Origin of the sequence: Microcoleus sp. Pol11C2, assembly GCF_036701505.1 — a bacterium.
GTDB lineage: Bacteria > Cyanobacteriota > Cyanobacteriia > Cyanobacteriales > Microcoleaceae > Microcoleus.
Genome location: NZ_JAUBQX010000015.1, coordinates 57672 through 115342, shown reverse-complemented (window position 1 = coordinate 115342; position 57671 = coordinate 57672). Strand labels below are relative to the sequence as shown.

The window sequence follows — 57671 nt, the reverse complement described above, 5'->3', positions numbered from 1 at the left end:
GCGATGCTGAGGCACCCGGATCGGCGGGAGCCGTAAAGTCTCTGCGGTACTGTTCCTGCACCAAGGGTTCGGAGTCAAAAGCAGCAATTGCCTTTCGGGTTAAGCCGGGAGCTAGCAGAGCGATCAAGCTGAAAATCGTAACAGTAGTCACACGCATAAATTTCATCCTGTTAGTAAGGTTTGACAAGGTTTCCCTGTTTTCAAGTTTCTAAATCTAATTGTATTACCCGGACAGCTTTCTGAGACATATAGCAAAAGCAAGAAAGAAGAACGCCCTTCTACTTTGCTATCGGGTAACAAGAAGTCCGAGGGAAGGGGTAATAGACCGCATTGGTTTGAGCCATTAAGAAAGTTCTAAGCGTCTGGCGCGGTTGCTATATCTGCCCCGGTCTCTAGAATTTCAGCACTCGGGACACCAGCGCTCACAACTTACCTGTTAGAAGTAGGGGCCGGTTCGCACTATTCCTAATAAACCCGCTTGATTCCGAGATGTTTCGTTACCAAAGCTCATATTTTCGTATAAACCACGTCTTTTAGCCTCAGTCTTATGGTACAAAACCTGCCGTCATTCACAAATCTTTACAGGCGAATTTTCTACAAAGTTGATCTATGAAAGGCGAAGTTTTTTCCTTCAATCTCCGCGTAATATCAATTTCGGTTGTATGGAGAATTATTAAACCCCTCTTGACGCAGAGGATACAGAGAAAGAAAAGAGAGAGAGGAATAATTCCGATACCAAGGGATTTCATATAAAAAGCAAAACTCGCGACTTATCGATTTGCGTGTTCTGCCAATAAAGCCTTTGCTCTTGGCTTGTAAATGAGATAAAACAGCGATTCTATGTAGCGGAGCATATCTTCGCGGTTTTCTTTGGACGAGTAGTTCCAAAAACCGTAAGTCCGGGTCAGCGTCAGCAGGTTGGTAGTGTGAATTTTCCACGTATACGTGCTGTAAACTCGGTCAATTCCTCGCGTTGAAATTTCATACCAATAGTTGGGATTGTGTTCGCACTTCGATAAAAAATCTAGAATTTTTTGGGCAGTATCCTCGTGGTTGGTCGGGTTGATATAAAACCCATTTACGCCATCTTGAATAATTTCCAGCGGGCCACCAAACTGCGTCCCCAAAGTTGGAATACCGGTAATCATTGCTTCGAGAATTGTCAAGCCGAAAGCTTCAAATAATGCTGGCTGAACAAATATACCTTGGGCGTCGGCGATTACCCGGTAGATTTCGCCGGACAGGCTTTTGGAAAGCCTCACTCCCAACCAGCGAATTTTACCGTGAAGGTTGTATTGGTCGATAATTGCGTAGAGCTTTTTAATTTCTTCTGCTTCTTCGTAGTCTTCGGTGTCTTCGACCCGCAGCTTCCCAGCAACTAGAATTAAGTTGCATTTTTCTTGCAATTCCGGGCTTTTGCCAAACAATTCTGCTAAGCCTGTCATGTTTTTAATGCGAGCGAGCCGGGCCATCGAAAATAAAGGCCGCTTGTGCGGATTGTCGAGTTTTCCAAAGACTTGTTCCGGATCTTCTAGAGTAAACAGCAGTTCGTTGAGCCGATCGCGATCCTCTTGCACCCGGTCTTCCATCCGCCTGTAGGGAAAGTACACACTTTCGTTAACTCCCGGCGGCACTACGTTGAATTTAGGGCTGAACAGTTCAATCCCGTTCACAACGTGGTACAGATCCGGCATGGTAAAACAATGGTAAGATTCGTACTGGCCGACACTATCGGGTTGGCCCACAATCTCTTGATAGGTGCTGCTGACAATACAATTAGCTGCATTCATGGCAATTATATCGGCCGTAAATTGCAGCGAAAAATGGTACTTTTCCTCTGATTCTTGCCAGTAGAGATTGCTTAACAAATATTTAGATTTTTCCAGCGCATGGGCAATATTGCATTGAGTAGCTTTGAGTTTGCGAGACAGCAAAAACGCTACCAAGTTGCCGTCGGAATAGTTGCCGACAATTAAATCGGGTTTGCCCTGAAACTCAGCCAGCAGTTCTTTTTCTGCATCGATCGCGTAAGTTTCCAAATAAGGCCAAATCTCGAATCTAGAAATCCAATTTTGAGTCAGTTTGGGATTGAACTCCCGGAAGGGAACCCGCAAAATCCAAGCATTTTCTGTGCCGTGAACTTTTTCCAAACGTTCGTTGCAGCGCGTTCCGTCGCTGTTAGGAATTAACCGGGTGAGAATAATTACTTTAGGTTTGACTCCTAAACTATCGAGACCGGCAAGATGAATGTCTTCTTGCAGTTGTTTCTCTAAACTTTTGGCTTGATCAAGGACATAAACTACCTGACCTCCCGTATCCGGTCGCCCCAAAACTCCTTCTTGGCCGAACCAGCCGTGAGGAGAAACTAGGACGATGTTGAAAATCATCGGAAGGCGAGAAATAAATGCTTCTAGGGTTTGCGGCTCGGGGGAATCAATTAATTCGTCAAGAAGTCCTAGGGTTTCATGTACGCGGGCGGCGGTATTTCCCCAACCTGCCTCGAAACCCATCATTTGCAGAACTAATCGAAATCTCTCGTAGGGTTCTTCTTCAGAAATATCGCTGACCAAGGTGAGGGCTTTTTTGATGTGTTCGGAAAGTTGTTCTTGGGATTTTATGCGATCGTTAATTAGTAATTGTACGCCGTTGTAGCGGTGAATGCCCAAGAAATTAAAGAGAGTTTCCTGCGATTGTCTGGGGTCTTGAAACAGTTTGCTGGAAAGGTATCGGTTGAGGAATTGCACTCCTTTGCCGATGTTTTTCGGGTCGCGAATTGTGGGAGAATAATCGTAAAAAGGACCGAAATCTAGTTCGAGAATGTCGCCTTCTTGGGGGTGAAAGTGGTTGACGAAGCGATCGCGCACATCGAGCAATTCTTGCACTGTCATCTGCTCAACAGTCAAGTCGTCTGCAACTCGCACTATTTCCATTGTAGCAATTTTTGGTCGCAGCAGGACGCAAAGGCTGCCATCTTCGAGAATAATTTCCTGAACGTAGTAAATCAGTTTGCTTAAAAGAGAAGATTGATGGAACTGTTCGGGCTTTTCGTATTTGGTGCAGTAGACGGCAAAAGCGTTAACTATATCGTTTCGCAGTAAATAGTTGTTTCCCAAAGCGCGTAAATCGCTGGCAAACTGACGCAAGTCGGCTTTTTCGTCGCTGGCAATAACAGCCTGAAAAAGTTCAGACATACATACTCCGTTATTTAAAACTTTTTATTTACGCTGTGAAATTAGGCGATACTCAAACAGTATCGCCCTTTTTTGAAGCGCCTACTTTTTTTGTAATTTTAAAGTCTGCAATCTGAACTGGCTATCCCTCAAATGACATAAAACTCCCCGTATTTGTGGCGAATGTAGCGGATAAAGGGATCGATAGTTAAAGGTGAACCTGTAACGCGATCGATCAATTCGACAGCGGTGTATTTGCGGCCGTGCTGGTAGATGTTTTGTTTTAGCCAGTCGTGGAGTACGGTAAAATTGCCCTGTTCTATTTCTACGGGAATTTCAGGATTGATTTTTACTGCTGTTTCGTAGAATTGGGCGCTCATTAAGTTGCCCAGGGTGTAACCTTGGAACATTCCGCCGATCGTACCAACATACCAGTGAACATCTTGCATCGCGCCTTCGCTATCCGTGGGAGGGACAACGCCGAGGTCGGTTTTATAACGTTCGTTCCAGGCTTCGGGGAGGTCTCGCACTGCTAGTTTTCCCTCTACCATTGCCAATTCTAGGTCAAAGCGGATGGCGACGTGGAGGTTGTAGGTTACTTCATCAGCGTCGGTGCGGATGAGCGATCGCGAGACTTTGTTAATTGCCCGGTAAAATGCGTCAGTGGATACGTGTCCCAACTGTCGCAAAAATATGCCTTGGAGTTGCGGGTAGAAACATTCCCAAAAACCGCGGCTGCGCCCGACCAGATTTTCCCAAAGTCGCGATTGACTTTCGTGAACCCCGGAGGAAATGCCACCTGCCAGAAGCGTGCCTTCAAATTCCGGGGAATTTCCGAGTTCATAGAGGGCGTGTCCGGCTTCGTGGATGCTGCTGAACAGTGCTTGATCCAAGTGGTCTTCATAGACGCGGGTGGTAATTCGCACATCGTCTATGGAGAAGTTGGTCATGAACGGGTGCAGGGTGGTGTCTTGCCGTCCCCGTTGGAAGTCGTACCCCATGCGTTCTACGACTTTGCGGGTGAATTCTAGTTGCTGCGATTCTGGGAAGTCTTGGTGCAAGCAGGAGTCGTCGGCAGGAGGTTGCGACGTGATGGCTTCGACTATCGGCACTAATTCTTGACGCAGTTGGGCGAAAAGCGGGCGCAGCAGGGATACTTTCATGCCGTAGTCGCTACGATCGATCAAAGGATCGGCGATGTGTTCGTAGCCGGGGAAAAAGTCGGCGTATTGCCTGCTTAATTCTAGGGTTTTTTCTAGATACGGCTCAACGGCTGCGAAGTTGTTTGCCGCCCTGGCCGCGGCCCAAGCTTCGTAGCTGTCGGCTTGGTGGCGACAGAGTGCGGACATGAAGGTTGCGGGGACTCTGGCGGCGCGATCGTAGTCTCTGCGGGCTATGCGAATCAGGCTGGCTGCGGTGGAGTCGTAGGGGAGGGTTTGTTCGTAGAAACGCAAGTCTTCTAGGAGTTCACCAATTTTGGGATCGGTAAATTTTTCGTGGGATATTTGTTTGAGAGTAGCCAACTGGCGGCCTCTGGCACTTGCACCTTTGGGGGGCATATAAGTTGATTGATCCCAATGCAGCAGCGACGAGGCTGATTCGATGTCGTTAACTTCTCTGAGGTGGGCTGCCAGTTGAGCGAATTTTGCTTGAGTTTTGTCTAGGGTTTGCATGATTGGGGTTTATGGTGCTGTTTTGCCTACAAAGGTTGCAGTGCGGCATCCGTCTCCATCAATCATAGCTACCCTGAAATCAAGCTAAAAACCGCACTTCTTCCCGTATTGTAAGCAATTTAGAGTCATTTTTGCACAATTTCCGGTATTTCTGCGGATTGAGTTCGATCGCCTTGGATAAGTTTTCGATCGCCAGCCGGATGCTGGTGGCTACAAGTTCGGGGCTGTTTGTGAGCTCGCCTGCTTGTTTTTCCAGGGCGTACACGCAAGCTTTTTGATAGTACAGGTTGGGATCGTCGGGTTTGAGTGCGATGATTTGATCGTAGGAGGCGATCGCGTCGGTAAATCGTTGAATTTTTTTGAGTGCTATGGCGCGGTTGTACCAGGCTTCGGTGTTGTCTGGCTGCAACTCTAGGGTTTTGTCCCAGGAGGCAATTGCTTCTTCAAAGCGGTGTAAGTTGGCGAAGGCTAAGCCGCGGTTGTAAAAGGTTTCGCTGTCGTTTGGCTTCAGTGCGAGGGCTTTGTCCCAGGATTTGATCGCTTCTTCAAATTCTCCCATTTGGGCGATCGCCGTGCCGCGTTTGTTCCAGGCTTCGGCGGAATTCGGCCGCAGTTGCAGGGTTTTGTCGTAGGAGGCGACGGCTTCCGGGTAGAGTTTTTCATCGGCTAGGGCTAAGCCGCGGTTGTACCAGGCTTGATGCAAGTCTGGTTTGAGTTCGATCGCTTTGTCGAAGGAGGCGATCGCTGCTGTATTTTGGTCGGATTTTCTCAGGGCAAATGCTTTGTTATACCAAGCTTCGCAGTAGTCTGGTTTGATGGCTATGGCTTTGTCGTAGGAGTCGATCGCTTCTGACAATTTTTCTAAGCTGACAAGGGTGTTGCCGCGGTTCGTCCAAGCTTCGGGGTAGCTGGGGTTGAGTGCGAGCGCCTTTTCGTAGGATGCGATCGCTTCTGAGAGTCTGTTGAGCTTCCGCAAAACGTTGGCGCGGTTGTACCACGCTTCTGGATTGTTTGCTTTGATTTGTAGGGATTTGTTGTAGGCTGCGATCGCTTCTTCTAGCTGGCCCATTTTTTTGAGGGCTACGCCTTGGTTGTACCAGGCTTCATAAAATTTTGGTTCAAGTTCGATCGCTTCTTCCCAAGATTCGATCGCAGCTTGGAATCGTCCCATTGCTTCTAGAGCGTTGCCGCGATCGTATAATGTTTGAGCCTTTTGGGTGTTGACTGCTATGGATTTTTCCCCTGAGTCGATCGGCTTTTCTATGCTGGCTAATTTTTGCAAGGGGTTTCACCTCATTATTTTCTGTCTAATTGATTCTTTTCTTTTTTATATGCGATCTTTTTCGCCTGTGAGTGCTTTCGATCGCGACTATTTGGTTATTTATGGCAATTTTACAGGAATTTGGGAGCTTTTTCAATTTTTTTCATTATAATTCTAGAGCTTGGATTTGTAGGTATAGATTAATACTATTTTTTTATATGACTGCGTAGAAAATAGGGAAGGGCGATCGTACTGAGGTGTGACAAACCTCATCCAAGATATTATTTGCACGTAACCCTTTTGAGCGATCGGGAGTTAAAACCTCCTTTTCTCAAGCGAAGTCCGCCTTTGCAGACTAATAAATAATAAGAGTGTTTTTGATACTGTAGCGGCGGGTTTTACCAAGAATAATTGTCTAAAACCAACAATCTCATAAACCCGCCCCGCCCAAGGGCAAATCCCTATTCTTGAATCAAGGCTTGAAATTGAGGGTGCGATCGAATGCTATCAAAATCCGAGTCAGTTTTTGCCATTTCTCGGTATTCGTCAGGATTCAGATTGATAGCTTGCTGCAAATTCTGAATCGCTTGGTCAATCTGACTCTGTAACGCATAACAGCAAGCTTTATTATAAAATGCTTCGTGTTTATCTGGTTTGAATTCTAAAGCTTTGTCGTAGGAGGCGATCGCCTCTTCCCATCTTCCTAAATCCTCCAGTGCAACGCCCCGATGATACCAGGCTTTGTAATAATCTGGTTTGAATTTTAAGGCTTTGTCAAAAGAGGCGATCTCTTCTTCCCATATTTCTAAATTATACAGTGCAACGCCCCGATAGTACCAGGCTTGGTCATTATGTGATTTTAATTCTAAGGCTGTTTGGCCCAAGGAGGGGAGCGTTTTTTTCAATCTTCCTAAATTACCCAGTGCAATGCCCCAGGAGGCGAACTTTTCTTTCAATCTTCCTAAATTACCCAATGCAATGCCCCGATTGTTCCAGGCTTCGCCATCATCTGGCTTTAATTCTAAGGCTTTGTCGTAGAAGGTGATCGCTGCTTCAAATCTTCCTAAAGAAAGCAGTCCTATGTTCCTATCGAACCTGGTTTCATGATAATCTGGCTTTAATTCTAAAGCTTTGTCGTAAGAGGCGAGCGCTTCTTTCCATCTTCCTAAATAAAGCAGTGCTATGCCCCGATTGTACCAGGCTTCGTGATAATCTGGTTTGATTTCTAAGGCTTTGTCGTAAGAAGCGATCGCTTCTTCCCATCTTCCTAAATCCTCCAGTGCAGCGCCCCGATTGTAGCAGGCTTGGTGTAAATCTGGTTTGAATTCTAAGGCTTTGTTGTAGGAGTAAATCGCTTCTTCCCTTCTCCATAAATTATGCAGTGCAATGCCCCGATTGTTCCACGATTCGTCATCCTCTAGTTTTAATTCTAAGGCTTTGTCGTAGGAGGCGAGCGCTTCTTCAAATCTTTCTAAAGAAAGCAGTGCATAGCCCAGATTGTACCATGCTGCGTGTAAATATGGTTTTAATTCTAAGGGTTTGTCGTAGGAGGCGAGCGCTTCTTTCCATCTTCCTAAATTACCCAGTGCATTGCCGTGATTGTACCAGGCTGCGTATAGTAAATATCGTTTTAAGTCACAGGCGTTGTCGTAGGATACGATCCCATCTTCAAACAATCCTAAATTACCCAGTGCATGGCCACGATCGTACCAGGCTGGGTGTAAAGATGGTTTGAATTCAGAGCCTTTTTCGTAGGAGGCGAGCGCTGCTTCAAATCTTGCTAACTTAGCCAGTGCATAGCCGGGTTCTACCCAGGCTTCGTCTTTATCTGGTGGGAATTCTAAGGCTTTGTTGTAGGAGGCTATCACTTCTTCAAACAAGCCTAAAGAACCCAGTGTAAGGCCCCCATTGTAGCAGGGGTTGTCATCCTGTGGTTTTAATTCTAAGGCTTTGTCGAAGAAGGCGAGCGATTCTTCAAATCTTCCTGAACTATCCAGTGTATTGCCCCGATCGTTGCAGGCTTCTGGATCGGGTTTTATTTCTAATGATTCGTCCAAAAAGGCGGTTGCTTTTTCAAACCAGCCTAAGCCTAAATTGTACAGTTCCTTCCAACCAATCATTTCTAACCTCCGGGATCAAGTTGTGTAAGACAACGTGAAATTGCTTAATTACTTTAATCAGCAGAGGAATTTTTTAATAAAAATAAAGTATTTTTTGCAATTTCAATGTTTCTTAACACTAACACAACCGAACTAAGCTGACAATACCTGACCGGCCGTCAGCACTAATTCTGGAAAAGTGGGCGAAACAATTTATTCATTTTCTCTAAATTGAGTGCGCTGATACTTCCCTTCAGCATTGAGCGAAAAAACAAATACCGTCGGAATTTTCTGGTTTCCCAAAAACTCTCTTTTTCCCATTGCTAAGTAATCAATAATCCAGTATTCAGCAATGCTCAACCTTTCGTATTCATCTAGCTTGTCAACACAATCATCTTCCCAATTAGTTGATAGTACCTCGACAGCTAACTGAATCGGCAATTCCAGTGCGGCATAAGCTTTGCGTTCAGCACGCCACAAAGTGCGATCGATAACACTCACATCAGGAACTCGTCCTTGTTCTGTACCTTCTTTTGTGGTAGTTTTAATAGTGATGCCTCGTTTTACTACATTGTTGAGTTTCACCCGATCGCTCTCTTGATAAAAGTGTATGTCTGTAAATTCACCAAGCTCATCATGATTTCTGGTAATTGCTATTTTGACAATCTCTCGGTTCACCAATTCTTAAAGACTATCTTCCGGGCAAATTGCAATAATTTCGTTAAAATTAAATAGGTGTTTGATAGTTGCAATCATATTATTTAATTCTCTCCAAACGTGACATTCTTAAATCGCCAAATAATTAATAATTTGTAGGTTCGCATTGCACACCTTACTGATAATTCTTTGGTGGGGGCGGGTTTTTGAGATTGTCGGTTTGAGGCAATTATTGTTTGTAAAACCCGCCCCTACAGCATTTATCAGGCTTGGTATTTTTTCAGAATAGCAACTTTTTCGGGGAAGATTTCGATCGCCATTTTGTCATCATAACGAGTCGCGAGCGATCGCCTCACTTCGCCCAAAAACAGCGGCTGCGACAGCCCAGGTTCAGGATGTACAACTGTACGAACCCGGATTGTCATGTAGTCTCTGCCCCGTCCAGAGCGGCCTGGAGAGTACAAATCCGCAGCCACTTGCCGCATCGTTGCTTCTAATTCCGATTCCGTGATCGTAGGTGGCACAGTAACTACTGTTTGAGCGCCGCCAGTATCGTAAACTAAAGAATAGCGAACTGCACCAGGAATTTCTGTGCGGGAAAACAGTCCCAAACCGAGACCGAATATACTCGCAGCAATCACGCCCATAAAGCTTGTCACTCCTACCAATCGGAAGCGAAAACCCCATTTGAAGATAAATGCTATAACTGTTAAAATAGCTAAAGCTCCTGTCAGAATTCCCGCCCATTGGGCGTACATTAAAAGGTTAGAATTTACGCTCATTTGTCAATTTGGTAATTGGTCATTTGGTCATTTGTCATGAGGCGTTTCGGGCCACAAGCAGATAAGTCATCATATCGCCTTTCCCCTTCACTGGAATCACGCCGCGCTCCTCAAAAACGTACTTACCCCGCAGGCGCTCGTAGGTAGCAACTGTCACCTGAATGCTGCCGGGGACACCTTGAGATTCCATCCGGGAAGCTGTATTTACCGTATCTCCCCACAAATCATAAGTAAATTTTTTAGTACCGATTACCCCAGCTTCTACCGGGCCTGTGTGGATGCCGATGCGGATGCTGAGCGGCTGACCTCCCTTGGTACGTATCTTAGTCATTGCTGCTTGAATTTCCAACGCCATTTCGGCGATCGACTCGGCGTGGTCGTCGCTGGGCGTCGGCAAACCGCCAACCACCATATAAGCATCGCCGATCGTCTTAATTTTCTCAAGTCCGTAGCGCTCGGCCAACTCGTCAAAAGCCGAAAAAATCTCGTTGAGCAACTCCACCAATTGGGCCGGCGATAAATGAGCCGAAAGCTTGGTAAAACCGACCAAATCGGCAAACATCACTGTTACCTCAGCGAAACTGTCTGCGATCGTAATTTCCCCGTGTTTGAGGCGCTGCGCGATCGCCTTCGGTAAAATATTTAACAGCAAACGCTCGGACTTTTCCTTTTCCTGAGCCAACTCGTGTAAATACGCCTGCTCCTTATCCCGCAGCCGCTTCTTTTCCAGACAAGCGCTAATCCGAGCCTTGAGCAATACCGGATTGAACGGTTTAGAAAGATAATCCTCCGCCCCCAACTCTATACACCGGACGATACTGTCGATATCGTCCACCGCCGAAATCATAATTACCGGGATGTAGCGCAACTTTTCATCCGCCTTCAGACTTTCGAGCACCTGATAGCCGTTCATTTGCGGCATCATAATGTCTAGGAGAACTAAATCAAAAGGCTCTGTTCGCAACATTTCCAGAGCTTGCAGACCATCTTCAGCAACACTCACCAAATGGCCTTGACGCTGAAGTCGGCGGGCCAGCAAATCGCGGTTTACCTCATTGTCGTCAACAACCAGCACGCTGCCCTCATCACCTTTCATGTCAGGGCCTCTTTCAGAAGCGTTTCAATTTTACCTAAAAGTCGGGGAAACTCGACAGGTTTAGTATCGTAGTCATTGCAGCCGGCAGCCAGACACTTTTCACGATCGCCCGCCATTGCGTGAGCCGTCAGCGCAATCACCGGAATCCTGCTAGTTTCAGGAGCCGCCTTAATTTGCTGCGTTGCTTGCCACCCGTCGAGAACCGGCAGGCTCATATCCATCAGAATCAAATCTGGTACTTTCGCGAGCGCCATCGACACTCCCTCAGCACCGTCAACAGCAATAAAGACCTCGTGTCCCTTGCGGGCCAGACGCCGGGAAAGCATATCCCTGTTCATTTCGTTATCTTCGACCAACAGGATTTTAGCCATTGGTGTTCTCCTTGCCTTTCGAGTCGTACCTGCGATCGAACCTGTCATTGACTATAGAGCGAACATCGCGCAACAAAGTATCGCAACTGTAGACTCCCTTTTGTAGCACCCGCTCGACGTAGCCGTTTAGTTGCTGGCTTTCGGCCGGTGTCAAGTTTTTCCCCGTGATCACAACAATCGGTATAGGATCTCCCGAATGGGATTTGCGAATTTCCCCAATCAACTCAAAACCATCCATTTCTGGCAACATTAAATCCAGTAATATCAGGTGCGGGCGAGCAAATTTTAGCCGATCGAGAGCAGCGCGTCCGCTGTCAGCTTCCGTTACTGCCCAGCCTTGTGTTTCTAGTACGCATCGCAGTATTTCGCGCGTGGCAAGGTCGTCTTCCACAATTAGAATCTGACAGGTCAAATTGTTACTTGCAACGCCGTCTTGGTCGCGTCGGTACTTATTCAACAAGGCAGCCAGCCGTTTGCCGTCCACTGGTTTGGTGAGGTAGTCCGAGGCACCCAATGCAAAGCCGAGGCTTTTGTTGCCCACAAAGGATAGCAGGATTACGGGAATTTCGGCAAGGTCAGGATCGGCCTTCAGCGCTGAGAGTACCGCCCAGCCGTCCATTCCGGGCATAATCACGTCCAGGGTAATGGCGTCTGGCCGTAGTTGCTTAGCGAGCCGGAGAGCTTGCTCGCCACTGCCGGCGACTTCTATGTGCAGTCCTTGGCGACTGAGGGTGCGCTGAATTAAATCCCGCGAGATCGGGTCGTCGTCCACTACCAGCACCGTGCCGACAGCGGGGGCGTGCGGAGGGCTAGTGCTGTCGTGGACTTTGTTGGGGATTTCCGGCTGTTTGATGGCTTTGGGCAAGAGCACGGTGAAAGTGGTGCCTGCGCCCAAGGTGCTGCTGACCTCAATGCTGCCGCCCATCATCTGACAGAAGCGCTGGCTGATTGCTAGTCCCAAACCGGTGCCACCGTACTCGCGGGTAGTCGAGGCATCAGCTTGGGTGAAAGGTTGGAAAACTCGCTCCAATTGCTCTTGTGTCATGCCGATGCCGGTGTCGGCGACGCGGAAACTTAAGAATTCGGAGTTGGAAATTAAAATTTGGGAAGATTCCTCTTGATTTATCATTTTTAATTGTTCATTTTTAATTCTTTCCACTCCGATCGCAATTCTCCCGTTTTGTGTGAACTTGGCAGCGTTGCTGAGCAAGTTAAGCAGCACTTGCCGCACTTTGGTCATGTCCGCGTGCATGGTGTCGAGGTTGTCTGGACAGTACACTTCTAGGGTATTACCGTTTTTCTCGACCAGCGGTCTGGCCGTGGCAACAGCACTTTCAATTAAGGTATGGATGTCGAAGGTTTCTAAGTAGAGATCCATTCGACCTGCTTCAATTTTAGAAATATCTAGGATGTCGTCAATCAGGGACAGCAGATGTTTGCCGGCGCTGCAGATTTTTTCAAGGTCTGGGACGGATTCGCAACTACCCAATTCTTCGGCTTCTTCTTGAAGCATTTCGCTGTAGCCGATGATGGCATTGAGGGGTGTGCGAAGTTCGTGGCTCATGTTGGCGAGAAATGTGCTTTTTGCTCGGTTGGCTGATTCTGCTGCTTCTAGGGCCAACTTCATGGCGGATTCTGCCTGTTTGCGATCGGTGATGTCTTGGACTGTGCCTTCGTAGTACAAAACCCTGCCGTTTTCGTCGCAGATGCTGCGCGCGTTTTCGGAAATCCAAATCGTGCTACCGTCTCGGCGGTATATTTGGGATTCAAATTTTGACACTTGGTGGCGCGCGCGCAATTGAGCCATAAACTCGGCGCGTCGATTGGGGTTAACGTAAAATTGACAGTTTATATCGGTGAGTTCGGCAAGCATTTGGGTACAGGATTCGTAGCCGTAAATTCTGGCTAGTGCGCTATTGCCGCTGAGATAGTGCCCGGTCGGCGTTGTCTGGAATATGCCTTCGACTGCGTTTTCAAAGATGCTGCGGTATTTTGTTTCCGATTGTCTCAAGGCTGCTTCTGCTCGCTTGCGCTCTAGGACATTGGCGAGCATTTCTCCTACCATTTTTAGCTGTGTGGATATTTCGGTTGCTCGACCTGCTGTTTGCTTTAAGCCATTGAATCCGAGAAATCCTACTAGGTTTTTACTACAAATTAGGGGAATAATTATCAGCGATTGAATATTTTTTAGCTGTTTTTTAAATTCTAAATTATTGAGGGAAGCGCCAATAGAAGGTATTGAGGTCGTTTCTGTTTGATTGACTGTTTTGGATGGGGAGTCTGTATGGAATTCGGTTGAATTTTGACCGATCAAATAGGCTATTTCGGCTTTGGCTGGGGGCGAGAGTTCGCCGATTTCTGGAATATAGAGGCATTCGGCGCGATCGAGTTTTTCTGCGATCCAAGGGATTTGTGCGATGTCTATTTGTTTGGAGGTGCTGTCTTTGACTGTCGGAAAGCTTTCGCCGCACCACTCGTAGGTTTTGTCGGCGCGGGTTTTGTCTTCTGATAACAGGTAGATGTAACTCCGGTCAAACCCGCTCAAAATGGCGATCGCTTCCAGGGTTTGAACGATACTTTTATCTATTTCTGATAAGGGCTGGCTGATGAAATCTGTTGACAAACGGGCAATCAACTGAGCGAATTCTATTTGATACTGCAAAGATTGTTCTAGTTTTTTGAGTTCGGTAACGTCTCGAAAGCTCCAGACTCTACCGACTGTTTTCGCTCCGACTTTTGATGGCAACGAATTTAATTCAAGAATTTTTCCGTCTTTAAATTCTAATAGTTCGCTAATTTGATTATCTGAATCTGCCGACACTTTGATCACGTTTTGGAGAAATCTTTGCGGGTATTTTAATTGTTCGCTGTCGAAGGGGAATCCTGTTTTGAGCGTGTTTTTGAGTGTGTCCAAGGTTGATCGGCTCAACTTTCCTTGGCTGGCGGACAAACCCCACATCTCTAGAAATTTCTGATTATAATTACATATATTGCCGTTTCTGTCAACCGCCAGAATTCCTGCATCTGTAGATTTTAGAAGTGCTTGCAGTATCGAGAGCGATTGCTTGTGTTCTCTAATCTCAAAAATGTCAAAAAACACCAAGACTGATATTTCGCTGGCCTCAAGTGGGGGATGGAAAAAATAGGAAACGGGTAAAATCTTGCCGTCGCGACACAAAAACTCGTCGTCCCAATTGCTGGAAGGTTGACTGGAAGCGATCGCCTCTTGTAAATCTAGTGTAGGTGCGATCGGCCTATCTTCACTCTTGCTGGGCGACTGTTTCGGAGCCGTCAAAACTTGGGATTTGTTGCCTTTCTTTTGCTTCCCGATGCGCTCTAGCAGGGAAACGCCTGCAAGTTCCGATTCTCGCCATCCCAGCAAGCGTTCTGCCTCTGGATTCACCGAGATTACACAGCCCTTCGCGTCAAGGATACACAATCCCGCCCCCAAACTGTTGACACTCGCCCGCAGTCGATCGAATTCTGAAGCTGTTGGAGAGTCTTGAGGGGACTGGGGCGAGTCAGTTAAATCCTTTAATGCCACCGTCTCCAAGTTAAAACAATCTTCCTGCTGAAGTTCTTGCTGACTCTGAACTCGGTCATAGCTAAAACTTACCTGCTCTAATAAAAGCTGCCACTGCTCAGCAGTGGGAGGGGGAGACTCGCCGACTAAACCGAGCTGTTCGAGTTGGCGCTGGAGGTGGGGGTGCATATTTTCTGGCGCTTTGTAAGCAACTTTCTACAGTATATCTTTTTAATTAATAGTATATATACGTAGGTATACCGTTAGGGGACAAGTACGGGATCGAAGTCTATCACAGGTTTTATTGAGAAGCCGAGGGGTCATGTCTCCTCTCCAAAATCTTTCAAACGGCGCTAATTATAAATTCTCCGAACTTTTAAGGTTGGTCAACCAACTAATCCTCTGAATGTCGGCAGCACGCTCAAAAATAATAATATCATCTTATCAAGTCAATACTCAGGAAAGTTTGGGTAGCGATACTACAAGCTTTACAGGGCAAGGCTCATAAAAAAGTCGAATTAAATTCAAGACCAGGGTGGATCTGACATTGATTGAATTATCCACAGTCAATCAGTGTCAAGCGAGAATCAGTCCTTGGGCTATAGAAAAACTGTTCGGAATATTAATCAAGTGAACTTAGCCTCAAAAACTAGGTTGTCCCCAAAAAACGATCGCGGACGCGGGTACTGGACAGGAAAATTTATTATTCCCATGCCGGCGGAAACGATTTCAGCACTTTTCGTATTTACTCATAAATTAATTAGGGTGATCTAACCCGCCCTAATCTTCTACCTCTATAGCAATTCTAAATCATTGGTAAATTTATTATTACCTCATAAGGATGCCGGTAGGATGGGGGGGTATTATTACTAATAACCTAAAATTACTATATATAAAAAAATAAAAAACTAATTTTATAATGTGAGTAATTATGTGCAAAATCTCCCGCTTTACTAGCGAAATAATCAGCCAATAGCAGAGGCAAACAAAAGTTGCAGGCATCGAAAATAACTGTAAAAAAAAATATTAGTCGTCAGACTTGTCGGTTGAGATCGAAAGGTCTGTGAAAATAGCTGGCAGCCGAATTGTAAAAGTAGAACCTTTGTCCACCTCGCTGAATGCAGTAATGTCTCCGCCCATCATTTCGCAGAATTTCTTAGTAATCGTCAGCCCCAAACCAGTGCCACCGTACTTCTTAGTAGTTGAGGAATCTGCTTGGGTGAAAGGCTCAAAGATTCTGGCTAACTGTTCGGGACTCATGCCAATGCCGGTATCTTTGACCGTAAAAATGATCCAATCTTGAGCGGAAGATAACAGAGACAAGCTATTTTCAGCTTGGCCACCTCCTCTATACGCTCCCAGTTTTTTGCCTTTGTTTGCAGCGTCGGCGGGGGTTTCGACGGATCGGGTAATGGCGAAGGTAATTGCGCCGGAGCAAGTAAATTTCGCGGCATTGCTGAGGAGGTTGAGCACAGACTGCCGGAGTTTAGTTTTGTCGGTGTGCATCGATCCAATATCCTCGGGGCATTGTATTTCTAGGATATTGCTATTTTTGTGTGCCATCGGGGCGATCGTGGCAACTACTTCCTCAACCAGAGTTGAAATGGTGAAGGTTTCAAGGTGGAAGTCGATGTGGCCTGCTTCAATTTTGGTTAAGTCGAGAATATCTCTAATCAGTGTGAGTAGGTGCTGGCCGGCCTTGTTAATTCTCTGGAGGTCGTCGATGAACTCTTCGGCACCAAGGTCTCGGGCGTCTTCTTGCAGGAGCTCGCTGTAGCCGATGATGGCGTTGAGGGGGGTTCTGAGTTCGTGACTCATGTTGGCGAGAAAAATGCTTTTGGATCTATTTGCAGCTTCGGCGGCTAATGCGGCCCGGCGGAATTCTTCGGAACGCAAGCGTTCGGTGATGTCGGTGGTCATGATTAAAACGCACTGAGTGCTGCCGAGGTGGATGAGTTCCACTGACATCAGCCAGTCGCGCACTTCGCCGGCTTTGGTGCGAATTTTGATTTCTTGGTTGCTGATCGAATTTTGTGATTGTAAAATCTGGGCGAGCCTCCCACCGTCTTCTGAATTGACAAACATTCCTAAGTCGCTGGGAGTGCGGCCGATAAATTCGTGCCGCAGCCAGCCTAATGAGCGCAAAAAGCTTTCGTTGGCATCGAGGAAGCATCCGTCTGTGAGGGTGCAGATGCTGATGCCGACTGGGGAGGCGTGAAAAGCCTTGGAAAATCTTTCTTCTGAAGAACGCAGGGCGGCTTCGGCTTGCTTTCTGTCTGTGATGTCTTGGACGGTGCTGGTGATGTAGAGGGAGGTGACGGCGGCTTGTTCGTAGACTGTGCGGTTGCTGCCGTCGGGGAGTATGAGCCTGTAGTCGATGCTGTAAGGCTGTTGCTGAAATAAAGCGGCTTCGATCGAGGTTTTGACTAATTCTCTGTCTTCAGGGTGCACGTATTCCAAGAAGGCTTCCAGGCTGGGTTCAAAAGTTCCCGGTTGCTCTCCCAGAATGCGGTAAATTTCCTCTGACCATCGCAATTGCTGGGCGTTGCGGTCTAAGTCCCAGTTGCCTAGCTGGGCGATGCGTTGGGCGTTAGCGAGGCTGGCTTCGCTGGCGCGCAGGGAGGCTTCTGCTTGGTGACGTTCGGCAACGGTGGCAGCTAAGACTAAGCCGGTGACGGCGATGACGGCGATGAAGGCTTGCAGGGATAAAAGTGCTTGGGGGATACTGCTGGCGTGTTTGAGGAAGGGGCCGCTGCCTCGGGCGATACCCCAGATTGCGAAGCCGCAGAGGATGAGGTTGGAGAGGGCCGTGTAGCGCTGACCGAATCGAAAGGCAGCCCAAACTACTAGCGGAAATGGTAAGTATTCGAGGGGATAGCGGGCGTAGGCGGCGCGGGTGCGGGAGCAGAAGACGAGCCAGCCGAGTGCTAGTAGCAGCAGCAGCCAAATCGCTCGTTCAGCTATCTGTTTACGATGGGTGGGGACTTTGGGCAATTGTTGCCACGTCAGTAGCAGCGGGGCAACGAGCACAATTCCCATAGCGTCTCCCACCCACCAAGTCCCCCAAATCGTGCCAAAATTGCTCCAGCTAGATAAACCCGTCAGGCATACGACGATGCTGCCGATGGTGGAGTTGATCAGGGTAGAGCCCAAGGCTGCTAATCCGACTATTCCTAAAACGTCTTTGAGCCGATCGAGCCTGGCGCTAAAGTTCATGCCCTGGAGTAGATAAGTTCCCGTCCACGCTTGCAGGGTCCTGGCGCCTGCCGAGATCAATGCCGTGCCGATATTCGCCGACGGTACGCTCATGCTGAACAGGAAGCCTCCGATCGCGATTCCCGGCCACAGTTGCCGCCCCAACAGCAGCAGGGCTGCTTGGGCAATTCCTGCTGCTGGCCACATCGGGTAAATTTCTGAACTGAGGGTGAGGCTGGAAATGGCGAATTGGGACCCCCAATAGTAGACCAGGGCGATCGCGCCTACTGCGAGGAAGTACCGCCAGGAATGTCCTTTGATTGCATTAAGGAACTTTGTCTGCATGGTCGTTTGGGGAAAAGGTGGACGGTTGTTGGGATCTCAGTAGGTGGCACGGGACAGGCACAGGGTAGAGAAAATGTTTCTATTAGGTGATGGTAGGTCATGGGTGGTAGGTAGTGGGAGAAGCTTTTGAGCTAACTTTTTGTGGTGCCGTTGAGGGAGCGGTTTTTTTGTTCGCTCAAATCTGCCCATGAATTTCGGGAGTATCGCTTTTTTGTAAATATATCTCTAATGGCTAAGCAATTGGTTTGTAAATTTTTGGTTTTTGCTAAAAATTTATTACCGAGCGACAGCGGGTGTCTTTTTGTGTCTGGCGATCGTAACTCAATTCACCCTAACATCTGGCACCATACTCAATAATACCTAAAATACCTAAAATACCAATAACAGCGACGTAAAATCTCTGCTTTTAGGTAAGTTTGGGGCAAGAAACACGGTTTCTGATTAGAAGTGCAGACGGTAGTGATTTTCACTAGATTTTTAACCAATCGAGGCTTCAAGCCTTTCGATCGAATACAGTGAAAGCAGATAATTTACAGCTAAGAAAAATATTTTTTAGGGTCTATTTCTCTTTAGCTGTCGCCATATCTAAGGTGAGTGTCAAACGCTCTTGAGATTCTTTAAGGGCGTCTTGGGGGTTGCGACCCAGAAGGGTTGCCTCTATGGCGCGACCGAGGTTTTCTGATAGGCGGGAGTAACCTGATATAATGGGTCGCGCTCTGGCTGAGTTCATTTGTTCTAAAAATACTCGCAAAACAGGGTTTTTTTCCACAAAGCTTTGATAAGCTTGGCTCTGTCTCGATTTTAAGTTAATGGGTAAATAACCTGTTCCTAATGCCCATGCTGTTTGGAATTCTTCACCTATAACGTATTCTAAGAATACTAGGGCTGCTCGCTCTCGTTCTGGCGAGGTTTTCATTAAAAATAGGTTTTCACCCCCTACGACGGCGGCAGGGCGTTTGAGGATCGGTAAAGGCATTGCTCCGTAGTCGATCGCGCTTTGCTGCAACTGTGCTAGCGTCCACGGCCCGGTGATTTGCATGGCCACTTTCCCGGCGATGAAATTGTCGAGTTCGTAACCGCGTTCGGGTGCTGACAATATTGCTGAACCTTCTTTTAACAAGTCGCTCCACAATTCTAAGGCGGCGTGAGAACCGGGATTATCTATTTGGGGTACAGGACTTTGAGGTATTTCGCCTTTGAGTTCGCCGCCTGCGCTGAACATGAATGGCAGCCAGGTAAATACTGTCCATTCTCCTTTGCCTAGGGGGAGCACTATGCCGTGTTGGTCTGTGCGGCCGTCTCCGTTGGTGTCTCGCGTGAGCGATCGGGCTGTTTGCTTTAATTGCGCCCAATTCTGCGGCACTTCTTTGATTCCTGCTGCTGCAAATAAGCTGGGACGGTAAAAGATGGCGACGTTGTTTGTCGCTAGGGGAACTGACCAAGTGTGTCCGCCGAGTTCCATTGACTCGAAGAGTGCCGGGTAGATTTCGGCTTTCCGGGGCGATTTGTCGAGCCAGTTTTCTAAGGGTTCAATGGCGTTGAGTTCTGCTAGTTTTCCTGAAATTGTGGCAGCATTCCACAGCAAATCCGGCGGTGCGTTCCCAACTATTGCTGTTAGTATTTTTGGCAGTTGTTGGTCGGGCTGACCGATGTAAACAGGTTTGATCTGGATGTTGGGATGCGTTTTGTTGAATTGGTTTGTGAGGGTTTGAAATACGTCGCGATTTGGTGGAGGATTGATGCCGTGCCACAGTGTGAGTTCGATCGGTTCGCCGTTTTTTGAGGCTGGGGTTGTGCTGTTTTGACAGCCGCTTAATATTAGCAGATTTAAGGTAATTAAAATGCCGATCGCTAGTTTGAGTGGTCTTTTAATTGCTTTGGATAATTTGGATAATATCATTTTTTAGTTAGATTCAGGGAAGAAGATTTTTTTAACCGCAGATCAACGGGGATGGACGCGGATAGTTAGATGTTGGTAAAACGAGCTCAATCTAGAAAATCTGCTGGTAGCTGATTTCTCTCTCCATCCGAGGTGTTTTGAAACCAAACGGTGAAAGCTCCTGCTCCTAGTCTATCTTGCGGCCACATCCGATAGCAAGGAATTTCTGTCAGGTGCGAGCGATATTTTTCTAAAAGAGGAACAGTGACTGACACAAATTGGGGGAATTAGCTTAACAGCCATTCGCTGACTTGTTCATTTTCGGCGGTTGAATAAGTGCAGGTCATGTATACAAGATAACCTTGGGGCGCTACAATTTTAGCAGAATTGGCTAAAATTATTTTTTGGCGGTTGGCATTGCTATTGATGGTGACATGATGAAAGCAGCCCGGTGCTTTGTCTCCTTTTGCTAAGAGTGATTGACCATTACAAGGAGCATCTACTCTTACTAAGTTAGCCGTTTGTGGCATCTTTTCGGCAAGTATTGTTGAATCGACATTGGTGGCGGCGGATGGGTTAATTTGGCAGCGTCTTAAATTAGAGTTCAGCCTTCCCATGCGTTTGCCTATGGCTTCGTTGCACAACAGCAATTCTAGCTTTAAGGTTTTCCAGGAAAATATACTTTTTCCTCCGGCGGTCGCGCACATATCTAAAATTAGTTTGATGGACTAGGATATTGTTAACAATGTGGAGGCGGCGAAGATTGAGGAAAAGTCGAGACAGTAGTAATGTCTGGCTTGATGTAAGGAATGTTTTCCCGGTTGGTATTCTAAGGCTAGTCTAGTTACAAATTCTGGTTACCCAAAAACGGGAATTTCGAGATCAAATGGGTTTTTTGGTGGTTGTGGTTGCACCCACAAGATAGCAGGATTAAAGGCTTGGGGATTGGTGACGGCATGAATAAACTTTTCTTGTTCGGCGGTGTCGGCAAATAAGCTGAGGCTGAGTTTAAGCAGGAGATTTGACTGTTTTTCCATGTTCGAGTAGATATGATAAGATTGAGATTAGCAGTGACCAGGGTAGATTAGATGATAATTCTTAGTGTAGAACAGTTATAGTTAACTTGGGAAGAATGGATGCAAATGTTGTTGCGTCTATTAAACCCATTGCTTTTGAGCGTTCGAGTCGGGCTGCCCCTGAGTATCAATCGAGATTTTTTTGGCCGATCGCACAACTCGGAACTCTTCTCGAAGTGTATAATCTAGGAGCAAACTACCATTATTTAAGCTGACAAATAAACATTACATGAGTCGGGTCGGTGAAAACACTCATAAACTAGCTTGTATCATAGCTGCTACGCGCTGAATAGTCTCTATAATATACTAGGGTTTTTTGCCATTACCTACTTGATGACTAATGAGTAATGACTGACGACTACTTACTAATAACGAACAATCTATGAAAATTGTCTTTTTTGGCACTCCCGATTTTGCTGTTCCTACTTTATCCAGTTTGCTGAGTCACCCAGAATTTGAGGTGGTGGGTGTGGTGACTCAGCCGGACAAACGCCGGGGAAGAGGGAATCAATTGATGCCTTCACCTGTAAAAGATGTGGCTTTAAATCATAGTCTCCCGGTTTGGCAGCCGCAGCGAATCAAGAAAGATGCTGAAACAATTGCCAAATTGCGGGAAGCGGAGGCGGATGTGTTTGTAGTGGTGGCTTACGGCCAAATTCTTTCTCAAGAAATTCTGGATATTCCTAGTTTGGGTTGCGTTAACGTTCACGGTTCAATTTTGCCGAAGTATCGGGGTGCGGCGCCGATTCAGCGCAGTCTTTTTGACGGGGAAAAGACAACAGGAATTACTACTATGTTGATGGATGCTGGCATGGATACTGGGGCGATGCTATTGAAGGCTTTTGCTGGTATTTCACTGTTGGATAATGCTGATTCTTTGGCGGATAGGTTGGCGGAAGTTGGGGCGGATTTGTTGGTGGAAACTTTGGTGAAATTGAGGGACGACAAAATTGAAGCTGTTGTTCAAGATGATGCTGAGGCGACTTACGCACCGATGATTAAGAGTGCCGATTATGTGCTGGATTGGTCGAGAAGTGCGATCGACCTTCACAATCAAGTTAGGGGCTTTTTCCCGGATTGCACGACGACTTTTCGTGGCAATTCTCTGAAGGTGATAGCTACTGTGCCCGTGGGGCCGGAATATTGGCTGCAAATGCCAGCGGATTTGAGAGTTTTGGAACGCGAATGGCCTGTTTTAGCCCAGTTGTCGGGCGCAAAGGGGGAAGTTGTTAAGGTTGTGAAGGGTTTGGGGGCGATCGTCCAAACTGGTGATGGTTTATTATTGTTGCGGGAGGTGCAGTTGGCGGGGAAAAAGGTGCAGTCTGGGGTGGATTTTGCGAATGGAACTCGGTTGGCGGTGGGTGAGATTTTGGGGAGTTAAATAGTATATTTAGGGCGGGCAGGATGCCCACCCTACAATATTGGGCAGCAAAATCATTTTGTAATTAGATGGGCGATTCTTGACTAAAATTCAACCAAAACTTCCTCCGCGCCGCCCAATAAACCCTGTGCCGCCTCTAACATACTCTCCGCAACATCTTTCAAATCGTCGCGACTTGCCAGATAAGTTTTCAAAGCTTCTAAGGGTTCTATACTATTATTAGCATTCAATTCTGGCAAGCGCGGTCTCGCTAGCTGACTGACTAATTCCGGTTGAATTGTGTAGCTGTGCGCTTCGCCCAGAAGTGTGTGCAATTCTCCGTTGTCGATTAAATCTAATTGTTCCGATCGCAATTGGTAAATTAATCTCACAACCGCGTCTTCGATCTCCTTCTTGCCAATAGCTTTAACTAACTCGGCTTGTGGGTTTTCCGATTCGGAAACATTCACTTTAATCGTCTGAAACACCCGCACTGGCAAAGTGCAAAATTCCCACTCAGCTTTTCCCCGTTCCAAATTAACTAACACAAAACCTTTATCTTCTTTCTCTTCGCTAAAATCAACTCGTTCGATACTTCCCGGATAAATTACTGGCGGATTGTTGGAAGCATTGAGATTTTGGTGTTTGTGAACGTGGCCGAGAGCAACATAATCAAAACAAGGGCGAGTTAGCATGGAAACTGGAATGTTAAAACCTTTGCCAACTGCTAAAAAACGTTCTGCACCCAAGCTTGCTTTATCTGCCATTAAGTGCGCTAAAAGTACGGTTGGTATGTCGGGGTTGAGGCGGCGAATTTCGCCTTCCATTGCGATCGTCAGTTTTTCGGTTAATAATTGGTTAACATCGCCCATAGACAGGCTTTCAGTCTCGGAACGTGTCATTAAGGTCGATCGAGTCAACCAAGGTAATGTTACCACCTGTACGGGCCCGCTGCGGGTTTGAATCAGGTGAGTGTCCAGGCGATCGCCTACAATAAACTTAGGTATTCCCAAAGTCCGGTAAATTCCCAAACTCGCGCCGCCTTGTCCCTGAGAATGTTGGTCGTGATTTCCTACTAGCAAAACCGTCGGAATTTGCGCCTCCACCAAGCGGTTGAATTGGCGAGCAAAAGCCTCTTTTACAAACGGCGCAGGGGTCGAATCCGGGAAAGCATCGCCCCCGAATACGACTAAATCTACGGGTTCAGAAATTGCTCTGTCCATACATTTACTCAGCGTCGCCGCGAAGTCTTCCAGCCGCGTATTTAAACCAGTTTCTGGATTAATCCGGCCGTGGGAAAAGCCGCTTCCCATGTGAATGTCTGAAAGGTGTAAGATTTTAATCATTGTTTTTTAGGTAGTGCTCAACAAGTAATGAGGTGTTGTAGTGATGGATGAAATACCAAATGGCACCAATGTGATTTTCCAAGGACTTAGAAAAGGATAAGGTTTTTTGCACTAACCGAGACACCCGTGGTCTAAGGGTGTTGTTGAATCGTTCAATGTAAGTGGTGAGAGCCCGTTTCCTTGCCGACTGCTCGATGTCGTTAGCTCCCGGCAGCACTGCGGCTCCATCTGCCCAAAAATCGGTGTACGCAACGGCGCATTGGCAATAGAGTGGGGGTAAGGAATTCCACAACCCACGAACAGCGACGGAGTTACGTGCGCCAATGTAGACACCCACAATTTCACTCTTTGTCTGCATCAAGGGCGAGCCACACCCATTGTTTATTGCCCAAGTTGTCCACGAACGACCACAGATCGTCACATTGCATCGTTAGTCTCCCCTTTTTTTTTGTGCCACCTGAACTTTCCCAGACACCAGGGCATATTTCTGATTGACGTAGCGAAAGCAACCACTGCTCAGACACCTGTGTGGCACGAGCAATTCCAGCTAGGGAAATCCGTTTTAGCAACAATCTCTCAATCAGTTCACGCGCAAGGTGAATCAATTACTTTTTTCTGCGGATGCCAGGGCGAACTGTCGCCCACATTCATGGCATTTAAACCGTTGTTTACCGTTGTGGATGCGACCATTTTTGACCGTTTGGCATGACGCACAGGTTGGGCAAGCAGGCATGATTAGAAAACACCAACAAGAAACTCTACTTTCCTATCATTACATCTTTGGCACTACCCACCCGCACTCTGGTCAACTTTCTTGCGCCCCGTCCTGGCTGCCAACATCGACAGTTTACGGTACTCTCCCGACGGACATATCCACCGTAAACCTAATTGTCGCTTCTTTATCCGCTGCTTGCAGCTTGCTCATCAGGCTAGGCTCCTTTGATTGAATGGAAACTGGTTCTGGTGCTAATGCTTCCGGCCCCGGTGGTGTGGCAGTTGGCAATGCAGTTTCCTGTGTTGGTTATGTGGGTAGTGTTTCCCCTATTAGTGATGCTGTGGGTGTTGTTGCGAACGATACAACGAATGGTGGTACTTGCACACCTGTTTTTATGTGTGTTAGCTTATTACTTAGAAGAGCATATGTGTCAACGATTACCGTCCGTCGTCGTTGTTCGAGGATTAGGAGTGGTTGAATGTTTCTGATTCAGGGTCAGTGCTTGTTCCAGTTAAGTCATCCACTCCCGCAAAACGGAAAGCTTCAACAAAATGTACTTCTGAGAGTTTTCCACTTTACACTTTTCGGACGTTAATAACAAATTTATCGACAATCGCTAAAAATCGAGTCTAGCCTAAATTGCGTCTGGTTTCAGTTAGTTTCGACAAGCTGACGATGCCGGCTCCTTTGCAACAGAGAGCTTTGGATTTACTGAAGGTTTCCTAATATTGTAGTTATCTATTGGGCGAGGGCGTTAGCCCTATTGCCTGACTGATGGGGTTTTTGCTTGGATGCGATCGACCACAGGGGGAAGTTCCGCTAGAACAGTTGAGAAAATCTCAACTTTGCGACCGTTTTCGGCAAAGCAACGCGGACGCATCAAACCAGGAAGCATGCGCGCTTTCGCTTTCTATCTAGCTACGCTTAAACAACGAAACTATATTTACATCTTGCACCAGTCAATAATCTCACATTCCATCTGCCCTGTTTGACAACACGAGTTAAAACTCAAAGTTAATTTCTAGCTTCTCTGACTGGGGTGAAACTTGCTAATTGGTGCATTGTCTTACTTAGAGGCATCCAGCACATCCATGAATTTTCCATTCAAAGCACGTTTGAAGAGCCAGAAGAATTCACCAAAAATGGTGATGCCGTTAATTAACCAACATTGGTTGGTGCGGATCGTCCTGCGCTCTATTTCCTACTTTCGCAAAGACTTATGGCTGATCGTCACGCTCTTGCTTTTGATCGGAGCATCAGTGCTTTTCAACCTTCTCAACGCCTGGCCGATGGCGATTCTAGTCGATACGGTTTTGTCACCAACTCCGAAATCCAACTGGATTCATACGCTGTTTCTTGCTCCGTTCGGGGAAAGCACGCTGAACCGGATTTTCGGAATGGCGTTCGTCGCGATGATGATCAGAATCCTGAGCGAGACCGTTTTGATGCTGCGTAGGATGTTGAACTACCGCATCCAGTACAACGGAACCTTGCGGGTTCGCACCGAACTCTACGACAAAATGCAGGCGCTGAGTCTCGGCTGGCACGGCTCCCGATCGCAGGGTGACGCAATCTATCGGTTGAGCTACGACAGCCTCGGGCCCTGGGGGGTAATCGATACGCTCATCGGCTCCACTGCCGCATCGGTAACGCTGACGGCGATGATCTGGATCATGCTGTCGCGCCATGTCCTTCTCACCGTGTTTGCACTTTCGTTCACTCCGCTTCTAATACTGGCCAATTGGTACTTCGAGGGAAGAATTAGGAGTCGAGCCCTGGAGTCGAAGCAGACCGATGCGGTGATGACCTCAACCATGCAGCAAGCTATAGAGTTGATCGGGCTAATCCAATCTTTCGGTCGAGAAGCAACGGAGTCGCGGCGCTTCGGGCAGGTGGTCGAACGCAGCGTCAAGGCATCCATGCGACTCAATTGGCAAGAGAACCTCTATCCGCTAGCGGTTCAGGTAGTTTTTGCCCTGGGAAGCGGGGTAATCTTAGGCTACGGCGGATACCTAGTCTATCGCGACCAGTTCTTGCGTCCGGTGCCGAACGGCGTGAGCATCGGCGATTTGCTCGTATTCATGGCGTACCTGGGGCAGTTCTGGGACCCGATAGGTTGGGTTTTGGGGTTCACGACCAAGATCCAGACGTTTGTAGCTTCATGCGATCGAGTCTTTGCCGTCATTGACGAGCCACCTGCCATAAAAGATGAGCCTGATGCGCGCTCGCTTCCCGTCTATCCCCGCACACTCGCATTTGCCGACGTGAGTTTTGAGTACAACGCTGGGCAACCAGTTTTACGGAACATCAGCGCTAGAATCGAGCCTGGTCAGATGGTGGCGTTTTTGGGCCCTAGCGGGACGGGAAAGAGTACGCTGCTCAATCTTTTGCCTCGCTTCTACGACCCGACATCGGGCAGCGTCCTGCTCGACGGCTTCGACCTCCGCACCCTTAAACTTGCCGATGTCCGCAAACACATGGCGCTCGTCTCGCAAGGCAGCCCGCTTTTCCCCGGAACGATCTCCGAGAATATCGCCTACGGCCGCCCGGACGCTCTGCTCTCCGATATTCGGGAAGCGGCGGTTGAATCTGGGGCAGCCGAGTTCATCGAAACCTTGCCGGAGCAATATGATACTTTAATCGCTGAGGGCGGTCAAAACCTATCGGGCGGACAGCGACAGCGGCTAGCTATTGCGCGGGCGCTCGTCACTAAGGCTCCCATACTGATCCTCGACGAACCCACGAATGCGCTGGACTTGAAGCACGAGCAGTGGGTACTAGAGACTCTGCAACGTCTACGTCGCAAAAGAACCATTATCTTGGTCACGCACCGACTCGAAACTGCTGTAGACTGCGATCTGATTTTTGTGATGCAAGAGGGCGAGATTAAGGAGTCTGGCACTCACACCGAACTCCTTACCCAGCAGGGGTTCTATTACCGAATGTTGGGTTACAACCCAGTCAGGTCAATAGGGCTTACTGATAAACCCTGCATCGAGTAGGAGTACGACATAGCGAACTTATTTCTTATCCTTTTGCTTCAATCTGTTGCCTGTCTGCCTAGTAAATTATCTTTTGGGTTCGTAGTGAGGACTTCTGTTCTCATCGGTTGGTAGTGAGGACTTCAGCCCTCCTTTACCTTCGGCAGAAAAACTAAAGTCTTTACTAAGAACTAGGTTTAAGGTTTTTATCAAAGTACAGACGAGAGGAGATTACTACTCAAAATTTAGTTTCATACATCACAATACCATGCCGGGGACTTTTTGATAAACTTGTGCAATCGGGCAGCGAAAATCTATACTCATTAACTCTAACTCATCTCCTTGTCGGTAAATCTGAGAAACCCAATTTCCCTCAGCATTGAGTCGAAAACGCTCAACTTTAATCTCAGATTGAATGATGAGTACGTATTCTTGCTAACTCGGGGAAGTTTGGTAATCGGCAAATTTATCGCCTCTGTCGAAAGCTGCTGTTGAGGGCGACAATACCTCAACTACTAAAGATGGATATAAAATAAATTCTTCAGTAGTTGAGGTATCCCTTTCGTCGCAAGTCACCGCTACATCAGGATAGTAATTGCAATTGGCCTCTTCCAGTCGGACTTTTATATCTGATGAGAAAACTAAGCATGGCGCATTCAGAAGATGATTTCCTAGGAGCCGAACTAAATTACTACCAATAATAATGTGAAGCTTTTTTGCCCCTTTCCTTGCATAAACGTGTCCGCGTCTGTATTCGTGTTTGATAGGGCTTACTCGCTCGCCTTCTAGGTACTATTCTGGAGAAATGTAGAAATTATTTTTGCTGACAACCATTAATTTTTACTTCGGTGATTTTATCTGATACTATGTGTTGGAACTCTCCTATTTGGGGAAGGAAACGGCAGTGCCGTTTCCCTACAAATTTAACAAAACTCCAGAAATTGTGCGTGCCATAATTTGCCACTTTCTGTCAAACCCTGCGATCGCACTTTAATTTTGACACTTTTGGGGTTAGCCTCGTAGAGTCGGGCAATTTCCTGCATTTCCTCCCCGCTAAACCCGGTTCCCACGCTTCCTACTGGGACTAATAGGCCATCAATTTCTTGCGCTACTTTGACGGCGCTAAACGGCCGACCCGCAACTTTCGTCGCCGTCAAACCCACAATAAACAAATCGTGTTCTTGACAGTATTTAGTCCTCACTATCGGATTTTTTTTAACATCTTTTCCGCCGACATAGTGACAGTTATGCAACACCCAAACTTCGCCTTCTTTATTTTCCGATTCCTGCTGATTTGCCAGGACGAGTTTTTCGGCTGTGGTGCGAAATGTCGGTACAACTTCAAAAACTGGGGATAAATTAGTCAACATTTCGCCAACTTCAACTCCCGCTGCAATTCGTTCGGATTCTGCCACGGTAGTTAAATCATTGCCTTTGAAAAACAAACTTTTAAAAATAGCATAAATTGCGCTAGGCTGAGTAGTCGGAAAACCGCTTTCAATATTAACAGTAGCAGCTTGCGCCCCGGTGCGGTGTTCGCTGCCCGTACAGCTTTTGTAATACAGTTCGCCGTCTAAAACAAAGGTGCCAATTTTAGCGGCTGTGTCGATTAATGTGCGATCGCTCTCCACCGATGCCTGTTGCCGCAGGTTAGTCGATCGCGATTGGTAGTATACTTTATCTGGCGTCGCAATGACCACTACTCGATTGCCGTCGCGTTTTGGCTGTCCCCAATAATCGGGATTTTCGATGTAATAAGAACGTTCACTCGGCGCGTCCACTGGCTGCATCGTGACAATCTTTCCCGGCTGCAAATGCGGTGGTAATTCGGGAACAATCGGATTGTAAACAGTCTCTATTTTGGCAGCGGTAGTTGATTTGGCCGCAGGAGCAAGATTGGTGCTAGATTTGTTTGGAGGATTCAGGGCGATCTGCTTTTCTCCGGTTTCCAATTCAAACGCTCTTTTCCAAAAGCCGATCGCCATTTCCGGGTATCCTTCCGACTCGGCGCACAGTGCAAAACCAATAACTTTTGCCGTACCAATTCCGCGCCCGTAATCAGCCAAATACTGCACTGCCCCCGCTTCTCCCATCAAGTGCAATCCTCGCGTCACGATGCGATTGTTCCAGCGTTCTCGAATGTCGGCGCTAATTTTTTTAGCTGCTTTTCGCTTGGCTTCTGCGTATTCGGTGCAATCCATACTGCCTCCTTTAACTAAGGCTATTTATATAGTATACTAGAAATTGATTTATTAGTCAAGTTTGATTTAACAATTAGGTGATGTGAATAAAGTTAACTCTTTCATTTGTGAACTAGATTGATTTTTTAACCGCAGAGGCGCAGAGGGCACAGAGGAAGAGAAGAAAGAGAGGTACGGGGTTGTAGTGTTTTGATTGTCAAGCGCGGTAATCGGTTCGCTGCCAATGCTAAGATAACTTCGATCGCGCATTGCGACCAATGAAGCCGTGAGTTGCGTCTTACTCGCGTTGAGTTCGCCCACTGGCGATCGCAGGTTTGAGAATTTAAGATCGAGTTTAATCTTACTGTTATGATGCGATTGATTTTGTACAGCAAACCCGGATGCCACTTGTGCGAAGGGTTGCAAGAAAAACTGGAACAGATTGAAAGCCTCAAGTTTCAACTCGAAGTCAGAGATATTACCGAACAGGATGACTGGTTTCAAGCTTATCAGTACGAAGTTCCAGTTTTGTTTAAAGTGCAGCCCCAGGCAAGAAATTCTGCTGGCGAGGCTGCATTCTCCCCTGAAGAACTGTTACCCCGTCCTTCTCCCCGCTGTAGTGTCGCCCAATTGGAGCAAATGTTACAGAAATATTTGCAAATCGATCCGTCACAATAATACGATTTACCCAAAAACTCAGGTTTTAATCCTGACCTCGGGGTACTCGGTGTGCAGCTTACTCTAGGTCAATAGATTTTACAGCGCGCATATAAAAAACCCTAGGGTTTGCACCGTGCACAGCAAAAACCTGTAGATACTGGCTCAAACAATGTGTTCCGCCAGTCATATTCAAGACATTCAAGCGAGGAGTTTTTCAGATGAAATTGAGAGAATTATTAGCAGCAGTTCCCAGCATTTCCTTTGACGCGCAACATCCCGCCCTCGATGCCGAAGTCAAGGGTTTATCCACTAATTCCCATGCTTGTCAGGCGGGCGATTTATTTTTGGGAATGCCCGGAACTCGGGTAGATGGGGGAGATTTTTGGCAAAGTGCGATCGAATCTGGTGCACTTGCCGCCGTAATTTCCACCCAAGCAGCCGAGAAAACACCCCCCCAACCCCCCCTCAGCCAGGGGGGGCGAGAAGAGGTTCCCTGCGTCATCGCAGCAGCGGATATGGCTCAAGTTTGCGGTCAAATCGCAACTGCTTTTTACGGCAATCCAGCTAGCAAATTAAAACTTGTCGGCGTTACCGGGACTAACGGCAAAACTACAACAACTCATTTAATCGAATTTCTGCTCAATCAAATGCAGTTGCCGACGGCGATTTTCGGCACGCTTTACACTCGCTGGCCGGGCTTCCAACAAACTGCACTTTACACCACACCTTTTGCAGTTGACCTGCAAAAGCAATTAGCAGAAGCTGTAGCAGCCGGATGCAAACACGGGGTGATGGAAGTCAGTTCTCACGCTTTAGCGCAGCAGCGAGTTTTAGGCTGTAGTTTTGAAGTTGCTGTCTTTACAAACTTGACTCAAGATCATCTAGATTATCACCGTGATATGGAAGATTATTTTGAGGCAAAGTCGCTTTTATTCGGTTCTAATTACCTCGCAAATCGCGCTGTAATTAATATAGACGACCCCTACGGGCAGCGGATATTTGAAACCCTCAAATCTGACAGAGTTTGGAGTTACAGCACTGTTCATAAAACGGCAGATTTGTATGCTTTTGATTTGCAATATCAGCCCAACGGAGTTAAGGGAATGCTGCACACTCCTAAGGGCGAAACAGCTTTTGCTTTGCCTTTAGTAGGTCAGTTCAATTTATCAAATATGCTGGCTGCTGTCGGTGCTGTTTTAGAATTGGGTTTAGATTTGTCCGCAATTGTGGAGAAATTATCTCAGTTTTCGGGAGTACCGGGACGGATGGAACGGGTGCAAATTAGTCCCGACCAAGATATTAGCGTTATTGTCGATTACGCGCACACTCCCGACAGTTTGGAGAACTTGCTGAAAGCATCGCGGCCGTTTATTCCGGGTCAGATGATTTGCGTGTTTGGCTGCGGTGGCGATCGCGATCGCACTAAGCGGCCGATTATGGGTAAAATCGTTGCAGAATTAGCCGATTTAACGGTTGTTACTTCCGACAATCCGCGCACGGAAAATCCCGATCGCATTTTGGAGGATATTTTAGCAGGAATTCCCGCCGCAGTAAAGCCGATGGTTTTGTGCGATCGAACCACTGCAATTCGCACTGCTATTATGGAGGCTAAACCGGGAGATGGCGTGCTGATTGCAGGAAAGGGACACGAAGATTATCAGATTTTGGGCACAGAAAAAGTCCATTTTGACGATCGAGAACAAGCGCGTGATGCCTTGAAAGCCAGAATGAATTCGGTTAACTGAATTCGGTTAAATGTTAACGGTTAACCGAATCCGGTTAACCGTTAACGGTTAGCTGTTCGCGGGCTGCAAAATTTGTTATATTTTTAAGTATTAATACCAAGGAAGCATCTGATTTGCACTACATTATAAGAGTAAATCAAATATTTTACTAAAAAATAATTATTGCTATGATAGAATTAACTGGCTATCAAATTTTCGCTCGAATTTATTCAGGCACTCGCACCCTAGTTTATCGCGGAACTCGCCTCTGCGACCAAAAATCGGTCGCCATCAAAGTCTTGCGGAACGAGTATCCCAGCTTCAGCGAACTCTTGCATTTTCGCAATCAATACACGATCGCCAAAAACCTGAATTTGCCCGGAATCATCCAAACCTACAGCTTGGAACCCTACCGGAACGGCTATGCCCTGATTGTGGAAGACTTCGGGGGAATTTCTCTGAAGGAATGGACGGGGAAAGGAAAAACCGTGGAATCTCTGGTTGATTTTTTCCAAATTGCGATCGACCTAAGCAATACATTAGATATACTTTACCGCCACCGCATCATTCACAAAGACATTAAACCCGCCAATATTTTAATAAATCCTGAGACTAAACAAGTCAAACTCATTGACTTTAGTATTGCATCTTTGCTGCCGCGAGAAACTCAAATAGTGATGAGTCCCAACGTAATCGAAGGAACACTCAGCTATATATCTCCCGAACAAACAGGAAGGATGAATCGCGGTCTTGACTACCGCACAGACTTTTATTCATTAGGTGTAACCTTTTACGAACTGCTGACAGGAAAATTGCCATTTCAATCCAGCGATCCGATGGAATTGATCCACTGTCATATTGCCCACCACCCGCCATCTGTACGTGAAATTAATCCCAAAATTCCCCTTGTACTCTCGGAAATTGTCAGCAAATTGATGGCCAAAAATGCCGAAAGTCGGTATCAGAGTGCATTAGGGTTGAAAGCAGATTTAAAAACTTGTTTGCAACAACTCAATGAAACAGATAAAATAGAGAGTTTTGCCATTGGGCGGCGAGATTTTTGCGATCGCTTTATCATACCCGAAAAACTCTACGGCAGAGCAACCGAAGTCGCTGCATTATTAGCAGCATTCGATCGAGTAGCAAACCCCTCTAACTCCCGTTCCGAAGAAGCACCTAGCAAGGATAGAAACGAGGGAAAAGAAGACTCAACCCTTACTAAGGGAGCCTGGGGGGACTCGAAGTTATCCCGCAGCGAAATGATGCTAGTTGCCGGATTTTCCGGCATTGGGAAAACCGCTGTAGTCCACGAAATTCACAAACCCATAGTTCGCCAACGCGGTTATTTTATCAAAGGCAAATACGACCAATTTCAACGCAACATTCCCTTTAGTGCTTTTGTGCAAGCCTTCCGAGATTTAATGGATCAATTACTCTCAGAAAGCGACGCTCAGCTCGAACAATGGCAAAAGAAAATTATCCAGGCTCTTGGCGAAAATGGTCAAGTTATTGTAGAAGTAATTCCTGAATTGGAACGAATTATTGGCAAACAACAGCCAGTCTCGGAACTTTCGGGAAGTGCCGCCGAAAACCGTTTCAATTTACTATTTCAAAAATTTATTTCTGTTTTTGCCACCAAAGAACATCCCTTAGTGATTTTTTTGGATGATTTGCAATGGTCAGATTCAGCATCCCTGAAGCTTTTGCAAGTGTTGATGAGTGAAAAAAATAGTCAGAATTTGCTGGTAATTGGGGCATATCGAGATAACGAAGTATCTCCGGCTCATCCATTTATGTTGGCAGTAGCAGAGATGGAAAAATCCCAAGTAACGGTAAATACTATTACCTTGGAACCTCTGAGTCAAACCGATATTAACGATTTGATAGCAGATACGCTCTCGTGCGACCGGCTTCTTGCTCAGCCATTAACCGAGTTAGTTTATCAAAAAACCAAAGGCAATCCATTTTTTGCCACGCAATTTCTCAGGGCGCTACAGGAAGATGGGCTGATTACATTTGACCCCACCCCCCTTTCCCAGGGGAGAGAGAGGGGGGTAATAGGGGGGTGGCAGTGCGATATTGCCAAAGTCAAAGCCCTAACTATCACCGATGATGTAGTGGAGTTTATGGCGGTGCAATTGCAAAAGTTGCCGCCAGAAACTCAGGATGTGCTGAAGTTGGCTGCGTGCATAGGAGCGCACTTTGATTTGAATACATTGGCGGTAGTCAGCGAGAAGTCGCCGGAAGAAACTGCTGCCGATTTGTGGAAATCATTGCAAGAAGGATTCATTTTACCAACCAGTGAAATTTACAAGTTTTATCTAGGAAAAGAAGAGCGGACAACCAGCCCCGCATTGCCAACGACAACAGCTCAATTACCACACTACAAATTTCTACACGATCGGGTTCAGCAAGCTGCTTATTCATTAATTCCTGATGACCAAAAGCAAGCAACCCATCTCAAAATTGGACAGTTACTTCTTCCCACTTTTTCAGAAGTGGAAAGAGGAGAAGAAGTCTTCGATATTATTAATCATTTTATCATTGGCTCGGCGCTAATAACGCAGCAAGAAGAACGCACCAAGCTCGCTAAGATTAGCCTTTTTGCAGGGCATAGAGCCAAACTCTCAACGGCTTATGAATCTGGGACAAAATATCTCGCCTTCGGCTTAAGTTTTCTACCGAGTAATAAATGGCAATGTGCCTACGAATTGACCTTTAGTGTATATATAGAAAGTATTGAAACTGAGTTTTTGGCAGGCAACTTTGAGCAAGCAGAAAAATTAGTAGAAATCGCGTTTAGTCATGCCAAATCTAGTCTCGATCGAGCCAAAATAATTGCTATTCAGCTAACTCATTATCAAAACAAAGCTCTCTATCAAAAGGCGATTCAGGTAGGAATCGAAGGGCTGAAACTGTTAGGCTTAGAACTGGCCGTTATACCAAATGAAGCAGAGTTAGAAGGGATGGCTCTGGAAGTTAAAAAAACCTTAAATAAGCGCGCAGTTGCAGGACTAATCGACGCACCACTCATTGTCGATGAAGAACGCCAGATGCTGATCAAACTGCTAATGAACATGGTACCGCCCACTTACCTGACTAATCAGGAGTTATTAGTTTTGGTTGTTTTACACATGACCAATCTCTGTTTGCAATACGGGAATACAAATGTGGCGGGTTTTGTTTATGTTTGGTATGGCACAATTCTCTGCCAACGCTTTCAAGACTATGAATTGGGCTATGAGTTTGGACTTTTAGGGTTGAAGGTGAATGAAAAATTTCATAACACCACCCTGAATGGCAAAATTTATATGTCGTTCGGCAACTTCATCAACCATTGGCGCAAGCACGTCAGTTCCAATCTTGTTCTGCAACAAGCTGCTTATCAGGGAGCAATGGAGGTAGGCGATTTTTCTTGGTGTCATCACAGTGCTCTGTTCAGTTTCTGGCAGCAGGCGATCGTATCCAGCGATATTCCCAGTTTGCTGGATCGACATGAAAAGTACATCAGCTTTGCGGAACGGACGGAGATTACGACAGCATTTGCCCTAATTCTTCAGTGCAAGCTTCTAGAGAATTTGCAATGCCTAACGATAGGGAAGTATAGCCTTAGCTCTGAAACATTTGATGAAGAGTCGGCGCTAGCAACATTCAATGAAATTGGCTATGGCTATGGCAGTAGCACTTACTATTTCGCTAAAGCCTTTTTGTTTTTCACCTACGGTGAGTATGCTAAAGCTTATGAAATGTTAGGAGCCGCGGCAGATTTTTCTAATACACTTTATGGACAATTTCAACGTGTCCTGCATTGTTTTTATGAGTCTTTGAGTGTATTGCAACTTTATGGGGAAGCACCGGAAAAACCCCCAAAAAATTATCAAGAAGTTGTTCAGAAAAATTGGGAACAACTTCAAATCTGGGCACAGAACTGTCCTGAAAACTGTCTGTCCAAATTTCTGCTTTTAGAGGCAGAGATGGCTCGTGTTGCTGAAGAAAAATGGCAGGCTGCTGAGTTGTACGATCGCGCCATTCAACTCGCCCAAGAAAACCAATTCCTCAACGAAGAAGCCTTAGCAAACGAACTCGCCGCTAAATTCTACCTCGACTGGGGCAAAGAAAAAGTCGCCGCAGGCTATATGCAGGAAGCCTACTATTGTTACGCCCGCTGGGGAGCCAAAGCAAAAACCGATGACCTAGAAAAACGTTATCCCGATCTGCTGCGCCCCATCTTACAACAGTCCGGCCAACCCATCACTATTTTAGAAACTCTATCCACCCTTACCAATCCCACCTACTCAATTCATTCGAGCACCCACCACACTACCTCAAGCACCTCGATCAACCATGCTCTAGATTTTACGACTCTGCTGCAAATCTCCCAAACGATCTCCAGCACGATCGACCTGGATGAGTTGCTGCAAATTGTGACCCAAACCATGTTACAAAACTCGGGAGCCGATCGCTGTGCACTGATGCTCTGCCAAGATCGACAATGGCAAGTGCGGGCGATAGCTACGTGGGAAAACATTAGCCTGCAAACGGAACCCCTAGAGAACAATCCCACCGTTCCTGTTAAATTAATCCAGTATGTCAAAAACACCCTAGCAGCAGTTGTCATCGATCACGCCACAACTGATCTACCTGTGATTGACGATTATTTAGAGTATCACAAACCAGAGAGTTTGCTGGGTTTGCCAATTCTAAATCAGGGGAATTTGGTCGGCATTTTGTATCTAGAAAATCGGATAACCAGTGGGGTGTTTAGTCGCGATCGCCTCCTAGTGCTGAGTTTTCTCTCTAGTCAAGCGGCGATCGCTCTGGAAAATGCCCGCCTCTATCACCAAGTGCAGCAGACTTTGAATGAACTTCAGCAAACTCAGATGCAAATGATCCAAGGTGAAAAGATGTCAGCATTAGGTAATCTAGTGGCAGGGGTTGCCCATGAAATCAACAACCCTATTGGTTTCATTGCCGGGAACATTAATGAAGCTCATGCTGGAGTCCAAGACTTAATTGATTATTTGCGCCTCTATCAAGAAAAGTTTCCTCCATCCGAAGCAGAATTAATTAAGAAAGCAGAGGAAATAGATTTAGATTATCTCGTAGAAGATTTACCCAAAATGTTGAGTTCCATGAAAATAGGATGCGAGCGCATCAAAAACATCAGCACATCTCTCCGCACTTTCTCTCGCGCCGATACGGCACATAAAGTTGAGGCAAATATCCACGAAGGCCTCAATAGCACTTTGATGATTTTACGCCATCGCCTGAAAGCGAACGACAAGCATCCTGAAATTAAAATCATTAAAGAGTACGGCAAGATTCCCAAAGTAAAATGTTATTTGGGACAATTAAACCAGGTATTTATGAATCTGTTGGCCAATGCGATTGATGCCTTAGAAGAATCCAATCAAGGACGGACTTTTGCCGAAATTCAAGCCCATCCCAATCACATCACTATTCGGACAAAAGTAGAAAGCGAAAAGGTAAAAATTTCCATCGCCGATAACGGAAATGGAATGTCCGAAGAGGTCAAAAAACGGATTTTTGACCATCTATTTACCACAAAAGACGTGGGCAAAGGAACTGGGTTAGGACTGGCGATCGCGCGTCAAATCGTAGAAGAAAAACACGGCGGAAAACTGAGTTGTTTTTCTATACCCGGAGAAGGAACCGAGTTTGTCATTGAGATTTTAATTGATTAAAGATTAGTTGTCAGTTGTTAGTTGTCCGTTGTTGACAGATATTAATGAGCTCTCTCTTCTCTTCCTCTGCGTTCTCTGCGTCCTCTGCGGTTAAATCATTCCGATGCAACCAGAATTGATAGGACAACCAACAACTGACAACCAACAACTGACAACTGACTATTGCAGCGGCAAAAATACCGTCATCACCTCACCCTTTTGGGGTCGCTGGCGAATTACCAACTTCCCGCCAGCAGCCCGAAATAAATTCTTAGTCACGCTCAAGTTTAAACTCAAACTTCCCGTCTCCGGCTGCACCATCAACAAAGGCCCGATCGAGCGCAAAGGACCATTTGCCTTAGCTGCAAAAGTCGATGCGCCATTATCTTCAGGTAGGTGTTCCGATTCCAACTGCAACTTTAACTGATCGCCCGCCAATGTCACCTCCACCTGAATGCGACTCCCCGAGGGCAAAGTTCGAGTAAAATTCTCAATCAAATTAGTTAAAACCTGATCCAGCATCGTCGGATCGCTGACTACCGCAGGCAACTTTTTCGGCACAATAACTTCCAAAGTGTGGTTTCGCACAGCCGCCTGTTTTTGCCAGCGGGGAATGCTATTTTGCAGCACTTCACCGAGAGACATTGCTGTTAGCTGCACGCCCGAATTTTTAGCTTGCGACATTTCCAATTCCACGGCGCGGAAAATTAAACCGAAGCGATCGATCTGAGCGGTACACTCAGCATCAATCATTTCCAAACGCTTGACTACCACCGGCTCGAGTTTGGGGCGCTTCAGCAGCAGCCGAGTCAGCGTGCGAATGGTAGCCAAAGGAGTGCGGACTTCGTGGGCGATCGCCTGTAGCAGTTCCACCTCTTTAGTAGCCAGAGGAATTGGAGATTTGCAGTTGATATCTGTAGCCGATAACTTGTGATGTCTATGGTTCAAACCATCATCAATTCTTTCATCCTTTATCCTGCCTGCTTCATCTTTCCCCATCGGCAAATTATGCAACAGCAAGCGGCTGAACTGCATCACTGTTTGATAATTTGGCTCCACAGGCAAAAACTGCTGGAACAGCGCGTCTAATTTAGTAGAATTATTAGTTAATTGGCTAACTGGTAAATTGAAGCTATCGTCAGAATTGGCAAGCAAACATTCGCTTTCTGTCACCCTGCGCCGCAAAACCTCCCAAGCTTTGGCGACTACTTGCGGAGCGAAAGAAAATAGAAAAGCCGGAATTCCTGCAGAATTTTCACCCAAAACCATCACCAGGCTAAAACTAGCAGTTAAAACCAAACAAAACTGCTCGTTGGCTAAGGGATCACCACTTGCCAAAGCCAAAGCCGGGGCCGCTGCAGGCACTGATGTTTGCACATCAGCCGCCGGCATTAAAGCTAAAGTTTGTCTAGCCCGAAAAGACCACAAAGCTGCATCGTTGTCGGGAATACTGGTAAAAATCCAATTGGCAAAGCCGTTGGCCAAAGCGGGGCCAGTCAAAACCGAAGACGGGCCAGACAACACCAATCCCTGACAGGAATTGGGGATTGTCGATCGAGCAAATTGTCGATCGGCATCTGTTTTTTGTCCTGCTTTTTGCCGATCGAGCATTTGATTCAAAGCTGCGATCGCCCCGTACCATTCCTGTTGAGCTTTCAGCCGAGAAGCCCCACGGCTTGCAGGACAGCGATGACGGTTGTTTTCTCCCGCCAACTTAGCATCAAAGAGACTCAGGTCATTTTCTTGGCCTTCGGAGGCTAAAATTTCGCTTATTGTCGGTAAAAAGTAAGTATTCACAGTTATAAACCCACCTTCGGAGGCATGAAGGGTGAAGTATTTATGTATAGGAAAGTTCAGGAGTTAGGAGTCAAGCACCAGCACGATAGAAAAATCCCGCATAATTTCTTGCGCCTTCCTCCTAACTCACAGGATATCCACATTTGTTAACTAACGATATTGGCAGAACCGTACCAATAAGCCGCAATCTCCGCGCTTGGGGCGATATTTTGTACGATCGCCCTGACAAAAGTGCAAAATGAAGTAAGTTAAACACCGCGCTTTCCTTATGCCCACCTCGATCGCCGACTCGAAAAATCTGCTGTCAGACTTAATGGCACGCTACCGTCACCAAGTCGATTATCTGGCAATTCGACTGGAAGAAGCCGAAGGCACCGACATCCTGCTGCGGGGCGAAAAAATTGAAACCCTCAGCGAAGGAGTCTCAATTGGCGGCCAAGTCAGAGCTTGTCACAAAGGCGGCTGGGGCTTTGCCAGTTTTAACCGACTTTCCACCCTCGCCGAAAGAATCGAAGAAGCCATTGCCGCGGCCAAACTGATCGGGGAAGAAGAAACGATTCTGGCGCCTGTCACCCCAATACAAGACATTTGCTTGCTGCCGCTGACAGGAACAGACCCCCGTCTGGTTCCCCTAATTGACAAAAAGCAATTGTGCGATCGCTACGCGGCCATTCTCCGCAGCATTGACCCCCGCATCGCCACAATCTCCGTGCGCTACGGCGACAGCACCCAGCGGATGATCCTCGCCACCTCCGAAGGCACTATGCTCGAACAAGGTTGGGCAGACATGGAAATGCGCTTTGCCGCCACAGCCCGCAGCGGGGAAACCGTACAAACCGGCCGCGAAACCACCGGTTCCCGCAAAGCTTACGAAGATTTAACCGATCTCGATATTCAAGTTCGCAGCGCCGCCCAGAGAGCCGTAGATTCTCTAGCCTTACCCCCCGTCCAAGGCAACACCTACACCGTCGTCATTGACCCAATTTTGACCGGATTGTTCGTCCACGAAGCCTTCGGGCATCTTTCCGAAGCCGACATGGCCTACGAAAATCCCGACATCTTGGAAATTATGACCCTCGGTCGCCAGTTCGGCCCCAAAAACTTGCAAATTTTCGACGGTGCAGCGCCAGAGGGACACCGGGGCAGCTATTGCTACGACGATGAAGGCACTCCCGCGACTACTACTCAGTTAATTAAAGACGGCGCTTTAGTCGGGCGACTGCACTCGCGGGAAACGGCGGGCAAATTGGGAGAAACGCCTACTGGCAATGCTCGCTGTTTGAATTATCATTATCCGCCGATCGTCCGCATGACGAATACTTGGATCGAACGGGGTGACACGCCAGTTGCTGACTTATTTTCTGGTATCAAAGAAGGAGTTTATGCGCGCAATTGGCAAGGTGGCATGACTAACGGCGAAATGTTTACTTTCAGTGCCGGCGAAGCTTGGATGATCCGCGACGGAAAACTAGACAATCCCGTGCGGGATGTTACTCTTTCGGGTAATGTTTTCAGCACTTTAGCCGATATTGAGGCGATCGGCGACGATTTCTACTGGGATGAATCCGGCGGCTGCGGCAAGGCAGGACAAAGCGGTTTGCCCGTCGGCTGCGGCGGCCCGAGTTTGCGGATTCGCGATGTCGTTGTTGGTGGCGAAGCTGCGGAAGAAGATTAAAGCTGAAAAAGTTTAAAAAAGAAAGGTAAAGCGCGAGTAGGAATCTGGCGCTTTACCTTTATTTTTTGAGTGCAACATTTCGGGCCCGTTTGTGGTGTCTGATATTTTGACGATATTGGCCAAAAAAACCGGAGTAGCGAACAATTATGCCTTAAGTCGTCAAATACCGCTGAAAAATCGGTTTTTTGCTACGCAGTACGTAAGTCCCCAATTAATGGCTCGAAATTTTCAATTTTTCTCTTCTTCTCTCAATTTTATATTGTCCCATTCTCCCCCTAATTCCCTGCAATTATCGCTTTTTTCGGCTTTATCTCCCCTGGCCTCGTCCTGGTGGCGTATTATTATCTGGCTCTTTATCGTAAAAGGTCTGAGTGTCGGCTACGGCGGTTAAAATTTCGGGAGCAGAGTTGTCTTGAGCAAAAAAGGTCGATCGAGTTTCTAAGCTTTGAGGATTAACTGCGCCAGCACTCAGTAACAGGCTTGACATCAGGATGGAAGAGTAAACGCGCATCATAAATTTTGGTGTTTGTATTTTCCCCTTCTTGATACGCAGTCTGTACTCTGCTATCAGGATAAAAAAAAATAATTTTGGCGAAGTCATCAATTAGATAAGTGAGGGCACCTGCAATTTTTTTGGTTTTGGTTAAAAGCTGGTGAAATCTATCCTCTAGCTCGCTTGTTCCCTGGTAATTTCTAGTTCTCTGCTACTTGCGGGCAACCAGCAAAATTCAAGACCATGTTCAAAAAAATAATGCTACTCTTCTATGCCGGTCTTGCCAACCCTGGTATTTATAAATCATTCCCAAATCAAAAATCAAAAATCAAAAATGGTATGACCCCTGGAATCCTCTTAAAACAGTCTTCCAACAAGGAAACAAAAACCGCCAATTGTAAAGTTTTACTACTTTTATGATTAACTTCATAATTTATGGAGGTGAAGCGGCAACCCGGGGATTAAAGACACAACAGGATACTAACCGGGCGCGCCATCAGCACCTTACATATAAATATCTTGGTGAATGAGATTCCTGAAAGCGGGCACAGCCTAATTTTTTACATTAACTTCATAAATGATTGCTATTGTATTTTTAAATAAATTGTGAACCTTTGATTTTTTCTGATCTTTTCTGCTCTTTTCTGATCTTTTTTGATCTTGCTTTGTGACAATAGCGCTTACGCACCACTTTGAAGGAGGAGTCGAAAGCGGTTGAGGAAAAAAGCCCCTTCACAAAATCGTGGAGTCAATCTCAAATCTCAACTCTCAAATCGAACTGGCGCGCAGGGAGTAAAAAAACTGGTTTTAAAACTGATATCGCGGAGTCACTCTCAAGTATCAAATCTCACAGCGACTGACTTGCACATCTACCTGCAGGAATAGCGACTCGAGGGTTGACGAGTTGTCCAAAATAACATCAGCTTGTTGACATTTTTGAGCCAGTGGTAACTGAGTGTTAATGCGGGCCTGAGCTCGATCGTAACTCAAGCCGTCTCGCTGCATTAGTCGTTCTAACTGCACTTCTGGTGAACAGTACACCACCCAAATTTCGGTACACAAGTCAGTCATATTAGCTTCAAACAGCAGCGGCACTACCAAAACCAAAGTCAACGTGTCAGCCTTGGCACAGAAACCGGGTTTTTTTTCAACAATACTTTGTTCTAGCTTTTGATGAGGGTGAAAAAAGCCGGTTTCTTGAGTCTTTGTACCTAAATCCTGTGTGTCTTGGGATACCAAACTCGATGCAGCAATGCAGCTTTGAGTTTCCTCAACAAATCGGCGACGCACGTAAGGGTGAATCTGTTGTTCCAACCACTGCCGCTCGTCTGCGTTACAAAAAATAATACTTCCCAACTCTGGCCGATTTAAATTGCCGTCCGGGAGCAAAATACCCGCGCCGTATCGTTTTACAATAGAGTCAAGTATTGGCGAACCGGGGTTCACAGCTTCGCGGGCGTAAATATCGGCATCTAAAATTGGAAATCCACAGGCATCTGCCAGATAATTAGATATAGCGGTTTTACCGGTGGCGATGCCCCCAGTTAAACCGATCAGACGGACAATTCGATCGCTCATAATTTTCTCTGTTTAAACTTCCTGTGTTTCGACACTTACTGTCAGTCTTTGCTATGTTGGTGACACAATCAAATTTAGACTTAAAATTTAAGATTTGCGATCGAGAGTTCGCGTTAGGAAGTGTCAGCATTGGGGTGCGATCGACTCTTTTTTACCTAAAATCTCAATTTTAAACTCGAATTAAGGTCTAGACCGAGGCAAACTTATGAATGCTCAACGTGCTGTGCGGTCGATTCTGGCAGCAATTCCCCTTGCTGGATTTTTGATAGTAGATTTTTTCCCCAACCTGGTTTTCCTCAAAGAAAACAGCAACGGATGGGTACTCGTGGCAATTTATCCCCAATCTCAAATTGCTGCGGCACAATCTATTACTCCAGCCCCAGACGGCACCGGAACCACTGTCAGCGCCCCAAATACAGGGTCGCCTCCTCGCTACGACATTCAAGGCGGCACTACCTCCCGGGACGGAGCAAATTTGTTCCACAGTTTTACTCGGTTCGGTCTGAATTCTGGCGAAACTGCCAATTTCATCTCCAACCCAACCGTTAAAAATATCCTCGGCCGCGTTGTCGGTGGCGACGCTTCCTTAATTAACGGTCTAATTCAAGTTAGTGGCGGCAATTCTAACTTGTTGCTGATGAATCCCGCAGGCATTATCTTCGGGGCAAATGCCAGACTCGATGTGTCTGGGTCTTTTTTTGCTACCACCGCTAGCGGTATCGGTTTTGACGATCGTTGGTTCAACGGTACAGGGACGAACGACTACGCAGCCCTAGTCGGAACGCCGAATGCTTTTGTTTTTGGCGCACAGCCAGGGAGTATTGTCAATGCCGGTAACTTGGCTGTCGGCACGGGGCAAAATTTGACTTTGCTGGGCGGCACGGTTATCAGTACAGGGCAACTTTCAGCCCCAGGCGGTCAAATTACTGTGGCGGCTGTCCCAGGCGAAAATCTGGTGCGGTTGACTCAAAACGGACTTTTGCTGAGTTTAGAAGTTTCTCCAGCAGCCGGAGTGTCGGGTTCGGAAGCGCTTCCCTTCTCTCCGCTGACTTTACCTCGGCTGCTTTCGGGCCCCGGCGTGGCTAACGCTACGGGTATAACTACGAACGCTCAAGGTGAAGTCGTCCTCACAGGCGGCCAAACAGTGCCTGCAGGTGCTGGAACTGCGCTCGTAGCGGGTTCTGCGGACGTGTCTGCCAGGGGGGGCGCGGGAGGAAGCGTCAACGTGTTGGGCGACAAGGTAGGGCTGTTGGGAGCGAAGATTGAGGCTTCGGGGCCCGACGGCGGCGGAACGGTGCGGATCGGGGGAGATTACCGAGGCGAGGGAACTGTGCCGAATGCCAGGATGACTTACGTGGATGGCAAAAGTTCGATCGCCGCCAACGCCACTGAATCAGGCAACGGCGGCAGAGTTTTTGTCTGGGCTGACAACACCACAGCATTTTTGGGCAGCATCAGCGCAACGGGCGTTTCTGCAACAACCACCGCAGGTGTTGGCGGGTTGGTGGAAGTTTCGGGCAAGCAAAGATTGATTTTTAACGGTACTGTCGATACTTCCGGGACAAACGGTTTGGGGACTTTGCTGTTAGATCCAAAAAATATTTTAATTACAGATTCTGCAGAAGAGGCGGGCGATGCGGACATTATTGCCAACAATAATATTTTGTCAACAGGAACGCTACCAGGACAGGAAAACAATTCTGAGCCTTCGCTGACAATTTCGGCTAGAGCTTTGGAAAGTATGTCGGCGACTGCAAATGTGGTTCTCGAAGCGCTCAATGATATTACAATTGCTGATTTGGCGGACAATCAGTTGAGCTTTCAAGCAACTACTGGTTCGGTAACATTTAGAGCAGATGCCGATGGCAATGGTGCGGGTGTTTTTTCGATGAATTCTGGAGATACAATTAGCACGGCGGGCGGTGCGATCACCATTTCGGGAAGTCAAATTACTGCGGGCAATTTGTCGAGTAACGGCGGAAATATTAGTTTGATTAGTCCGGGTTTGACTGTTGCCAACAATATTTCTTCATCCAATCCCAGCACCGGCAGCAGCGGGAATATTGTGCTCGACGGCCTGAACGTGACGGCCCAAAAACTTGATGCCAGCGGCCCGGAAGCGACGGGCAATGTAACTGTGACGGCTCAGAATGTTCTGGGAGTGAGCTTCGTCGCAGCAGGTTCGGGAAACATTACTTTGACTGGTAATGAAATTAATTTCAAAGGCGACAAAAATTCAGTCAGCGGCACTGGCTTTTTGGTACTGCAACCTTGGAACCCAGGTCAAAATATTGCGATCGGCGGTTCTGGAGATGTCGGCACTAATATTTATTTGAATCTGACGGCAAACGACCTAGGAAGTTTGGAAAATGGGTTTGCTGGAATTACGATCGGCCGCAGCAACGGTATCGGTTCAATTCTGATGGCCAACGATTTCACATTTTATGATCCGCTAATTATTCAATCGCCAGCGGGTTTGGGAACAATCACTACCACAAGTTCCCTGACAGGGGCAGACAATGCCTCAATTACTCTCAAAGCTGATGGCAATATCAGAACCGGAAATATCACTACCAATAATCAGGAAATTCGCATCGTCAGCACCGCAGGCAATGTCACAACCGGTCAGCTACTTACTGGAACTGACCGCACCATCAACACTTCTGTCAATTCTTCCGAAGATATAGGTAATTCGGCGGGAGATGTTAGTGTTACCGCACAGGGCACGGTGACTGCCGGGGCGATCGACACGAGGGGCCCTGGCGCGGGGAATGTGACGCTGACGGGACGGAATGGAGTCACAGCAGGTGCGATCGAAGCTGGTGGCTCGAAAACACCGGGAAATATTACTTTAACCGGCAACGAAATTGACTTGACGGGTGACCAAAATTCGATCGCCAGCAACGGCAATCTGGTACTGCAACCGGCTGATCCCAGTCAAAATATTATAATTCAAGGTTCTGGCGATACAGAAGCTCTGAACTTGACTGCGGCTGAATTGAACGCTTTTCGGAATGGGTTTGCTTCGATCAAGATCGGGCGCGCTGACGGTAGCGGCGTGATCTCGATTGGAACGCCAGATTCAACGCTCAATTCAACGCCAGTGGCGTTGACATTTCAAGATCCGACGACGATTAGATCGCCGTCGGGCAGCGGCGCGATCGTGGGAACGAGTGCGATCGTCGGCACTGATAACGCCACGATCTCTCTGATGGGCGGTACTGTAGCCGTCGGAGACGTTACCTCGACTGCGGGGATTAACATCACTAGCAGTCAAGGCAAGTTGACTGCTGGTACGGTTTCATCTCGCTCAACTTCCGGGGTGGCGGGCCCTATCACTATTCGCAGCGCCGGTGCGGTAGAAACCGGCAACATCGATGCTTTTGGTGCCAGAAGCGGGGGAGATATTTCGATTGCGGCGCCGGGCCGGATCGTTACAGGGGTGATCAACTCGAGTTCGCAATCGGGAAGTGCAGGTTCGAGCCAAATTACCGGGAACAAAGATATTGAAGTGGTTTCGATCAAAGCTCGTGGCAATATCGGCGGCGATGTGGCAATCGAAGCTGGGGGAGCATTTCGGGCTGCGGGAACAGGAACGGCTGCTGAGCGCGCCCAGGTCAGCATTTCTACAGACGGGCTGGCTCAATCGGGTTCACAGACGCTGCTGCAAAGCACTTGCCCGTCGGGAACCTGCACGGCGGCGACTGTTGGGACGGGAAACTCGAAGTCGAACACTGCCACCTCCTCAACTGCGATCGGGCCGCTGGCGATCGTGGCGAGTCCGGCACCAACTACCAGCGTGGAACTGCAAACTACAGACAATTCTCAACAAATTGTGACTCAGGTGAGTCTCCCTCCCGCAGCGTCGGTGCCAAAGGGCAGTACCACAAATGTCTCGCCAGAACCTGCTGCTGCGTCTGTTGAGGCAGGGTCGAACGAGACTGCTGCCGGCCCGGTACTGCTGTCGCCGTCGGTGTTAACAGACAATTTGGGCGCGCCTGGGACGACAGAAAATGGCAGCGTGGCAACAACTCCACAGAAGCCTGCGAGTGCGGTGAGTGCAGAAAGTGTCGGGAATGTGAGGGTTCCTGAGATTTCTCGATCAAGTTCGATCGCGCAAATAAGTCCGATCGACGCAGTGCAGCAAAGGGATAGAACTCAGGGCCGGGAATTTGAACGTTACTTTGGGGGTAATCTCACTGAAAAGTCAGTCACGCAGCAAAGTATTCGAGATACTCTCAGCAGCGTCAATCGGTTGACTGGGGTTAAACCCGCGATCCTTTACGTTTGGGCGAAAGAAAAACATTTAGAACTTGTGTTGTTATTGCCAGACGGCAAAAATGTTTTTAAAAGCGTGCCTGCAAGCCGCGAGACAGTGCTGCAAGTTGCTAAAGAATTCACTAATGCTATCAGAACTCCTAGGAGATTGAATGCTGCTAATTACAAGGAATCTGCCGAGAAACTTTACCAGTGGTTAATTGCACCGCTGCAACCGGAATTGGAGGCTAACAAGATTGACACCTTGGTGTTTTCGATGGATGCCGGTTTGCGAACTTTGCCTTTGGCTGCTCTTTATGACGGCAAGCAGTTTTTGGTAGAAAAGTACAGTTTGGGGCTGATTCCGAGTTTGAGTTTAACTGATACTCGCTATGCCGATGTTAAGGGTTCTGAAGTGTTAGCGATGGGTGCGTCGAATTTTCCTGCCAAATACGATCAAAATCCTTTGCCTGCGGTGCCGCTGGAAATATCGACAATTGTCGGCAAGATTTGGCCGGGTTCGTCTTTTCTCAATGAAGCTTTTACTTTGGCAAATTTGAAGAACAAGCGCAATCAACCGCAATACAAAATTATTCATTTAGCTACTCACGGGGATTTTCAGCCTGGGGGGGCGGAAAATTCTTACATTCAGTTTTGGGATACTAAGTTGCGGTTGAATCAGTTGGAGCAGTTGAAGCTATCTAACCCGCAGGTGGAGTTGTTGGTTTTGAGTGCGTGTACTACGGCGGTGGGAGACGAACAAGCTGAGTTGGGGTTCGCGGGGTTGGCGGTACACGCGGGGGTAAAATCCGCTTTGGCGAGTTTGTGGTATGTCAGCGATGTTGCTACTTTGGGGCTGATGACTGAGTTTTACCAGGAGTTGCGTACAGCGCCGATTAAGGCTGAGGCTTTGCGGCAAGCGCAGTTGGCGATGCTGCGGGGAGAAGTGCGGTTGCAAGATGGTTATTTGGTGCGATCGGGCAACAATCAAGCTCTGCCTTTGCCGTCAGAGTTGACCGCCAGGGGCGATCGAAATTTCTCGCATCCTTATTATTGGGCTGCTTTTACAATGATCGGTTCGCCGTGGTAATTCTGAAGGAACAGGGTGCGATCGCCTAAAAAACCGGGAGAGAACAAGTCGCAAAACTCGGAGGATGGGAATACCTAAAAAAGTGCGGTAACTCACACTATAAACCGCGAGCTCAACATAGAAAATGAGATAAAAGGGAACAAGAAAACTGAAAAAAAATTCGACTGCTAGCGCCAGAAATATTGATTGTATACAAGTCTTTACTGAAAACTTTTAGTCCAGATAAATTATGATAATTCGATAAAAAAGTTTCGATTACCCAACAACAATCGCTCTTTGTTATCAAGCCATAACACTCGGCGGTGAAAATACAGCGAATTCCAGGTTAATTAAGTACAGTAGCAGCAGCTTGTAAAATAGTTTTTGAAGTGTTTAATATTCACTAAATCAAGTGCAGTAGCCAGCAAAACGTCAACCATCTTGGTAGTAGTTGGGGAGAACTGACGTAAAAAAGCTTTCAGTTGTGACCACCATAATTCTATAGGATTAAAATCAGGAGAATAAGGTGATAAATTCAGGATACTGGCACCAGCCGAGTGAATTAATGGTTCAATCGTCGCTAAGTTATGGGCCTTGAGATTATCCATAACAACGACTGCACCCTCCCATAAGTTCGGCACTAAAAAATGTTCAATAAATACTTCAAAAGCCTTGCCATCCATCGACCCATCTAGCGTCATTAATCCTACTACTTTTATTAAGCTAATTGCTCCAACAACAGTGACTTTTGCACCCCGATAGAAGGGTTTTAAATCGTAGGCTCTCTTACCCACTCTTGAACGTGCGTGGGTTCGTGTTAACCCCAATAAAACCCCAATTTCATCCAAAAAAACGAGGTTTTCCGGGCTGATATTTTTCACCTGCTCCCAATATTCACACCTCAAAATTTGCACTCGTTCTGTGGCAGCCTGACTACTTCGTATTGTCTTTTTTTTCGCGTCAGATTTTGTTTTTTTAGTTCGCGACACATCATACTAGGGCTGACGGATTCTTTGTGGCACTCTCGCCAATATTCACAATATTCTGACAAGGTGCTATCAGGATATTTTTCCACCATTTCTGTCAATTCAGTTGTGCGCGAGTATAACACACTTTTAAGGCTTCCGCCCTGTTTTTTGGGTTGAACATGACCGAGGGTTTGTTTTTGTTTCAAGAGTTTCTGGACAAACGCTTTACTTACATCAAATCGGGCAGCTACTTTCCTAATAGATGTATCACCTTGTTCATAAGCTTTAACTATTTTTTCACGAAATTCGAGCGGTAATGGTTTCATTTTTTTACACCGAGCTACTACAATTAGTGTACCAAACTCACATGGAATATGCTGTATATACCAGAGCCTTCAGGGTCTGGTATTCTGCAGGTTTGAGTTGTTTTTCTAGATTGTTCTGGTAAAATTTAGGAAACATAATTATCTAGATGGGGACACTTAACAATTTCGACCCCATCTTTTTTTACCTCACGTTGGGCAAATCCGCCACTGGTGGGGCAAATGAGCGGGGTTGTCACCCCGTCAGGTTATCGAATTTAAGGACAAATTTGATTCTATTACCATCAGCCACAACTGCTCTTTTAACACTAAAGTGTCGCTGCTGTCTTTGATGATAACGCCTTCATCTTCTTCGGAAAATTCGACGATTTTTTTTTGTTTAATGTAGAAAGGATGCAGATAAAACTCGCCCGTAAATAACAGCGGAGAGACGCTCGACAAACTGATTGTTTTTTCGGCGTTGCTTAATCAGGGTATGAAGAAAATAGCTTTAAAATCCAAAAGCTTTGTTGATACTGGTTTCTATGACGGGCATATTTAGCGTTTCATACCGTAAATCAGCAAAGCCGTTTTTTCCAGCATCGGCGGATACGACAGCAAGTTGAAGTAACCCGCTTTAATCTGATCTAGCTGTCGTTTTTGAAAGTCGGTGATTTCTGGCAAGTAGTCTTGCCATTCTCTGAAAAATTGGTCGTCTCTGACAAGTTGCAGGTCAAAAAGTGTTTTTAATTATTCTAATGTGACATTTGTAGCGGGAATTGTTGGAACTCTAATTCTAGCGCGTTAATTTTATGGGTACTTATAATTTTATCACATTTCCAGCTAATATTATTTCCCCTCGAACGAGCCTAACAAAATTGGTTCGTAGTGAGGACGAAGAGTCATCATTTCACTCGTTCCGACTTAGATTCCTCACTAGCAGCTTATAACGGTTATTTTACGGAAGATGATATAAGTCAAAATTAAACTCTGCTAATTCCAAATTTTTTGCAAATTGAGAACAAATTCCAGCAAAACATTTTCCCCAGAAAGAGTGAGAGGAGATTGTAAAACTTCCACCTCTTGACCGGGGCGATAAATTTCAACTTCCAGTTTTTTGGGGTTAATCAGCCAACCCAAACGACAGCCATTTTCCATATATTTTTGGATTTTTTCCTGAGTCTTTTTCAAGCTATCCGTTGGAGAGAGAATTTCCACAGCAAAATCGGGACAAAGCGGGATAAATTTTTCTCTTTGTTGAGGTGTCAAAGCTTCCCAGCGGGATTTTTCTACCCAAGACGAATCGGGAGAGTGATCGGCTTTATTGGGCAGAGTAAATCCTGTGGAGGAATCAAAGGCTTCACCAAGTTGGGTTTGTTCGTTCCAAAGTCCAATCTGTAAGTTGAATTTTGAGTTGCTTTTTCCCGTTTCTCCTCCGGTTGGTGGCATGACAATTAATTCTCAGTTGGCGTTCCGTTCAAGTTTCAATTCCGGGTTTTGTTCACACAGTTGATAAAACTGTTCTGAAGTTAGTTTGATAATGGAATTGAGGTTTAAGGTGATAGCAGTCATTGTTATTTACCTGCTGTTTGTAGGAACGTGATTAAGAATTAAAAATGACTAATCCCATTTTTAATTCTTAATTCTTAACTTCTAATTCTACTGCAATTGCTTGATTCTGTTGAGCGCGTCTAGATACGCACTCGTTCTTCCGCCTTGTTTGTAAAGTTCTGCTGCTTTTTGAAAGTCGGCAATTGCTTGCGGTTTGTTGTTGTTGTTTTCGAGGCGGGCTAGAGCCCGGTTGTAGTAGGCGTCAGCAAAGCCGGGATTGGCTTCGATCGCCCGCGTGTATGCTGGAATCGGGTTAGTGCGTGTCTCGGGAGTGCTGGCGATGGTGATGGCATTACCAATATTGAAATGCAATTCCGGGGTGTTGTTGGGTTTGAAAGAGAGTGCTTTGTTGAAATCCTCGATCGCCTCGAAAGTATATCCCTCATCTAAGTACACCAGTCCTCGAAAATAAAAGGCTGGGGCGTCTTTTGGGTTGAGGGTGGATAGGGGAACTGCGGTGGGGCGAGAATTGTCTACTTTCAAATCGGATTTGTTCATTCCCGCCGCCGCCAGTTTCGCCATAAAAGTATTGATCGGAACTGCTGCATTAAATCCCGTTTTAATCGGGGCGACTTCGCCGGAGCTCGTTTGGGCGAAACCGAATTCGCCTTGTCCGTGCAAGCCGATGACTCGGCCTTCAGAGTCGAAAACCGGCCCGCCACTCATCCCGCTCCAAGTTACGGCCTGATACCGCAAAGTGTAACCTTCCGGGCGGTTGCGGGGGCGGCTGGTAACGAGTCCGGGAGAGAGTTCGGGTTCTCGTTCCGCGCCGAAAAGTCCGCCGGTAGCCGGATAGCCGTAAACGAAGATTTGAGTGCCGATGACGGCTTGATCGGAATCGGCGATCGTCGCCACTGGATAGTCTTCTGGGCTGTCAAATTTGACTACGGCTAAATCCGCCTCTGTTTCGGCTGTTTGCAGCTCGGTGACAGAGGTTGCTTGATAGTTTTTGCCTGTGGAGGTGCGAACTGTGTATTTGAGATCGGGTTTTTCGACGACGTGGTTGACTGTTAAAACTGTGTAAGTTTTGCCGTTTTTGGCAATAATTACGCCGGAACCGTCTCCTAGGGAACTGTTAACTTGCACTGTCACCGGCCCGGCAATGTTGGCGACTTGTTCGGGAGTTTTGGCGATCGCACTGTGGCTGATGATTATAGTTAGGGCAGCCGTACTCCCTGCTAGCAAGGTGGTTAAGGTGTCGAAACGGGAAAAATTTACGTTCATGGTAGTTGCTGATTATATTAATTACCCTAGTTGGAAATTCAAACATCAAAATGAATAGCTTCATTTTGATGTTTAAACTCTTAAATGCTAAGTTTATTGCAACTGTTTGATTCTGCTGAGCGCGTCTAGATACGCACTTGTTCGGCCACCTTGCTTGTAAAGTTCTGCTGCTTTTTGAAAGTCGGCCATTGCTCGCGGTTTGTTGTTGTTTTCAAGGTAAGCTAAAGCTCGGTTGTAGTAGGCGTCGGCAAAACCGGGATTGGCTTTGATCGCCTGCGTGTATGCTTCCATAGCGCTGGGCGCGCGGGTTGTCTCGATGCTGGCGAGAAGAGTGCGGGCATTGCCGATGTTGAAATGCAATTCAGGAGTGTAGTTGGGCTTGAAAGTGAGTGCTTTGTAGAAATCATCGATCGCCCCCGAAGGATTGTCTTGATCTAACCGCGAAAGTCCTCGAAAATAATAAGCTTGGGCGTCTTGCGGATTGGCGGTGGATACGGGGCCTTGATTTGCGGGAGTATTGTCTACTTTCAACTCGGATTTGTTTATTCCCGCCGCCACTAGCTTGGCGATAAATGTATTGATGGGAACTGCTGCGTTAAATCCGGTTTTAATCGGGGCGACTTCGCCGGAACTCGTTTGCGCGAAACCGAATTCCCCTTGTCCGTGTAAACCGATGACTCGGCCTTCGGAGTCAAAAACTGGACCGCCACTCATGCCGCTCCAAGTTACGGCCTGATACCGCAAAGTGTAACCTTCCGGGCGGTTCCCCGGGCGGCTGGTAACGAGTCCGGGAGAGAGTTCGGGTTCTCGTTCCGCGCCGAAAAGTCCGCCGGTAGCCGGATAGCCGTAAACGAAGATTTGAGTGCCGATGACGGCTTGATCGGAATCGGCGATCGTCGCGACTGGATATTCTTCGGGACTTTCAAATTTGACTACGGCTAAATCCGGGTCAGTTTCGGCGGTTTGCAAACGGGTGACGGAGGTTGCTTGATAGTTTTTGCCTTTAGACGTGCGAACGGTGTATTTCACGTCTGCTTTTTCTACGACGTGGTTGACTGTTAAAACTGTGTAAGTTTTGCCTGTTTTGGCAATAATTACCCCAGAACCGTCTCCGAGGGAACTGTTAATTTGTACTGTCAGCGGCCCAGCAATGCTGGCGACTTCTTGGGGAGTTTTGGCGATCGCGGGTTGGCTGATGACTATAGTTAAGGCTGCGGTAGTTCCTGCTAGCAGGGTGCTTAAGGTGTCGTAACGAGAAAAATTTATATTCATGGCTATTGCTAATTAGTAGTTGGGTAGCGGGATTTTGGGAAGAAAGGGCGATCGGCGGTTTGTGCTTTTTTTTGTTTAGTTTTATTACTGATTTGACGCAAAGGATCTCGGCTTTGTTCTTTAGTGATAATTTTACTCGCTTTTTTGTTCCGCGATTCGCTATTTTAATGTAGGGTGACTACGCCGCACCTTACTGAATCTCAATGAAGGCTGCCAAAATTACTTATTAAAACTCAAAAGTACATGACTCGAAATTGGTGATTAGTGCTTCCTTAGTCATGGTTCCCCGTGCGACTCGCATGACTAAATTATATACTCCATCGTCGGTCAAATTCAGAGCGCAACCATTCAAACGCAAAAAGGTATCTGTCACTGCAAAAGCCGTTCGTTGATTGCCGTCAATAAAGGGATGATTCATCGCTATTTGATAGAAATAGGCGGCAGCTTGTTCGCTAATCGTTGGATGCAAAAAATCTCCGCCAAAAGTTGCTTGTGGCTCAGCCAAAGCCGACTCCAACAAGCATTCATCTCTAACGCCGGGAGTGCCACCAAAGCTAGAAATCTGGTCTGCATCAAGTTCTAGCACTTCATCTAGAGAGAAAAATGGCGTTGCTGAATCAAGATATGAAGGCCCCAGGAATGGGAATATCGTCAAATTTCAAGTAATGTATTAATAACTTAATAGAATGCTTGAGCATTTCCTCACATTTAGAATAACAAAGAGTTTGGCGATGTAGCCGAGCTAGATAATGTCTTAGTCTTGTATTTTCCCCTTCGACTCGTGTCATATAAGTCTTACTAACAATCTGATCTCCATCAGGAATAAACATGGGATATACAGACCATCCATCTGTGACATAAAAATAGCATTTCCATGTACTTACTTGGTCCCATAATGGTTCAAATGTCTTAGCGCTATGATCCCCTAATACCCATCCTAAAATTCCTGGCTTAAAGTGGTCAACCGCTGTCCACAGCCAGATCTTATCTGTTTTTTTTTACATAAGTTTGTAACTCATCGAGTTCACCCACTTCTGGAATGACTTCAGGGTCATAAACATCTGGTAACAGTTTTCCGACTTGTTTTACCCAATTCATTACCGTGGTATGATGAACTCCCTTAACTCGTTCTATCGCCCGTAAGCCCATACCATTGACGTACATTTTTAGGCAGTCACGTTTGATGCTCTCGCTATAGCCTCGCTGGGGTGCATACTCATTAATGAATTGACGACCACATTCGACACAAATGTGGTTTTGTTTTCCTTTTTTCTTGCCGTTTTTACGGATATGGGTTGATTTACAGTCTGGACATTGCATAAATTGTTCCTCGTGTTCATACTATAACTCAGCAACGCCAGAAAAATTTAGGAGTTGGCAAGGCGACGGTAAACCTCATCTCGTTCTTTGTTAGATTCTAGGTAAGCGTTCTAAACATCCCTTTTTTCTGATTTTACAGGCTGTTTTGCCTTCAGGCTTAGTACAAAGTCCAGCACTTCTTTCAACATAGTTTCTGGTACTTGGGCGAGTTCTTGAAGAAGTTGGTCTTTTGCGGTCATGTGTCTTTCCTCCTAGTTATTTTACAACTATTTTATCCGAATTCATAAAAGTTTTGCAACCTAGAGATTGTACGCGAGCATCTGTATGGACACGGCACTGCCGTGTCCTTACTTACTTTTTTAAATTGGTATTACAACCATTTTACAAGCTACAGATGAGATAATTAACGGCTGCCCGCTAGCAGTTACGAACTTTGATATTCTGCAACCCATTCAACGATCGCCTCAGCCAATCCGTCTAACGTGTATTCTTTGGCTTCCACATCTAACTTACCCAATAAATTCTGACAGCTTTTGGAAGTTTCTGGGCCGATGGATGCGATGCAAACGCTTTCCAACCAATCCTGAGATCTGGACAATTGCGGGCTTTGTTCTATGAGATTGCAAAAGTTATGCACGGTTTTTGAACTGGCAAATGTTATGATATTTACGGCTTGATTTTGAAGTGCGGATAGGGCTATCGGATCGATAGTTTCGGGACAGCAAGATTGGTAAGCTGGCACTTCTATTACTTGCGCTCCTTTGGCGGTGAATTCTTTTACTAAAATTTCTCTGCCACCGCTTTCTACTCTCGGAAATAGGATTTTGCTGTTTTGCAAGTTGTCGGGGAAGTTATCGACTAGGGAATCGGCGACAAAGTTGGGGGGAATAAAGTCTGGTTGTAGAGAGTGCGATCGCAAACTTTCTGCTGTTTTTTTCCCGACAACTGCGATTTTAATACCAAACAAACTGCGGGCGTCTTTGCCTTTTGCTTGTAATCGTTGAAAAAAGCAGTCTACAGCGTTGTGGGAAGTGAGAATTAACCAGTGAAAGCTTGACACTTGTGCGATCGCACTGTCTAATGGTTCCCAACTCGAAGGTGGCCCAATTACCAAGGCGGGCATTTCGATCACGCGGGCTCCTTGTTGCTGGAGTCGATCGCTAAATTCAGCCGACTGAGAAACCGATCGGGTGACTAAAATGGTTTTTCCTGCTAGTGGGGATTTGCTGTTATTAATCGTGACAGGTGTATCGATCATATTTGTGCTTTCTGGCTGGATTAAATATTCGCGCAATCTAACTACTGCCCCAATTACGATCACGCAAGGCGACAGAGATTGACCTGCTGTTTGCTGTACAATGTTGGAGAGAGTACCGAGCCAAATTTGCTGTTCGGGGCGGCCGCAATCTCGGATAATGGCGATCGGAGTGTCAGTAGATCGTCCGTGCTTTTGCAATTGCCAAATTATCTCGCTTAAATTGCGCCCTCCCATCAATATTACCAAAGTTTCTATCTGCACTAATGCTTCCCATTCCAAAGCATCCGGTTCATGGGCGCTCATCACTGCAAAACAACGACTCATTACCGGATCTGTGAGGGGAATTCCTGCTAGTAAAGGTGCGGCTAATGCGGAGGATATTCCGGGTATTACTTCAAACTCGCAGCCGGCTGTGATTAATGCTTGAATTTCGGAACTAGAACGACCAAAAATAAACGGATCGCCACTTTTTAAGCGGATCACTTGTTTTCCTAATTGGCAATTTTCTACCAGCAAACGGTTGATTTCTTGCTGCTGGGTGGAAGGTTTTCCGCCGCGTTTCCCAACTTGGATTTTTCGACAAGTTGCTGGGATTAATTCGAGTTGGGGGATGTCGATGAGAGCATCGTAGATTAAAACTTCTGCTTGGGATAGCAGTTTGTGCGATCGGACTGTCATCAAGTTACAATCTCCGGGTCCCGCACCGACTAGATAAACTTTCCCTTTTTGGTTTTTCACAATTCCTCCTCGATAGTATAGTTTTATGAATATTGCTAGCCTATAGTAAGGTACGTATGGTGCACCCTACACTATAGTAAGGCGCGCCGAGGCGCACCCTACGTTATACTCAGCAGTTTGATTGGATAATAAAAGCTATTTATGCAGATTATCATCATCACCGCCGCCGATGCAAATTACTTTGAATTGGTGCAAGGTACTATTTTATCGGTGCGGGAAAAACCAGAGGGTGAAAATGTGGCGATCGGCTTTTTCGATCTCGGCTGTACTCCCGAACAGTTGCAGTGGCTGAAAACACAAGTTAATATCATTCAAAAGCCGGATTGGGACTT

42 protein-coding genes and 2 pseudogenes (2 of these 44 cut by a window edge) are annotated in these 57671 nt (G+C 46.7%); 8 read left to right on the top strand and 36 right to left on the bottom strand.

Annotation, left to right across the window (positions count from 1 at the left end; all coding sequences use genetic code 11):
* The 15 genes from QUA42_RS11675 to QUA42_RS11605 all read right to left on the bottom strand — a co-directional run.
* Positions 1-157, bottom strand: the beginning of a protein-coding gene (locus QUA42_RS11675; protein WP_333137435.1) for a peptidoglycan-binding protein. 551 nt of this gene lie to the left of the window's left edge; 157 of the gene's 708 nt are visible here — the first part of the coding sequence; its start codon is at positions 155-157; the stop codon falls past the left edge of the window.
* A 613-nt stretch (positions 158-770) separates the two neighbouring features.
* The gene (locus QUA42_RS11670; RefSeq protein ID WP_333137434.1) at positions 771-3191 is read right to left on the bottom strand and encodes a sucrose synthase; all 2421 of its coding nucleotides are present in this window, start codon (positions 3189-3191) and stop codon (positions 771-773) included.
* 128 nt (positions 3192-3319) lie between these two features.
* Positions 3320-4843 (bottom strand): carboxypeptidase M32, encoded by a 1524-nt coding sequence (locus QUA42_RS11665; RefSeq protein ID WP_333137433.1) that lies wholly within the window; start codon positions 4841-4843, stop codon positions 3320-3322.
* 79 nt (positions 4844-4922) lie between these two features.
* Positions 4923-6125 carry a tetratricopeptide repeat protein gene (locus tag QUA42_RS11660; protein WP_333137432.1) on the bottom strand — a complete coding sequence of 401 codons (1203 nt, stop codon included), beginning with the start codon at positions 6123-6125 and terminating at the stop codon, positions 4923-4925.
* Positions 6126-6565: 440 nt separating this feature from the next.
* Positions 6566-8224 carry a tetratricopeptide repeat protein gene (locus tag QUA42_RS11655; RefSeq protein ID WP_333137431.1) on the bottom strand — a complete coding sequence of 553 codons (1659 nt, stop codon included), beginning with the start codon at positions 8222-8224 and terminating at the stop codon, positions 6566-6568.
* A 192-nt stretch (positions 8225-8416) separates the two neighbouring features.
* A complete protein-coding gene (locus tag QUA42_RS11650; protein ID WP_333137430.1) occupies positions 8417-8881 on the bottom strand; it encodes a Uma2 family endonuclease in 465 nt (154 codons plus the stop codon).
* Between the two features lie 242 nt (positions 8882-9123).
* Positions 9124-9642 carry a Ycf51 family protein gene (locus tag QUA42_RS11645; protein ID WP_333137429.1) on the bottom strand — a complete coding sequence of 173 codons (519 nt, stop codon included), beginning with the start codon at positions 9640-9642 and terminating at the stop codon, positions 9124-9126.
* Between the two features lie 34 nt (positions 9643-9676).
* Entirely contained in the window at positions 9677-10738 is a 1062-nt protein-coding gene (locus QUA42_RS11640; RefSeq protein WP_333137428.1) for an adenylate/guanylate cyclase domain-containing protein, read from the bottom strand.
* On the bottom strand, positions 10735-11109 hold the full coding sequence (locus tag QUA42_RS11635; protein WP_015177895.1) for a response regulator: 375 nt from the start codon (positions 11107-11109) through the stop codon (positions 10735-10737). The genes QUA42_RS11640 and QUA42_RS11635 overlap by 4 nt, the downstream gene beginning before the upstream one ends.
* The gene (locus QUA42_RS11630) at positions 11102-14821 is read right to left on the bottom strand and encodes a response regulator (protein ID WP_333137427.1); all 3720 of its coding nucleotides are present in this window, start codon (positions 14819-14821) and stop codon (positions 11102-11104) included. The genes QUA42_RS11635 and QUA42_RS11630 overlap by 8 nt, the downstream gene beginning before the upstream one ends.
* A gap of 837 nt (positions 14822-15658) precedes the next feature.
* The gene (locus tag QUA42_RS11625) at positions 15659-18172 is read right to left on the bottom strand and encodes an MASE1 domain-containing protein (protein WP_333137426.1); all 2514 of its coding nucleotides are present in this window, start codon (positions 18170-18172) and stop codon (positions 15659-15661) included.
* 559 nt (positions 18173-18731) lie between these two features.
* Positions 18732-20072, bottom strand: a complete 1341-nt coding sequence (locus QUA42_RS11620) for an ABC transporter substrate-binding protein (RefSeq protein ID WP_333137425.1) — start codon at positions 20070-20072, stop codon at positions 18732-18734.
* An 86-nt stretch (positions 20073-20158) separates the two neighbouring features.
* On the bottom strand, positions 20159-20326 hold the full coding sequence (locus tag QUA42_RS11615) for a hypothetical protein (RefSeq protein ID WP_333137424.1): 168 nt from the start codon (positions 20324-20326) through the stop codon (positions 20159-20161).
* Between the two features lie 12 nt (positions 20327-20338).
* Entirely contained in the window at positions 20339-20758 is a 420-nt protein-coding gene (locus QUA42_RS11610) for a hypothetical protein (protein ID WP_333137423.1), read from the bottom strand.
* Positions 20759-20908: 150 nt separating this feature from the next.
* A complete protein-coding gene (locus QUA42_RS11605; RefSeq protein ID WP_333137422.1) occupies positions 20909-21088 on the bottom strand; it encodes a hypothetical protein in 180 nt (59 codons plus the stop codon).
* A 421-nt stretch (positions 21089-21509) separates the two neighbouring features.
* On the opposite strand from QUA42_RS11605, the gene fmt reads away from it, so the two are divergent.
* The gene (gene fmt, locus QUA42_RS11600; RefSeq protein WP_333137421.1) at positions 21510-22508 is read left to right on the top strand and encodes a methionyl-tRNA formyltransferase; all 999 of its coding nucleotides are present in this window, start codon (positions 21510-21512) and stop codon (positions 22506-22508) included.
* Positions 22509-22591: 83 nt separating this feature from the next.
* Here fmt and sbcD read toward each other — a convergent pair whose 3' ends face one another.
* From sbcD to QUA42_RS11580, 5 genes are all read right to left on the bottom strand, one after another.
* Complete coding sequence (sbcD, locus tag QUA42_RS11595; protein ID WP_333137420.1) at positions 22592-23833, bottom strand: exonuclease subunit SbcD; 1242 nt, start codon at positions 23831-23833, stop codon at positions 22592-22594.
* Positions 23826-24191, bottom strand: a complete 366-nt coding sequence (locus tag QUA42_RS27715; RefSeq protein WP_445301307.1) for an IS1 family transposase — start codon at positions 24189-24191, stop codon at positions 23826-23828. Before QUA42_RS27715 ends, sbcD begins: the two co-directional genes overlap by 8 nt.
* A gap of 243 nt (positions 24192-24434) precedes the next feature.
* Entirely contained in the window at positions 24435-24566 is a 132-nt protein-coding gene (locus QUA42_RS27710; protein WP_223300889.1) for an IS1/IS1595 family N-terminal zinc-binding domain-containing protein, read from the bottom strand.
* A 114-nt stretch (positions 24567-24680) separates the two neighbouring features.
* Positions 24681-24836 (bottom strand): hypothetical protein, encoded by a 156-nt coding sequence (locus tag QUA42_RS11585; RefSeq protein WP_333137419.1) that lies wholly within the window; start codon positions 24834-24836, stop codon positions 24681-24683.
* A 472-nt stretch (positions 24837-25308) separates the two neighbouring features.
* Positions 25309-25443, bottom strand: coding sequence for a hypothetical protein (locus tag QUA42_RS11580; RefSeq protein ID WP_333137418.1), 135 nt, complete (start codon positions 25441-25443; stop codon positions 25309-25311).
* A 196-nt stretch (positions 25444-25639) separates the two neighbouring features.
* On the opposite strand from QUA42_RS11580, the gene QUA42_RS11575 reads away from it, so the two are divergent.
* Positions 25640-27550, top strand: a complete 1911-nt coding sequence (locus tag QUA42_RS11575; protein ID WP_333137417.1) for an ABC transporter ATP-binding protein — start codon at positions 25640-25642, stop codon at positions 27548-27550.
* A gap of 237 nt (positions 27551-27787) precedes the next feature.
* On the opposite strand, the pseudogene QUA42_RS11570 reads toward QUA42_RS11575, so the two are convergent.
* Both QUA42_RS11570 and QUA42_RS11565 read right to left on the bottom strand, forming a co-directional pair.
* Positions 27788-28363: pseudogene (locus QUA42_RS11570) on the bottom strand (Uma2 family endonuclease).
* An 89-nt stretch (positions 28364-28452) separates the two neighbouring features.
* Positions 28453-29730 (bottom strand): ATP-dependent DNA ligase, encoded by a 1278-nt coding sequence (locus tag QUA42_RS11565; protein ID WP_333137416.1) that lies wholly within the window; start codon positions 29728-29730, stop codon positions 28453-28455.
* A 351-nt stretch (positions 29731-30081) separates the two neighbouring features.
* On the opposite strand from QUA42_RS11565, the gene QUA42_RS11560 reads away from it, so the two are divergent.
* From QUA42_RS11560 to QUA42_RS11550, 3 genes are all read left to right on the top strand, one after another.
* A complete protein-coding gene (locus QUA42_RS11560; RefSeq protein WP_333137439.1) occupies positions 30082-30387 on the top strand; it encodes a glutaredoxin family protein in 306 nt (101 codons plus the stop codon).
* 200 nt (positions 30388-30587) lie between these two features.
* Positions 30588-32114 carry a UDP-N-acetylmuramoyl-L-alanyl-D-glutamate--2,6-diaminopimelate ligase gene (locus QUA42_RS11555; protein WP_333137415.1) on the top strand — a complete coding sequence of 509 codons (1527 nt, stop codon included), beginning with the start codon at positions 30588-30590 and terminating at the stop codon, positions 32112-32114.
* A gap of 167 nt (positions 32115-32281) precedes the next feature.
* Positions 32282-37798 carry an AAA family ATPase gene (locus QUA42_RS11550; protein ID WP_333137414.1) on the top strand — a complete coding sequence of 1839 codons (5517 nt, stop codon included), beginning with the start codon at positions 32282-32284 and terminating at the stop codon, positions 37796-37798.
* A 159-nt stretch (positions 37799-37957) separates the two neighbouring features.
* Here the strand turns inward: QUA42_RS11550 and QUA42_RS11545 are convergent, their stop codons facing one another.
* Positions 37958-39574, bottom strand: coding sequence for a HAMP domain-containing sensor histidine kinase (locus tag QUA42_RS11545; protein ID WP_333137413.1), 1617 nt, complete (start codon positions 39572-39574; stop codon positions 37958-37960).
* Positions 39575-39842: 268 nt separating this feature from the next.
* On the opposite strand from QUA42_RS11545, the gene QUA42_RS11540 reads away from it, so the two are divergent.
* Positions 39843-41249, top strand: coding sequence for a TldD/PmbA family protein (locus QUA42_RS11540; protein ID WP_333137412.1), 1407 nt, complete (start codon positions 39843-39845; stop codon positions 41247-41249).
* A gap of 307 nt (positions 41250-41556) precedes the next feature.
* On the opposite strand, the gene patX is transcribed toward QUA42_RS11540, so the two are convergent.
* A complete protein-coding gene (patX, locus tag QUA42_RS11535; RefSeq protein ID WP_333137411.1) occupies positions 41557-41763 on the bottom strand; it encodes a heterocyst-inhibiting protein PatX in 207 nt (68 codons plus the stop codon).
* Positions 41764-42582: 819 nt separating this feature from the next.
* A complete protein-coding gene (gene coaE / locus QUA42_RS11530; protein ID WP_333137410.1) occupies positions 42583-43320 on the bottom strand; it encodes a dephospho-CoA kinase in 738 nt (245 codons plus the stop codon).
* A 205-nt stretch (positions 43321-43525) separates the two neighbouring features.
* Between coaE and QUA42_RS11525 the strand changes: the two genes are divergently transcribed.
* On the top strand, positions 43526-48667 hold the full coding sequence (locus QUA42_RS11525; protein ID WP_333137409.1) for a CHAT domain-containing protein: 5142 nt from the start codon (positions 43526-43528) through the stop codon (positions 48665-48667).
* Positions 48668-48996: 329 nt separating this feature from the next.
* Here the strand turns inward: QUA42_RS11525 and QUA42_RS11520 are convergent, their stop codons facing one another.
* The 11 genes and pseudogenes from QUA42_RS11520 to cobA form a co-directional block, all read right to left on the bottom strand.
* On the bottom strand, positions 48997-49527 hold the full coding sequence (locus QUA42_RS11520) for a transposase (protein WP_333137408.1): 531 nt from the start codon (positions 49525-49527) through the stop codon (positions 48997-48999).
* 20 nt (positions 49528-49547) lie between these two features.
* Positions 49548-49940: an IS630 transposase-related protein gene (locus QUA42_RS11515; RefSeq protein WP_333137407.1), complete on the bottom strand. Its 393-nt coding sequence runs from the start codon at positions 49938-49940 to the stop codon at positions 49548-49550.
* Positions 49941-50180: 240 nt separating this feature from the next.
* The gene (locus QUA42_RS11510; protein WP_333137406.1) at positions 50181-50378 is read right to left on the bottom strand and encodes a hypothetical protein; all 198 of its coding nucleotides are present in this window, start codon (positions 50376-50378) and stop codon (positions 50181-50183) included.
* 96 nt (positions 50379-50474) lie between these two features.
* Entirely contained in the window at positions 50475-50600 is a 126-nt protein-coding gene (locus QUA42_RS11505) for a hypothetical protein (protein ID WP_333137405.1), read from the bottom strand.
* Between the two features lie 309 nt (positions 50601-50909).
* Positions 50910-51488, bottom strand: a pseudogene (locus QUA42_RS11500) (Uma2 family endonuclease).
* Between the two features lie 87 nt (positions 51489-51575).
* Positions 51576-52751, bottom strand: coding sequence for a tetratricopeptide repeat-containing serine protease family protein (locus QUA42_RS11495; protein ID WP_333137404.1), 1176 nt, complete (start codon positions 52749-52751; stop codon positions 51576-51578).
* A 93-nt stretch (positions 52752-52844) separates the two neighbouring features.
* The gene (locus QUA42_RS11490) at positions 52845-54023 is read right to left on the bottom strand and encodes a tetratricopeptide repeat-containing serine protease family protein (protein WP_333137403.1); all 1179 of its coding nucleotides are present in this window, start codon (positions 54021-54023) and stop codon (positions 52845-52847) included.
* Between the two features lie 226 nt (positions 54024-54249).
* On the bottom strand, positions 54250-54678 hold the full coding sequence (locus QUA42_RS11485; protein ID WP_333137402.1) for a type II toxin-antitoxin system death-on-curing family toxin: 429 nt from the start codon (positions 54676-54678) through the stop codon (positions 54250-54252).
* A protein-coding gene (locus tag QUA42_RS11480; RefSeq protein WP_333137401.1) for an IS1 family transposase occupies positions 54641-55343 on the bottom strand; the annotation gives its coding sequence in 2 pieces (ribosomal slippage) (positions 54641-55022 and positions 55021-55343; 705 coding nt in all). Before QUA42_RS11480 ends, QUA42_RS11485 begins: the two co-directional genes overlap by 38 nt.
* Before the next feature lie 110 nt (positions 55344-55453).
* Positions 55454-55582, bottom strand: coding sequence for a hypothetical protein (locus QUA42_RS11475; RefSeq protein WP_333137400.1), 129 nt, complete (start codon positions 55580-55582; stop codon positions 55454-55456).
* A 185-nt stretch (positions 55583-55767) separates the two neighbouring features.
* Positions 55768-57339 (bottom strand): uroporphyrinogen-III C-methyltransferase, encoded by a 1572-nt coding sequence (gene cobA, locus QUA42_RS11470; protein ID WP_333137399.1) that lies wholly within the window; start codon positions 57337-57339, stop codon positions 55768-55770.
* Positions 57340-57480: 141 nt separating this feature from the next.
* On the opposite strand from cobA, the gene QUA42_RS11465 reads away from it, so the two are divergent.
* Positions 57481-57671, top strand: partial view of a glycosyltransferase gene (locus QUA42_RS11465; protein ID WP_333137398.1) — the start only. It continues 3037 nt past the right edge of the window; the window shows 191 of its 3228 coding nt (coding positions 1-191); its start codon is at positions 57481-57483; its stop codon lies off the right edge, out of view.

What these genes read in the sequence shown, in the direction of transcription:
- QUA42_RS11670 (WP_333137434.1), bottom strand. Translation starts at nt 3,191, where the DNA reads ATGTCTGAACTTTTTCAGGCTGTTATTGCCAGCGACGAAAAAGCCGAC.
- QUA42_RS11665 (WP_333137433.1), bottom strand. Translation starts at nt 4,843, where the DNA reads ATGCAAACCCTAGACAAAACTCAAGCAAAATTCGCTCAACTGGCAGCC.
- QUA42_RS11655 (WP_333137431.1), bottom strand. Translation starts at nt 8,224, where the DNA reads ATGATTGGTTGGAAGGAACTGTACAATTTAGGCTTAGGCTGGTTTGAA.
- QUA42_RS11645 (WP_333137429.1), bottom strand. Translation starts at nt 9,642, where the DNA reads ATGAGCGTAAATTCTAACCTTTTAATGTACGCCCAATGGGCGGGAATT.
- QUA42_RS11640 (WP_333137428.1), bottom strand. Translation starts at nt 10,738, where the DNA reads ATGAAAGGTGATGAGGGCAGCGTGCTGGTTGTTGACGACAATGAGGTA.
- QUA42_RS11635 (WP_015177895.1), bottom strand. Translation starts at nt 11,109, where the DNA reads ATGGCTAAAATCCTGTTGGTCGAAGATAACGAAATGAACAGGGATATG.
- QUA42_RS11630 (WP_333137427.1), bottom strand. Translation starts at nt 14,821, where the DNA reads ATGCACCCCCACCTCCAGCGCCAACTCGAACAGCTCGGTTTAGTCGGC.
- QUA42_RS11625 (WP_333137426.1), bottom strand. Translation starts at nt 18,172, where the DNA reads ATGCAGACAAAGTTCCTTAATGCAATCAAAGGACATTCCTGGCGGTAC.
- QUA42_RS11620 (WP_333137425.1), bottom strand. Translation starts at nt 20,072, where the DNA reads ATGATATTATCCAAATTATCCAAAGCAATTAAAAGACCACTCAAACTA.
- QUA42_RS11610 (WP_333137423.1), bottom strand. Translation starts at nt 20,758, where the DNA reads ATGTGCGCGACCGCCGGAGGAAAAAGTATATTTTCCTGGAAAACCTTA.
- QUA42_RS11605 (WP_333137422.1), bottom strand. Translation starts at nt 21,088, where the DNA reads ATGGAAAAACAGTCAAATCTCCTGCTTAAACTCAGCCTCAGCTTATTT.
- fmt (WP_333137421.1), top strand. Translation starts at nt 21,510, where the DNA reads ATGAAAATTGTCTTTTTTGGCACTCCCGATTTTGCTGTTCCTACTTTA.
- sbcD (WP_333137420.1), bottom strand. Translation starts at nt 23,833, where the DNA reads ATGATTAAAATCTTACACCTTTCAGACATTCACATGGGAAGCGGCTTT.
- QUA42_RS27715 (WP_445301307.1), bottom strand. Translation starts at nt 24,191, where the DNA reads ATGCAGACAAAGAGTGAAATTGTGGGTGTCTACATTGGCGCACGTAAC.
- QUA42_RS27710 (WP_223300889.1), bottom strand. Translation starts at nt 24,566, where the DNA reads ATGCCTGCTTGCCCAACCTGTGCGTCATGCCAAACGGTCAAAAATGGT.
- QUA42_RS11580 (WP_333137418.1), bottom strand. Translation starts at nt 25,443, where the DNA reads ATGCTTCCTGGTTTGATGCGTCCGCGTTGCTTTGCCGAAAACGGTCGC.
- QUA42_RS11575 (WP_333137417.1), top strand. Translation starts at nt 25,640, where the DNA reads ATGAATTTTCCATTCAAAGCACGTTTGAAGAGCCAGAAGAATTCACCA.
- QUA42_RS11565 (WP_333137416.1), bottom strand. Translation starts at nt 29,730, where the DNA reads ATGGATTGCACCGAATACGCAGAAGCCAAGCGAAAAGCAGCTAAAAAA.
- QUA42_RS11560 (WP_333137439.1), top strand. Translation starts at nt 30,082, where the DNA reads ATGCGATTGATTTTGTACAGCAAACCCGGATGCCACTTGTGCGAAGGG.
- QUA42_RS11555 (WP_333137415.1), top strand. Translation starts at nt 30,588, where the DNA reads ATGAAATTGAGAGAATTATTAGCAGCAGTTCCCAGCATTTCCTTTGAC.
- QUA42_RS11550 (WP_333137414.1), top strand. Translation starts at nt 32,282, where the DNA reads ATGATAGAATTAACTGGCTATCAAATTTTCGCTCGAATTTATTCAGGC.
- QUA42_RS11540 (WP_333137412.1), top strand. Translation starts at nt 39,843, where the DNA reads ATGCCCACCTCGATCGCCGACTCGAAAAATCTGCTGTCAGACTTAATG.
- patX (WP_333137411.1), bottom strand. Translation starts at nt 41,763, where the DNA reads ATGATGCGCGTTTACTCTTCCATCCTGATGTCAAGCCTGTTACTGAGT.
- coaE (WP_333137410.1), bottom strand. Translation starts at nt 43,320, where the DNA reads ATGAGCGATCGAATTGTCCGTCTGATCGGTTTAACTGGGGGCATCGCC.
- QUA42_RS11525 (WP_333137409.1), top strand. Translation starts at nt 43,526, where the DNA reads ATGAATGCTCAACGTGCTGTGCGGTCGATTCTGGCAGCAATTCCCCTT.
- QUA42_RS11515 (WP_333137407.1), bottom strand. Translation starts at nt 49,940, where the DNA reads ATGAAACCATTACCGCTCGAATTTCGTGAAAAAATAGTTAAAGCTTAT.
- QUA42_RS11495 (WP_333137404.1), bottom strand. Translation starts at nt 52,751, where the DNA reads ATGAACGTAAATTTTTCCCGTTTCGACACCTTAACCACCTTGCTAGCA.
- QUA42_RS11490 (WP_333137403.1), bottom strand. Translation starts at nt 54,023, where the DNA reads ATGAATATAAATTTTTCTCGTTACGACACCTTAAGCACCCTGCTAGCA.
- QUA42_RS11475 (WP_333137400.1), bottom strand. Translation starts at nt 55,582, where the DNA reads ATGACCGCAAAAGACCAACTTCTTCAAGAACTCGCCCAAGTACCAGAA.